The organism is Nocardioides agariphilus, assembly GCF_015352445.1.
GTDB lineage: Bacteria > Actinomycetota > Actinomycetes > Propionibacteriales > Nocardioidaceae > Nocardioides > Nocardioides agariphilus.
This window is the reverse complement of the sequence record NZ_JADKPO010000017.1, coordinates 57,672-103,730: the sequence shown is the minus strand read 5'-3', so window position 1 is coordinate 103,730 and position 46,059 is coordinate 57,672. Positions and strand designations below refer to the sequence as shown.

The window sequence follows — 46,059 nt, the reverse complement described above, 5'->3', positions numbered from 1 at the left end:
ACAGAAGTCGCTGAGCGCTCCAACATCCCGGCCCGCCACCACCACCGTAGACACCACCCAAATCACTGTCGAGGTGGCTTGAAGTTCCTTAGGAACTCATTGATCGGCTCAGAACCCCTTGTTTTGCTGGGGTTTCTCACATGCTGGGCCCACCAATTTCCCGACTCCTGTCCTGGCAGTCACCGGGTAACGAGTGAGGGCGCTAGCGCGCCCTCCTCAACCAACGGAGACAGGTTTCGAGACGGGCGCTAGCGCGCCCTCCTCAACCAGCGGCGCAGCGGCTAGCGCGCCTTCACGCCGAGCAGCTCGCGCGCCTCGGTGGTGGTCATCGGGGTGCGCTGGGCCAGGCGGCCCACGGCCACCGCACGCTCGACGAGCTGGGCGTTGGACTCGACGGGGACTCCCTTGCTGATGGTCAGCACGTCCTCCATGCCGACCCTCAGGTGACCACCCTTGGAGAGGCTGGCGTACATCACCGCCAGCGTCGAACGCCCGATGCCGGTGGCCGACCACGAGGTGACCGACGGGGGCAGGTCGCGAACGGCGGCCACGAGTGCGTCGGTCGTGCCGTTCATGCCGCCGGGCACGCCCATCACCAGGTCGCAGTGGACCTTGCCACCGTAGGGCGGACCGTAGGTGTCCAGCAGCCGCGTCAGCGCGTGCACCTGGCCGAGGTCGAACAGCTCGAACTCCGGCACCACCTCGCGCTCCTGACTGAGCTGGTAGAGCTCGGTGACGAACGGCCACGGGTTGGAGAAGACGTCATCGCCGAAGTTGGTGGTGCCCATGGTCAGGCTGCACGAGTCGGGCTCGGCGTCGAGGACCTTGAGACGGAGGTCCAGCGGGTCGTGCACCGAGCCACCGGTGGAGAGCTGGACGACGAGCGAGGTCGATGCGCGCAGCGCGGCGACGGTGTCCTTGAGCCGCTGACCGTCGAGGGTCGGTCGGTGCTCGCCGTCGCGGATGTGGACGTGGATCATGGCGGCGCCGGCCGCCTCGCAGGCCACGGCCGTGGCGACGAGCTCCTCGAGCGTCGTCGGCAGCTGTGGGCAGTCGGCCTTGGCGGTCTCGGCTCCGGTGGGCGCAACGGTGATGAGGAGCGGTTGGTTCACGGCGGCATCGTGTCAGAAGCGACCCGCGTTGAGGTCAGGCTGGGTGCCGTCGAGATCGGTGAAGCCGTAGTCGCGGGCGAGCACGGCGACGTCCATGGTGCGACCGGTGAAGCGGATCGCATCCGGGTCGGCGGCCAGAGCGACCACGGCTCGCGCGGCGTAGTGCGGCGTCTCGGTGCGCCCGTCGAGCTCTCGCGGATCGTGGTGGACCTCCATCAGCTCGGTGCGCATCCAGCCGGGTGCCACCGCGACGCAGGCGATGCCCTTGTCGCGCAGGTGGTGGCCCAGGGCGTAGACCAGCCGGTTCTTCGCGGCCTTGCTCGACTCGTAGGGCACCCAGGCCGGCGGCTCGGGAGTGTGCCAGGTCGTGGTGATGATCGTGCCGCGGCCGGCCGGACCCATCGCGTGCTTGAGCACCGTCATGTCGGTCACGAAGTCGGAGTAGGCGCCGGCAAGCAGCATGTCGCGAAACTGCGTCATCGGCTCGTCCCACACCTCCTCACCGCTGGGATCCTCACTGGCGGGATCCTCACTGGCCTCGTCGTGGTGGTCGTGGCCTCCCCAGGCGTTGTTGACCAGCACGTCGATGCGGCCGTGCCGAGCCAGCACGTCATCGACCAGTCGGCGTACGGCGGCGGGGTCGGTGTGATCGCACGTCACCGCCTCGGCCGACCCGCCGGCCTCCTCGATCATCTCGACCGTCCGGTCGAGGGTCAGGTCGTCGACGGCGGTCTGGGTCGCCGAGCCGCGCCGGCTGCGGCCGGTCGCGATCACCTGGGCGCCTGCGGCCGCGAGCTCGCGGGCCACTGCCCGCCCGAGCCCGCGCGACGCGCCGGAGACCAGCGCCACGGTGTCGGTCAGGGTCTTGTTCTCACTCATGGGACCACAGCATCACCGACGCCACCGACAGCGCTGGATCGCGTTTGCCGACCCCGAGGCTGGCAGACTACGGCGCGATGAGCGCGACCTACGACGTCCTTGTCGTGTGCGAGGGCAACCTGTGCCGCTCCCCCTTGGCGGAGCGGCTGTTGCGCTTGCGGCTGGCCGACGCACCAGACGTGCACGTGAGCAGTGCGGGCACCAACGCGAGCGTCGGGAACCCGATGGACCCGATGGCCGCCGCTGAGCTCACCCGGCTCGGAGGCGACCCCGGCGACTTCGCAGCCAGGCAGCTCACCGCTGAGCTGGCTCGAGCAGCTGACCTCGTGCTGACCGCGACCCGGGCCCAGCGCTCCTTGGTCGTGGGCATGGCACCTGCTGCGCTGAAGCGGACCTTCACCCTCCTGGAGATGGCCGTGCTCCTCGACGAGCGACCCTGGGCCGACCGAGCAGAGCAACCCGACGACGACCGTCGCGCTGTCGTCATCCGCGCGTCCGACTGGCGAAGCACCGTGAGCGGGCGGGGTGAGGCACTCGACATCCCCGACCCGATCGGGCGCTCGGTCGAGGTCCACCGCACCGCGGCGGAGGTGGCCGACCTCGCCACGTCGGTCGTGGCCGACTTCCTGCGCGGAGCGGCGGGGTGAGCGAGGCCGGCACCGTCAACGCCGTCTCGTCGCGCGCCTGGAGCGAGTTGCTGCACGCCGAGGTCGGCGCACGACTCGGCGCAGCCGGGATCCCGTGCCTGCACATCAAGGGCCCCACGGTCGCCACCTGGCTCTATGAGCCTGGGGAGCGGTCCTGGGGCGACGTCGACATCCTGGTGCCGCCGAGCCGGATGAACGCTGCGATCGAGATCCTCCTCGCTGCCGAGTTCTCCTACCGCGACCCCGGGATGCGCTGGTGGACCAGCGAGGACCACGCGCTCACCCTCAAGTTCGACCCCCATGGCGACGCCGCGCGCAAGGTGGCGGCCGAGGTCGACATCCACCATCGGTTCTTGGGCATCGAAGGCGACCCCGAGAGGGTGTTCGCGGAGCTCTGGCGCCGGCGCGAGCCCTACCGGCTGGCCGAGCTCGAGGTCTGGTTCCCCGACCTCGCCACGCGCCGGCTGATCGCCGTCCTCAATGCCGCGCGCGACCCGCAGGGCGACAAGGCACCCCGAGACCTGCGGCGGTTGCTCGCCGGCGCCACCGACGCCGACTGGGCGCGGACCATCGCGCTGGCCGGGCGGGTGGAGGCGCTCGAGGCCATGCGCGCCGGCCTGGAGCTCGAGGAGATCGGCCGTGAGGTGGTCGCACGTACCTCCCTGTCCGACGTACGCGTGTCGTCCGCGGTCCGGCTGCGGGCCGAGGGATCGAGCCGCACCGCGGTGCGCATCCAGGAGCTGCGCACGTTCGGCACCTGGAAGAAGGTCAAGATGCTGGCCGGCTGGGTGGTCCCGTCCCCCGCCGTCATCCGGATGCGCGAGCCCTCAGCGGCGGGCAGCCCGTGGCGGATGGCTCGCGCCTACCTCCACCGCTATCGACAAGGTGCCCGTGAGCTGCTGGCGATGAGGCACGGCCGCCCGACGGCCACGTCGACGCCGATGCCCACCGACCCGCGGCCCGCACCGCACGAGCCCCCACCTCCCCTTCCGTCGAGCCTGCCTGCCCAGGAGATGGGTCAACCCACGGGTACGTCGAACCTGGTGCTCAGCCTTGCCTCGCTGGCGCGCCCTGACGGCTCGGTCGCCCTGGTCTCCGGGGAGCTCGACGCAGCGTTGGTGCAGCGAGGCTGGGCTCCAGTGACGGACGTGGCGACCGAGATCGACCCGGAGAACCTGGAGGTGCTGGCCGACAGGCCCGGTCAGGCGCCTCGAGAGGTCCGGCTGCTCGTCGTCGCGGAGTACGACGAGCAGCGAGCCGGCCCCGACGTCAGCCTTGATGCGACCCGGCTCTCGGCAGCCGAGGTGGCCGACTTCGTGACCGTTCACTCCACCGACCTCGGCGACGTCGAGGGTGGTCCGGAGGCCGTGCTGGCTCGACTGGTCCGCCGAGTCCCGGCGTACCGGCTGGCCTACTCCGACGACGGGCGAGCGGCCGACGAGGTGACCCGACTGTGGCGCGTGGCCATGGACGACGCGACCGCAACGGTGCCGGCTGCCACAAGCCCGCCGGTGACGACGGGCTATCGCCGCGCGGATCACGTCGCCGCCTGTCACGACCGCGACCAGGTGGTGCTGCTCGACCTGCACAACGGGATTCGGCAGGTCCTCAGCCCGACAGCGGCCGCGATCTGGGATGCGTTGCTCGCGACCGGCTCACTGCCTGCTGCCATCGCGGAGCTGGAGGAGGAGTTCCCCGACGCCCCGGGTCTGGCCGAGGACACCGTGCGGTTCGTCGCCGAGCTCGAGGAGCAGGGCTTCGTCGAACGCGCCCGGACCTAGCCCTTGGATGCGACCCTGCGGCCCTTGGAGTCGGCCCGCACCTTGCCGCGCGTGCCCGGACGAGGCTTGACCGAGGCCAGTGGCGCACCCAGCTCGGCGGCTTCCGCAGCTGTGCCGGTGAAGCGGTAGTAGCCGTAGCGACGAGCATCGGACTCGTTGACGGGCACGAAGTTCAACGCGACCCCGGCGAGCTTGGCACCGACCGTGTCGAGCTGGCGGACCGCGCTGGCCAGGTCGCGCTTCTTGGTGCGGTGGGAGGCGACCACGAGCAGCGTGCCGCCCGCCAACCGGTCGAGCAGCACGGCGTCGACCACGGGGACGACCGGCGGGCTGTCGATGAGGATGAAGTCGAACTCGTTGGCGAGCTTGTCGAACAGCTCACGCATCGGCTCCGAGCCGAGCAGCTCGCTGGGGTTGGGCGGGATCGCACCGGCGGTCAGCACGTGGAGGCTGGTGTCGTGCCACCGCTGGATCACCTCGTCGACCCCGGCCTGGCCCAGCAGCACGGTCGTCAGGCCGGCACCGCCCTCGATGCCCATCGTGCGGGCGACCGAGGGGTTGCGCAGGTCGCCGTCGATCAGCAGCACCCGTCCACCGGTGGTCGCCATCGCCATGGCGAGGTTGACGGTCGTGGTCGTCTTGCCCTCTCCGGGCATGGCGCTGGTGACGATGAAGGAGTGACGTCCGGTCGTGACGTCGACGAACATCAGGTTGGTGCGGAGGCGTCGCACGGCCTCGGCGTAGCCGCCGTGGGGATCTCGCTCGAGCGTGACCACCTCGGTCTTGCTGCGGTCGATGGGAAGCTCGCCGAGCATCGGCTTGCTGGTGAAGGCGCGGATGTCGAGCTCGTTGCGCACCTTGGTGTCGAGCGTGTGCCGCACGAAGGCGAGACCGATGCCGAGCAGCAGGCCCGCGAGGGCGCCCAGGACGAGGTTGCGGGTGGGCTGCGGCGAGCTGGGCGTGCCCGGCACACCGGCCGGCGTGATCTGCTTGGCCACGAGCGTCAGGTCCTGGGCCGAGAGCAGCACCGTGAACTGCGGCGCCACCTCGGCCAGCACACCGCCCACCTTGTTGGCGATGGCAGCTGCGAGCTGTGGGTTTGGGTCGCTGGCCGTGATCTCCAGGATCCCGGCGGTGTCCTCGTTGACCGACGCGCTGACGTCGAGGGGCGTGCCCACCGGCACCCCGACCGCCTCGCGGAGCGGTTTCATCACGGTGGGTGAGTTCAGCACCGCGATGTAGGTGTTGAGGTCGGCGGTCGAGACCAGGTAGGTCGGGCTGGTGCCCTCCTCGGGCGTCGGGTCGGTCGCCTGCAGGAAGAAGCTGGAGTGCGTGGTGTAGATGGGCGTCTGGGTGTAGGTCAGCGCGGCCGCGATCCCCACGACCGCGGCCAGGCACGCGAGAACGATGCGCCAGCGCGTCCGCAAGACCACCAAGAAGTCACGCAGCTTCACGCGGCACACCCCAATCTGAGCTCCACGCCCAACGGTCGGGCGCGCGACGGATGACCGATTGTCGAGTCCGCCAGACCCTTTAACGATAGCCTGGGCGAGGCATCGTCGCGGGGAGTGAGGGAAATGCGCGTCCTGCGGATCTTCCACAGTGCGGTCGTGGACGGGTGGCGCGAACGCGAGCGCCAGCTGCGTCGGGGCGGCACCGACGTCGACCTGCTCACGGCCAGGCGCTGGAACGAAGGCGGCGCCGATGTGCGCCTCGTGCCTCGGCCGGGCGAGCCGGTGAGAGGCCTGCGGACCTGGGGTCGGCACCCCGCGCTGTTCGTCTACTCGCCGCTGCCGCTGTGGCGCGCCCTGGGCGGGACCTACGACGTGATCGACGTCCACGAGGAGCCGTTCGCGCTCTCGACCGCTGAGGTCCTCCTGCTCCGACGATTGCGCGGCCAGCGCGCGCCCTATGTCCTCTACTCCGCCCAGAACATCGCCAAGCGCTATCCGCCGCCGTTTCGCTGGCTCGAGCGTTGGGCCCTGCGTCACGCCGCGGGTCTGAGCGTGTGCAACAGCGAGGCCGGACGCATCTGCGAGCGCAAGGGCCTGCCCGGCCACGCGACGCTGATCCCTCTCGGCGTCGACATGCGGTCGTTCACACCCGCCCCGCGACCCGGGTCCGGCGGCCGCGTCGTCGGGTACGTCGGAAGGCTCGCGCCGCACAAGGGCGTCGAGGTCCTGCTGAAGGCAGTGGCCGGGATGCACGACACGACGCTGCGGGTCGCCGGCGCCGGACCCGACGAGTCGTCGCTGCGCGCCTGCGCCGAAGCACTCGGCATCTCGGCACGCGTGGACTTCGCCGGCTCGCTGGCCCAGGAGGCGCTGCCCGACTTCTACCGGTCGCTCGACGTACTCGCCGTCCCGTCGCTGCCCACCCCCGGATGGCTCGAGCAGTTCGGGCGCGTCGTCGTCGAGGCGATGGCGTGCGGTGTCCCCGTGGTGGCCAGCGACACCGGCGCGCTGCCCGACGTCGTCGCAGACGCAGGCCTGCTCGTACCTCCCGGAGACCCGGAGGCACTGCGATCGGCCCTGGCCGGACTGCTCGACGATGACGGACTGCGCCACGACCTGGCGCAGCGTGGGCTGGCCCGGGCCCAGCAGTCGTCATGGCCCGAGGTGGCGCGCGCCTACCGCGCCCTCTACGACACCGCCGTACTCCCGTCCGAGGCGGTCGACGGACCAGGCGTACGTCGTGGGGTCGAGGTGGTCGTGGTCGCCTACGGGCGCGCCGACCTGCTGGCCGCTGCGCTCGAGCCGGTGCGCTCGCTGCCGGTCACGGTCGTCGACAACTCCTCCTCGCCCGACGTGGCCGAGGTCTGTGCTCGCCTGGGCGTGCGCTACCTCGACCCCGGCCGCAACGCCGGATTCGGAGCTGGCGTCAACCACGCCCTCGCGAGGAGGCTCGACCCCGACGCCGACGTACTGCTGCTCAACCCCGATGCCGTCGTGGAGCTCCACGACGTCCAGCGACTGCACGAGGCCCTTCTCGAGGACCCGACGCTCGCCTCGGTCGGGCCGTCCCAGGTCGACGAGGAGGGTCGCGCGTCCCGGGTCACCTGGCCGTTCCCCTCGCCCGGGCGGGCCGCCCTGGCGGCCAGCGGGCTCACCGGCATCCTCGGCCGCGTACTCGGCAACGCCCACTCCGACGCCGACAGCTTCGTGATCGGGTCGGTGCTGATGCTGCGCCGGGAGGCGCTGGCCCAGGTCGGCGGCTTCGACGAGGACTTCTTCCTCTACGCCGAGGAGACCGACTGGGCCTACCGGGCCCACCTGCTGGGCTGGCGCCACCGCGAAGTGCTTCAGGCCCGGGCCGTCCACGCCGGGGCCGCCACCAGCTCCGACTCCGCTCGTCGCGACACCCACTTCCACGCCTCCCAGGAGCGCTACCTGCGCAAGCACTTCGGGCCCGCTCGCTGGCAGCTGGCCCGAACAGCCACCATCGTCGGCTCGGCCTTGCGCGGCACCCTGCTGCCCGGCGAGCGCGGCAGACAGGCCCGCGCGCGCGCCACGCTCTACGTCACCGGACCCCTCGAGGCCGAAGCCGCCCTGGCGCCCACCGCCCCACCGACTGCGCGCGCGAGCGCTCCGAGCGAGGTGTGACGATGACGGAGTCGTTCACCTTCCTGCGCATCATGAGGTTCCTCGGGCTTGCGGTGATGAGCTGCGCCGGCGTGGCACTCGTCGGGGTGATCGCCTACCTGGTCCCCACACAGCCACTGGTCTCGCTCGGGCTGGCGGCCGCCGTCTGCCTGTTCGGGTTGACCCTGGTCGACTCCGCGATCGTGCCGCTGCTGATGGTCGTGCCCGTGCTGGCGACCTACCGCATCGCCGCCAATGGCGTCGACCTCGCTCTCTCCGACGCGGCGCTGTTCGTGGCGTTCTTCCCGGCGCTGATCTTCGCCCAGCGTCCCTACACGCCTACCATGCGCGCCCTGGTGTGGATCGGCGTTTCCTACCAGGCCGCCACGCTGTTCACGGTGGTCGCCAACCCCTACCGCGCCAACTACATCGAGTGGGTACACGCCGGCATGCTGATCGTCGGCGCCCTGGTCGTCGGCTGGAGCATCGGGCGCGAGGGCCACGCCCGGCTGGCCCTGACCATCCTGGTCGTCGCGATCAGCGTCCTCGGCATCGCGGCCATCGCCCAAGGACTCACCCAGTACGCATCAGGCAACTTCAGCGGCGTCTATCCGAGCTGGCCCTTCGCGATGCACAAGAACGCCGCGGGCTGCCTGCTCGGCTTCGCGGCCGCGATCGCCTACGTGCGGCCGTCATGGCTGCGCTGGAGCCCGTGGTTCGCCTATGCGTGCTTCTGGATCTGCTTGGCGGGCCTGGGCGTCACCCAGTCGCGCCAGGCGATGGCCGGCCTGGCCGCAGCCCTGATCGTGATCGTGATGCGCACCCACGACAAGGGTCGCGAGCGCCGCTCGAAGGTCATCTTGCTAGCCGTGCTCGGCGCCACCGGGTTCGTGCTGGTGATGGTGCGCAACCAGATCGCCTCCGGCGACGAGCACAACTCCTTCTTCCAGCGCATCGACTGGTTCAACGAGTCGATGCGCATCTGGGAGACCGACCCGTTGTTCGGCGTCGGGCTGCGCTGGTGGTACACCGACCGCTTCGAGGTCGCCTTCCAGCCGCCCAACGCCCTGCTCGAGACGCTGAGTGCTGCCGGGATCGTCGGCCTCGCGGGGTTCGTGGTCTTGATGTTCGGGAGCCTGGCGGTGCTGTGGCGGATGGACCCGAAGTACGGCCTGATCGCGTTCACCGTCGTGCTGAGCCGGTTCGTCCAGGGCCAGCTCGACCTGTTCTGGGTGGCCGTGCAGACCTCCGTGCCGTTCCTCATCGCCGGCATCTGCCTGGGCGCCCACGGCCGTGAGCTGGCCGAGCAGCCCACGGGCGAGGGTTGGCTCACAGAGCAGGCGAACGCCGCCGAGCTGGAGAAGACGGTCGCGTGAGCCCAGCGCCACCTCCAGGCCTCGACCTGGTGCACGTGTGCTGCACGAGCTCCTTCGCGGGCGTCGAGCGGCACGTCAGTGAGCTCGCGGCCGCCCAGGCGGCGGCCGGCCACCGCGTGACGATCGTCGGTGGCGACCTCGACCGGGTGCGGGCCGTCGCTGGGCACGCCGTGACGGTGCTCCCCGGCCATGGCGTCCCCGGCGCCCTCCGGTCTTTGCGCCGCGTCCGTCGTCCCGACCTGGTCAACGTGCACATGACGGCGGCCGAGGTGAGCCTCGGCCTGGCCTGGTGGCTTCGAGGAGTGCCCGTGGTGAGCACGCGCCACTTCGCCTCACCACGCGGCAGCAGGCTCATCGCCAGGCCGGCCGTCCGCCTCGGGGCCCGCCGGGTGGACGCCCAGCTCGCCGTCTCGCACTACGTCGCCGAGCACGTCGACGGAGCCAGCACGGTGGTGCTCAGCGGAGTGCGCAGCGACCCCGGCAGGGTCCCGGCGGCCGAGCGTGAGCCGGTGGTCCTGGTCGCGCAGCGGCTCTCACCGGACAAGCACACCGACATGGCGGTCCGCGCCTTCGCAGCATCCGGCCTGGCAGCCCAGGGCTGGCGGCTCTCGGTGGCCGGCCAAGGGGCCCTCCTCGCCGAGCTCGAGCAGCTCGCCGACGACCTCGGAGTGGGAGACACCGTCGACTTCCTGGGCTACCGGGCCGACGTACTCGACCTCATGCGCCGAGCCGGCATGTTCCTGGCTCCTCGCATCGACGAGGCGTTCGGCCTCTCGGTGGTCGAGGCGATGGCCCGCGGCCTGCCGGTCGTCGCCGCCGGATCGGGCGCCCACCTCGAGACGGTCGGCGGCACACCTGGCGCGTTCCTGTTCCGACCCGGCGACGCCGAGGACGGCGGTCGGCAGCTCGCCGAGCTCGCCGGCTCACCAGACCTCCGCGACGACTACGGCGCCCGACTCCAAGCCGTGCAACGCGAGCAGTTCACGGTCGACGAGCAGGCCCGCCGCACTCAGGCCGTCTACGAGGGTGTGCTGTGAGCGACCTCGTCGTGGTGTCCCTGGAGGCCTGGGACGGCGTCTGGCGGCGCAACCAGCACCTGGTCTCGAGACTGCTCGCGCTCGACCCCGGCCTGAGGGTGCTGTTCGTCGAGCCTCCTGTCGACGTGCTGCACGGTTTGCGGCGTGGCACCGGCCTGCGTCGCGGACGCGGCCTGCGGGCCGAGCACCTGCCTGGCGCCGAAGGTCGCCTGCACCTGTTCGAGCCGACCAAGTGGCTGCCACGCAGGGTGGACGGACGCGCAGACGGCCGCCTGGCCGACGCGGTCCTGCGGTCCGCGCGGCGCCTCGGCATGACCAGCCCCGTGCTCTGGCTCAACGACCCGCTGGCCGCTGACCTGTTGCGGCGCAGCGGGTGGCCCGCGCTCTACGACATCACCGACGACTGGCTCCAGGCACAACGCCCCGACGCGGTGAAGGCCCGGCTCGTGGCCGCCGAGAGCTACCTGCTCGATCACTGCGAGCACGTGGTGGTCTGCTCCCCCCGGCTCCTGGAGACCAAGCACGGCAAGCGCACGACGCTGGTCCCCAACGCCGTCGACGTCGACGCCTACCGCGGCGACCTCCCGCGCCCGGCCGACCTGCCGACGGGCAGGACCGTGGTGTACGTCGGAACGCTGCACCGCGACCGGCTCGACGTCCGCCTCAGCGAGGAGCTCGCCCGGTCGCTGACGGGCACGGCGGTCCTGACCTTCGTGGGTCCGGTCGCCCTCGACGAGCGCGACCGGCAACTCCTCATCGACGCCGGTGCGCACCTGCTCGGGCCGCGCGAGCACGCGCAGGTCCCCGCCTACCTCAAGCACGCCGATGTGCTGGTGGTGCCCCACGTCGTCAACGCCTTCACCGACAGCCTGGACCCGATCAAGGTCTATGAGTACCTCGCGGCCGGGCGACCCATCGTGAGCACCCCTGTGGCCGGCTTCCGCGAGCTCGACCGCGCACTGGTGAGCGTGGTGCCCGCCACCGAGCTTGCTGACCGCGTGCGAGAGGTGCTGTCACGGCCGCCGGCCATGCCCGGGTCTGACGAGCCCGCGGTGCCATCCTGGGACGACCGGGCCAGCGCGATGCGCAGGGTGATCGACGAGCTCCCGACGCCGCCGCGGCCCGATCAGTAGCCTGATCCCCATGGGCGACTCGGCGATCCACCACGTATTTCCGTATGACCCTGAGCACCTGGGCGTGTCCCTCGACCAATGGTGGCGCGGACAGCTCCAGCGCTGGCCGCTCGCAGCCGTCGCCCGCACCACCCAGGCGTCCCGGAGCATCGTGCACGTGATCGCTTCGCGATCCGACGTGCTGCACGACAGGCCCCAGACTCCGCTGCGGCTGGTCGTCCACCGCACCCTCTACTCCAACGCCCGACGCCATGCCTGGGGTGACGACTGGGCCCTCTCGCTCGGACGAGCGTTGCGGCGTACCGGCCCCGACGACGTGGTTGTCGTACACCAGGAGGGCTACGCCGCCGGCCGGCTGACCATGCGATACGCCCACCACGCGCGCTGCGTCTACGTCATGCACGGCCGCGGCGCGAGCAGCCTGCCCGTGCACGAGGCCGCCGACTACTCGGTCGTCCTCAACGACGACGCCCGCGACGAGATGCGCGCCATGGGCGTGCCCGACAGCAGGGTGCGACAGGTGGTACCGAGCATCGACCGGACGTTGTTCGGTCCCCCCGGCCGGTCAGCCGACCTGGGACTGGGCAGGGAGCAGGGCAGGGAGCAGGGCAGGGAGCAGGTCGTGGGATGCCTCGGCCGGATCGACCCGGGGAAGGGGATCTTCGAGCTCCCCGACATCCTGCGAGCGCTGGCCGACCTCGACGTGCGGCTCGAGCTCGTGGGCAGCCCCACTGACGAAGCTGTCGCGCGTCGGGTCGACGAGGCGTTCGCCGGGTTGCCTGTCGACGTCCTCGGAGAGCTCTCGCCCGAGCAGGTGTCCGCCCGCATGAAGGTCTGGACGGCCATGGTGATGCCGTCCTACGCGGAGGGCATGCCGATCTCGGCGCTCGAGGCGCTCAGCTCGGGCGTCCAGCTGGTGGGGGTCACGGGTGTGATCCCGCGGTCGATGGCGCAGCGCCGCGGCGCCCTCGTCGGTCCGCGGGAGTCCCTGGCCGAGCGAGTCCGGGAGGCCCTGACCCAGCCGCAGGAGACCGAGACCGACTGGATCCCCGATCACAGCGACGGCGCCCGCACGTGGGAGGAGATCTACGCCGCACTGCCGTCGTGGAGACCGAGATTCCGACCGAGCGCACGCCCGCTCGTGGGCCGTCTGACCCGCATGCGCAGACCGCGCTGGGCCGCGCCGTCCCGGTAGGTTGGCCGCCATGTCGTCGGTGCTCTGGTACAGCAACGAGACGCCCGACATCGGCGGCCAAGGTGGGCAGCGTCGCCAGTACTTCCAGATCCGCAGCCTGGTCGAGGCCGGCCACGACGTCACCGTCGTCACCCTCGACGGGGAGCAGGACGACAGCAGCATCAGTGCTATCGCGCCCACCCGACGGCTGCCCCGACCGGGGCGCTGGGCCCACTGGGCCGGACGCCTGCCCGGGCAATGGACAGGCCGTGCGGTGGGCGGGCGGTCGGCCCGGGCGGCCGCCGTGCTCGACGTACCGGCCGACTGCACGGTGATCGCCCACATCGAGTCGTGGCTGCACCTGACAGGCCGGGGGCTGCGACCAGTAGGTCCGCGGCTGCTCGACCTCCACAACGTGTTCAGCGCGTGGTACGCCGCCCAGGGCCAGGCAGCATCAGCCGAGCAATGGCGACAGCACGAGATCGCAGTCCTGCGCGAGCTTGACGCCCGGCGCGACGCCGTGTCCGTCTGCTCGGCCCGTGAGCATGACGCCCTGATGAGAAGCACCGGCAGCGACTCCGTCGTGGTGCCCCACGGGATCGAGCCGGGCGAGTGGCAGGCGGAGCCGCAACCCGCAGAGCGTCCCGTGATGAAGCTGTTCGGCAACTGGGACTGGGAGCCCAACCACAACGGACTCCGGTGGTTCCTCGATGAGGTCGTGCCCCTCGTCTCGTCGACGGACGTACGCGTCGAGGTCGCCGGCCGCGGGACCCAAGGGCTGGCGGAGACGGACGGAGTTCACTTCGTAGGCCGCGTTGGCGACCTCTCGATGTTCCTGTCCGACGCCTGGCTGGTGGCGATGCCGGTGAAGGTGGGCGTCGGAGCCCCCGTGAAGTTCGCCGAAGGCGTCGTCACGGGCGTACCCCTGCTGGCGACGGGCGATGCAGCTGACGGAAGTACGTCGCCAGGACTGCTGGTCAGCGACGACCCGACACAGTGGGCCGGCAGGATCGCGGAGGTGCTCCGGGAGCCGGACGGCTTCTTCGCGGCGTCTCGCCGGCGCCGGTCCGAGGCCCTGGTCGAGCGCGCGTGGGACGCCACGACCGAGCCGTTGCGCCGTTGGGTCGAGCGGAGTCAAGCCTCCGGTCGTTGAGTGGCCAGGCTCGGGTCACCGCTGGCGCACGTCGGCGACGCTGCGAGGCTTCAGGCGACCGGCATGGAGGTCGGCGAGCCAGGCTGCGAGCTGCGGCGCCGTGTGGGAGACGTCGTAAGGCGCGGCGGTCTCGCGACCGCGCTCGGCGAGCCTGCACCTCAGGCCGGCGTCGTCGCGCAGACGCTGCAGCGCCCGGGCCAGTGCGGCCTCGTCGCCGCAGGGTACGAGCAGACCGTCGACGCCATCGGTGATGACCTCGGCCGGCCCGCCGGGCTTGGCGGCCACCACCGCGCAACGAGCCCAGAGCCCTTGGACCACTACCTGACCGAACGGCTCGGGGATGCGCGAGCAGTGCACCAGCACGTCAGCCTCGACCAGCTGCTCCCACGGGTCGCGCACGTGACCGGTGAAGTGGACGCGATCGGCGATGCCGAGCTGCTCGGCCAGGTCGCGAAGCCCCGCAGCGTAGGCGTCCTCGCCGAAGAGCGCGTCGCCCACGACGTAGGCGTGGGCCGGTGAGCTCCCGACGGTCTGTCCGAAGGTGTCGGCGAACGCCCGGAGGAACAGGTCCTGGCCCTTCCAGGGCGACAGCCGTCCGATCATCACCACCCGGCGGACCTCGTCGTGGGGGCCGTCGAAGGGGCGCGGGTCGAGGCGGATGCCCGGCGTGGCCACCAGGACGGGAGTGCGTCCCGGACGGACGGTGGCCAGCGTGGAGCTGCTGTTGACCAGGAGCCCGTCGACCAGCCGCGGCGCGAGGTAGCGGAGTACGGGCACCATGAACCAGGCGAAGTACTCGTGGTGCACCCGGTCGTGGAGACTCCAGACGATCGTGGCGCGCGCGCGCCGAGCAGCCAGCCACCCGAACACCAGCGACTTGAAGCCGATCGCCACCACCACGTCGGCCGAGCGCTCCCGCAGCACCCGGCGGGCCTTGGACGAGTGACGCACCAAGCCCGTCGCCGCGCCGAGGATCCTGCCGATCCGACGCTCCTCGCGGCGGGTCCCGCTCGCCGCGGAGTCGAGTGCCTCGACGACGTGGTCGACTCCCAGCGAGCGGGCGCGCTCCTCGAGTGCCCCGTGCTCGCCGAGCACCATCAACGGCCGGGAAGAGGCCTCCGGCCAGCGGCTCAGGTAGCCGACGATGCTCTGCTCGGCGCCGGAGTCAGCCCCGGAGTGGGTGAGGAAGACGACGCGCGTCATCGCATCGGGTCCCCGGCCTGCCGCACTGCGGCCAGGGGCAGCAGGCCTGGATCCTCGAGTGACACCAGCTCGGCGAGGAACCACACGTTGATGGCGACGAGCGCGACGACCAACACCACGGCCACCAGCCTCCACCACCTCACCGTCGCGAGCGCACCGAACCCCGCGAACCAGGCGAACAGTGCCGTGAAGGCGATCCGGAACGATACGACCTGCATGGTCGTCGTGACGACGAGCCAGCCCAGGACCGCCACCGCAGCGACCACGGCCAGCAGGAATCGGGTGTCGGCCAGCCGCCGGGACACGATGGCCAGCCCGACCACCCCGACCGCGGTGAGGAGGACGACCAGCCCCTCGACGGCCAGAGGGGCCGCGACGACGTTGCGGACGTACTCGACGGGCAGCCACAGCGTGGTGACGGTCTCGCGCGCCAGCTCGGTCGGCCGGAAGCCCAGGGGCGGGAAGTCGTAGCCCGCCGCGTCGACACCGGCCTTTCCGGTGAGGTCACCGTAGAGCTGGAGGTTGCGCACGAACCACCAGCCGCTGACGGCCAGGACTGCAGCCAGGTAGAGGGCGGTGGCCGCACCGCTGCGTTTCCATAGCAGCCACACGACGAGAACCGCAGCGACCGGCCAGGCCGAGACCTTCGTCAGCAGGGCCAGGCCGGTGAGGACACCCAGGAGGACGGACTGCGCGTGGCTCCAGGGACGCCGCGTGACGGCGAGGTCGAGGGCGACACCGGCCAGGAGGATGGTCAAGACGTCGTTCTGCACGGAGGTCGCCATGGCCAGCAACATCGGGTTCAACCCCGCGACGGCCGCGGCGAGCAGCGCCGCCCGGGGATGCTCGGGCATCGCCTTGCGTGTCAGCCGCCACACGACCGCCACCAGCGCCACGAGCTGCAGGAGGCCCAGAACGCGCGCGGCGTAGAAGCCCGTCTCGGCCGAGCCGAACGGGGCGGCGACCAGGGCAGCGAGCACGTAGGCGACCGGACCCATCTGAGCCTCGTAGGTCACCCCGGCCTCGCCGACCACGGGCATCCGGTGGTGGTCGAGATAGAACTGCACGTTGAACCAGTGCGACGGCTCGTCGTAGGGCAGGCCCGCCGGCATGGCGGCGATGTAGGCGGCACCGAGCGCCACCACGAGGATGCCCAGCGCGCCGAGCCAACGGCGCTGCCACCTCACGCTCGCCACCAGGCCCTCAGGCGTGCGCCCCGGCAACTCCCCCACCGCCACCAGGCCAGTGTGGAGCACCGCGCCGACGGCGACAGGGCTTTGGGCAAGGTGCTCAGCGTCCCACGCGGTAGCGGACGAAGGCCGGCACGGCCAGTGCGACGGCTACCACCAGCACCACGACCAGCACGCCACCGCCGGCAGCCGCAGCCGCCGTACCGACGAGCGCGGCCGCCGCACCGTGCGCGGTGTCGGCAACGCGTGGACCTCCGGCGACCACCACCATGAAGATGCCCTGCAGCCTCCCGCGCACGTGGTCACTGGCCGACTCCTGGAGCATGGACACGCGGAACGCCGCCGAGGCCATGTCGGCCGCACCACCGACCACCAGCATCAGCACGGCCGCCCAGAGGAAGACCCCGAGATGCCCGTCGGCAAGCCCGATCGCGAGGCCGAAGCCGACCATGGCCAGACCCCACACGATGATCGCCGCGACGACTGCCAGCCCCTGCCGCTGCACTCGCGAGACCCATCCGGAGAAGACGCCACCGAGGACGGCGCCCGCAGGGATGGCCGCGAAGAGGAGCGCGAACGCCAGACCCCCGCTCTCGGGACCGCCGAAGTCGATGTGTGCGGCCTCGGGGAACAAGGCTCTGGGCATGCCGAAGACCATCGCGACGATGTCGACCAGGAACGAGGTGAGCAGCACGGGGTGGCCGCGCAGGTAGCGGAACCCGTCGACCACCGATCGCCAGCCGGCCGGACCCGACGGGGACTCGACGGGCAGGCTCGGCAGCTTCAGGACGGCGTAGACCGTGGCGAGCAGGCTCACGGTGTCGATGAGGTAGAGCCAGGAGTAGCCCAGTACCGGGATCAGGGCGCCGCCGAGCAGGGGCCCTGCGATGCCGCCGGCCTGGTAGACGGTCATGTTCAGGGAGTTGGCCGCCGGCAGCTGGTCGGTGGGCACCAGCTTGGGCATGATCGCGTTGCGGGTGGGGCCGTTGACGGCGAAGAACGCCTGCTGCACCGAGAACAGCCCGAGCAGCAGCCACACATTGCCCAGCCCGAGGGCGGCCTGCAGCGCGAACGCCGCGCTGGTGCCGATCAGCCCGATGGTCGTGACGAGCAGCAGCGTGCGTCGGTCCATCACGTCGGCGAGCGCCCCGCCGTAGAGCCCGAACACCACGAGCGGCACGAGTCCGAACAGCCCGGTCAGGCCGACGTACGCCGAGGAGCCGGTGATCTCGTAGATCTGGGCCGGCACCACCACCACCGTCAGCTGCGCCCCGATGACCGTGACGATGTTGGCCTGCCACAGGCGGCGAAAGTGCGGGCTCCGGAGCGGCCGGGTGTCAGCGATCCACCCCCGCAGCTGCACGGCTCATGGTCGCAGGTGGGAAGGTGACGCCGTGCGAGCGGTCATCCAACGGGTCCTGTCGGCGTCGGTGACGGTGGACGGCCAGGTCGTCGGCGCCATCGACGAGCCCGGCTTGCTCGTCTACCTCGGCGTCACCCACGGCGACGGTCCTGCCGAGATCGCCTGGACGGCCCGGAAGATCTGGGACCTCCGGCTGCTGCGCGAGGAGCAGTCGCTCTCAGATGTCGGGGCGCCGGTGCTGGTGGTCAGCCAGTTCACGTTGTACGGCGAGGCGCGCAAGGGCCGTCGCCCTACCTGGCAGGCCGCCGCCCCCGGGCCGGTGAGCGAGCCGGCGTACGACGCCGTGTGCAGCGAGCTGCAACGTCTCGGCGCCCGGGTGTCCAGGGGCGTCTTCGGCGCCGACATGCAGGTCGCCTCGGTCAACGACGGCCCGATCACACTGATCCTGGACAGCCCAACCGCTGGTTGAGGAAGCCGCGCTTGCCCCGCCCCCGCTGTTGAGGAAGGCGCGCCAGCCCCGCCCCCGCTGGTTGAGGAAGGCGCGCCAGCCCCGCCCCCGCTGGTTGAGGAAGGCGCGCCAGCCCCACCGCTGGTTGAGGAAGGCGCGCTAGCGCCTCTCTCGAAACCCAGTGAGTGAATCGCCCTGGTTTCGAGACGGTTGCTGCGCAACCTCCTCAACCAACAACACCCCCCGCTGGTTGAGGAAGGCGCGCTAGCGCCTCTCTCGAAACCCAGTGAGTGAATCGCCCTGGTTTCGAGACGGTTGCTGCGCAACCTCCTCAACCAACAACACCCCCCGCTGGTTGAGGAAGGCGCGCTAGCGCCTGTCGCGAAACCCCGCGAGCGACTCAACCACCTGGTTTCGAGACGGTTGCTGCGCAACCTCCTCAACCAACAACACCCCCCGCTGGTTGAGGAAGGCGCGCCGGCGCCTGTCTCGAAACCCAGTGAGTGAATCGCCCTGGTTTCGAGACGGTTGCTGCGCAACCTCCTCAACCAACAACACCCCCCGCTGGTTGAGGAAGGCGCGCCGGCGCCTATCTCGAAACCCAGTGAGCGACTCAACCACCTGGTTTCGAGACGGTTGCTGCGCAACCTCCTCAACCAACAACACCCCCCGCCGGTTGAGGAAGGCGCGCCAGCGCCTGTCTCGAAACCCCGCGAGCGACTCAACCACCTGGTTTCGAGACGGTTGCTGCGCAACCTCCTCAACCAACAACACCCCCCGCCGGTTGAGGAAGGCGCGCCAGCGCCTGTCTCGAAACCCCGCGAGCGACTCAACCACCTGGTTTCGAGACGGTTGCTGCGCAACCTCCTCAACCAGCCGAGGCAGTCTCAGACGGCGATGGCCACCTCGGCCACTGTGCCGACCTGGGCGGTGACCAGCTTGTCGACGGCCTCGGCGCGCGGTGCGAGGGTCCGCAGCGTCCACTCGCCGTTGCCGGCGAAGAACCGGAAGTGGCCGTTCTCGTTGGTGGGCACCTCGGCCGTGAACTCGCCGGTGCGGTCGAGCAGGCGCACGTAGGCGTTCTCGACCGGCCAATGGGTGCCGGAGTCGTCAGCTCGGTAGACCTGCCCCTGGATGATGGCCTCCTTGGCCACGTTGACTCCGTCGAGGGAGAGTCCTCCCTGGATCGCTCCGCACATGTCAGGCCTCTCCTCTTTCGTCGCCCAGGACCACGGGCACGCCGACGAGCGAGCCGTACTCGGTCCAGGAGCCGTCGTAGTTCTTCACGTTGGGCTCGTCGAGCAGCTCGTGGAACACGAACCACGTGTGGGACGAGCGCTCACCGATGCGGCAGTAGGCGATGGTGTCCTTGCTCCAGTCGACGCCCGCCTCGGTGTAGATCTGCTTCAGCTCGTCGTCCGAGCGGAAGGTGCCGTCGTCGTTGGCGGCCTTGCTCCACGGCACGTTGGCCGCGGTGGGGATGTGACCGGCGCGCTGCGCCTGCTCCTGCGGCAGGTGAGCAGGGGCGAGCAGCCGACCGGCGTACTCGTCGGGGCTGCGGACGTCGACGAGGTTCTTCACCCCGATCGCGGCGACAGTCTCGTCGCGGAAGGCGCGGATGGAGGTGTCCTGGTCCTGGGCGGTGTACGACGTCTGGGCGCGCTCCGGCACGTCGGCGACCAGCTCGCGGGAGTCCAGCTCCCACTTCTTGCGGCCGCCGTCGAGCAGCTTGAGGTTCTGGTGGCCGTAGAGCTTGAAGTACCAGTAGGCGTAGGCCGCGAACCAGTTGTTGTTGCCGCCGTAGAGAACCACGGTGTCGTCGTTGGAGATTCCCTTGGCGCTCAGCAGCGCCTCGAACTGCTCCTTGTTGACGAAGTCGCGACGCACCTGGTCTTGCAGGTCGGTCGTCCAGTCGAGCTTGATGGCCCCCTTGATGTGGCCCTTGTCGTAGGCCGTGGTGTCCTCGTCGACCTCGACGAGCACGATGTCGTCGTTGTCGAGGTTGTCCTCGACCCACTCGGCGGTGACCAGTGCGTTGTCGCGGCTCATGTGGTGCTCCTTGCTTCTTGTGTTGCGCGGGCTTGTTGTCTGGCTGGGATCTGGTTCTTGTCGGGTGTGGTGGACCTGAGGCGGTGCAGCAGGAGGTAGACCTCGCAGCCCAGGCACAGGCCGATGGAGGCGTTGAGCAGGGCCGCCACGAGCGCGAGGGCCACAGCGACGAAGCCGACGAGGTCGGCCCCGCCGAGGAACGCGGCGAGCGCGGTGACGGTGAAGACCAGGCCGACGCCCTGCGCGAACCGGGGCGGGGCGGCGTCCTCGAGGTGGGTCGGGGGGCCGATGCGCGGCCGGACGACGCTGCGGAAGACCGTTGCCACCGGTGTGCGCTGGACGCCCAGGCCGACGGACGTGGCGAACAGCGCCGCCTGGACGGCGATCAGCGCGATGCCCAACGGCCCGGGAACGGTGAGTAGGGCGATCACCAGCACCAGGCTGGTGACCGCAGCGGCGAACTGCTGACCGCGCGGGTCGATCTGCTGGCTCATGCCTCTCCTGGGGAAGTCGACGACGTCTGGAGTCCACGAAGGGTGGACAGGTCGCGACGAGAAAGGAGGGCTCAGAGCCTCAGGAGGTCAGCCGCGACCGCTCAAGACATTCGACACAGGGCCGAGTGCACGCGGCAGTGGTCCACTGCGCGGCGCTTGGTCAGCATGGTCGACGACATGCGCGTCACTGTAGGTGCGTGGTTGCGACCAAGGACACTGTCCGTCTCAGAATATGGGCGAGACGTCCACGATCCGGACATCAGGAGAGCCGCTCCAGTGCAGCGAGGACCTGGTCGCGTTTCGGCAGGCCCGCCGCCCGCGACACCTCCTGGCCGTGGGGGTCGAGGATCAAGGTCGTCGGGGTGCGCAGTACCCGCAGATCACGGACGACTTGGAGGTGGTGCTCGGCATCGACCTCGACGTGGGTCACTCCCGGGACCAGCTCGGCGACCTCACCCAGGACCCGCCGCGTCGCCCGGCACGGGGCGCAGAACGCCGAGGAGAACTGCAGCAGGGTCGCGCGCTCACCGAGAGGTACGTCGACGCCGGAGCCGGCCAGCACGCTCGCGGCGGTCTCGGCCGGCGGCACGCCGGGGGTTCCGGCCGACGTACCTTCCGAGGATCCCCGCACCCGCCGGGTGCCGCGGAAGTGCCCGTCGGTGGCGACGCGGTAGACGGCGAAGCCGACCACGAACAGCACCACTGCCAGCAGCACCCACTGTCCGGTCGTCACGCCTCGCCCAACCTCACGTGGTCCCCCAGCATTCCGCCAGTCATTTCGCCAGTCATTCCATCAGTGACGATCTTGTTGCCTGCAGGCACTCGAGACCACAAGTTCGTCACGGACGCGGCCTTCATCCGCCGGCGAACGGCGGGAGGAACTCGACGGTGTCGCCGGCCCGGACCTCCACGGCGGCAGGGTCGAGCGAGGCGACCGGTTGGTCGCCCACCAGCACCGAGCAGACGGCGAGGACGGTGCCGAGGCGCGAGCCCGGGTGCAGGGCCGCTGCGCGGTCGCGCAGCTCGGCGAGACTGACCACACCCGCGACCTCGATGGTGTCGTCCGCACGACCGGCCGCGGCCTTGGCTGCCGCCCAGTAGCGGACCGTGACGGTGCCCGACGCGGTCGTTGACGTCTCAACTCCTGCCGGCAGATCAGACCGCACGCCCATGGATCGGTATCCTTCCTCATCGGCCAAGGAAGTCCGATCTTCCCCGAACGTGTGTGCCTGACCACCGCTGTCTCTCGCGGAGGAGTGCCGGATGAGCACCTTGCTCCTGCTGACCAACGCCTTGCAGCCCTCGGCCGAGGTCCTGCCCGGACTCGCCCTGCTGGGCCACCAGGTCAAGATCCTGCCGTCCGAGGGCAGCGCCCTGCTGGATGCCCCCGATACAGACCTGCTGCTCGTCGACGGCCGGCTCGAGCTGGCTCACGCACGCGACCTGTGCCGGCTGATCCGCACCACCGGCACCGACATCCCGGTACTGCTCGTGGTGACCGAGGGCGGCCTGGCCGTCGTCGCCCATGACTGGGCGATGGACGACGTCGTCCTCCACACCTCGGGGCCTGCCGAGCTCGAGGCCCGCATCCGCCTGGCGATCGGGCGGCTCACAGCGCGGCGTGAGGCCGACGACCCGGAGTCCCACGTCATCCGCTCGGGCGAGGTCGTGGTCGACGACGCGTCCTACACCGCCAAGCTCGGTGGCCGTTCGCTCGACCTGACGTTCAAGGAGTTCGAGCTCCTGAAGTACCTCGCCCAGCACCCGGGCCGCGTCTTCAGCCGCCAGCAGCTGCTGCAGGAGGTGTGGGGCTACGACTACTTCGGCGGCACCCGCACCGTCGACGTGCACGTGCGGCGGCTGCGCGCCAAGCTCGGGCCCGAGCACGAGACGCTGATCGGCACGGTCCGCAACGTGGGCTACCGGTTCGTCATCCCCACGGTCGAGAAGTCCTCCGCGGCGGCCCGCGACACCCAGGACGCCTGAGCCACGGGTCATCGGACCCCTCAGCCGCGAACGACCTCATTGGGGGACATCGTCATGCGGCGCCGGGCCAGGGCCGGGCTCACGGCCGCCAGCGCCGCCTCGGCTCGGTGCCGCTTGCGGTAGGCGCCGTCGGCAGCGATCGCCAGCAGGCGACGGCGCCGACGCCGGCCGTCCCATACGTCCATCAGCGCCTCGATCCGTCGCAGCGAGCGCTCGCTGGCAGCAAGGTTCTGCTCGGCTGTTAGTCGCTCCTGCGGGGAGGCATCGGGCTGGTCCAGGCACGCCTGCATGGCGGCCTGCCGCGTCCTCGTCAGCAGCGTGGCGGAGTCCGAGAGGCTGCCGGACGTCAGTGCGTAGTGGGCCAGCGGCTCATCGACGAGGCCCGCGAGCTGTCCCGTGTAGATCAGGCGCACCCACAGCGGCCAGTCGGCACCGCAGTCGCGACGCGACTCGTCCATCCCTCCGGCCGCCAGCCAGACCTCGCGGCGAACCGCCGGGTGGGGGAAGACGAAGTTGCGTTGGAGGATCTCGGCGCGCTGGTCGCCGTCAGCCCACCGAGCCCCGGTGGGGCCGCGGTAGTAGCGGCGCAGGCGCTCGCCATCGCGCTCGATCCAGGCATCCGTCGTGACGATCCCGAGCTCCGACTGTTCCGCGAGGAGTGCGGCCATGGCGGCGAGCCGTCCGGGTGACCAGTAGTCGTCGGCGTCGAGGAGCACCACCCAGTCACCGGTGGCCGCGTGGACGCCGGAGTTCTTGGCCGCTGCCTCCCCGCCGTTGACCCCACGCCGAACCAGCCGGATGCGGTCGCCGTAGCGAGCCAGGACGTCGAGCTGGTCGTCGGGCGAGGCGTCGTCGACGACGATGACCTCGTGCGGTGGCAAGGTCTGCGAGAGGGCCGACTCGGCGGCGCGGACGACGGTGTCACGTGCGCGGTAGGCGGCGATCACCACCGAGAACCGAGGACCGAGCATGAGAGCACCCTAGAGTCGTGCAGGTGCTGGAACCGACCCTGCCGGTCATCGAGACGATCAGCAAGGCAAGCGCCGCGGCCGACGGCGCCGAGCCGCTCGACGAGGGCGCCTGGCGGCGACTGCGCCACCACGGCGGCGAGTTGTCCGTGTCAATCGACGGTGACGCCGGCTTCAGCGTCGTCGACGGCGACCTGCTCCACCTGGTCGTCGCGCCCGACCATCGCGGTACCGGGCTCGGCTCCCGGCTGCTGGCCCAGGCGCTGGGCGAGCATCCCGGCGTACGGCTGGCCTGGTCGCACGGTGACCATCCCGCCGCAGCCGCGCTGGCGCGACATACGCACTTCGAGCGGGTGCGCGAGCTGTGGGTGATGAGACGCCCTCTCGAGGGCTCGGGCGAGCCCGCCCGGCCGGCGCCCGGGATCGAGATCCGAGCGTTCCGCCCCGGCGACGAGACCGAGCTGCTGCGGGTCAACGCCGCGGCGTTCGCGCATCACCCCGAGCAGGGCTCGATGGACGCCGCCGAGCTGGCCGAGCGGATGGCAGAGCCGTGGTTCTCCGCCGCCGACCTGTTGGTGGCCGTCGAGGGCGAGCGCATGCACGGCTTCCACTGGACCAAGCAGCACTCGTCCACGCTCGGCGAGGTGTACGTCGTCGCGATCGACCCCGACGCGCAGGGCAAGGGGCTCGGCCAGGTCCTCGTCGACGCCGGGCTGCGGCATCTAGGTTCCCTGGGGCTCGACGACGTCCTGCTCTACGTCGAGTCCGACAACACGCCCGCCGTGCGGCTCTACGAGAAGCTCGGCTTCACCCACGCCGCCGCCGACACGCACGTGATGTACGAGCGAGGCGACAGCGAGCTCAGCGGGCCCGCGAGCTGAACGACGCCGCGCTGTGCGGGCGGGACTGCCCGGACTTGGGCGCGGCGCCACCTTGGCCACGACGACGCCCGCGGTTGCCACCACCCGCAGGACGGCCCTGTCGCTGCGGACGGCCACTCTCAGCGAGCACGGGAGCGCGGCGCGGCTTACGGCGCGGCGCGGACTGGGTGGGAGTCTCCTGCTCGAGCCCGCCGGGCAGGGACCTGGTCCCGGGAGCGAGGCGGCGCAGGACGGCGTCAGCGGGGCCGTCGACCTTGGTCGTGGTGACCTGCACGCCGGCCGCACGGGTCAGCGCGCGGACCTCACGCACCTGCTCGTCGGTCATCAAGGTGACCACAGTGCCCTCGGCGCCGGCGCGGGCCGTGCGTCCGGAGCGGTGCAGGTAGGCCTTGTGCTCCGACGGCGGGTCGGCGTGCACCACCAGGGCGACGTCGTCCACGTGGATGCCCCGGGCGGCGACGTCGGTGGCGACCAGCGTGGTGGCGCGCCCCGAGTGGAAGGCCTCCATGTTGCGGGTGCGGGCGCCCTGGCTCAGGTTGCCGTGGAGGTCGACGGTGGGCACGCCGCTGCGGTTGAGCTGGCGGGCCAGCGCCTTGGCGCCGTGCTTGGTCCGGGTGAAGACGACCTTGCGGCCCGGCGCACTGGTCAGGTCGACCAGAACCGGGATGCGCAGCTCGCGGCGCACGTGCAGCACGTGGTGGCTCATCGTGGCGATGGTGGCCTGTGCCGAGTCGGCCTGGTGCGTCTTGGGCTGGTTGAGAAACTGGCGCACCAGCACGTCGATGGCCTTGTCGAGGGTGGCGGAGAACAGCATCCGCTGGCCGCCCGTGGGAGTCCGCGCCAGGATCCGGCGTACGACGGGGAGGAAGCCGAGGTCGGCCATGTGGTCGGCCTCGTCGAGGACGGTGATCTCGATGTCGCCCAGGTGGCAGTGCCCCTGACCGATGAGGTCCTCGAGGCGGCCGGGACAGGCGATGACGATGTCGGCGCCGCTCTTCAGGCCGCGCACCTGCGGGTTCTGGCCGACGCCGCCGAAGATGGTCTGGGTGCGCAGGCCGGCCGCTGTCGCCAAGGGCTTGAGCGCGCCCTCGATCTGCGTGGCCAGCTCACGCGTGGGGGCCAGGACCAGCGCGCGGGGCGAGCCGGGCTTGGTGCGCCGCCTGGTGGCCTGCAGGCGTGCGACGAGGGGCAGCGAGAAGGCATAGGTCTTGCCCGAGCCGGTGCGGCCGCGGCCGAGCACGTCCCTGCCTGCGAGGGAGTCAGGCAGCGTGGCCGCCTGGATCGGGGTGGGTTCGGTGATGGACATCTCGGCCAGGACAGCCGCGAGGTTCGCGGGCACGCCCAGGCTGGTGAAGCGTTCGTCGATGACGACAGAGGAGGACAAGAGAGTTCGCTCTCGGTGGGTGTGTCTCACCCGGCAGCACCGCCGGCGGCGGTGCGAAAGCTGTGACCTCAGAAGAGGGCGCCCGATGATCCGGCGCGGGCAGCCCGAGGCGAGACGGAGCGAGCTGCTGCCACCACCCTAGCGGGGTGTCCACCGACTAGGTGAATCCGCAACCTTCCGTTCACCCCGCGGTGCCACACTGAGCGCCATGACCGCTGCGAGGCTCGACGACGAGCCCGTGCCCGGCGACCAAGCCACGCACGAGACCTTCGACGTCGACCCTCCCTACGTGCCGGACGCCGAGGCCCTGGAGCACCTCGCAGGTTTCGAGAACCGCTTCTTGGACCGAGAGCTCTCATGGCTGCGCTTCAACGTGCGGTTGCTCGAGATGGCCGAGAACGACACCCTCCCGCTGCTCGAGCGGGTGCGCTCGATGGCCTTCTTCGCCAGCAACCTCGACGAGTTCTTCATGGTCCGCGTGGCCGGCCTCAAGCGGCGCATCGATGCCGGCATGGCCGTGCGCGCAGCCTCCGGCCTGATGCCGCGCGAGGTGCTGGAGGCGATCTGGACCCGCACGGCCGAGCAGATGAAGCGGCACGCCGAGTTCTGGCGCGACGACCTGGTCCCCGCCCTGTCGGCCAACGGCATCGACCTGGTGCGCTGGGACGACCTCGACCGCGAGGAGCAGAAGTTCTGCAAGCGCTTCTTCAAGGACCGGGTCTTCCCCGTGCTCACGCCGCTGGCCGTCGACCCGGCCCACCCGTTCCCCTACATCTCCGGCCTGTCCCTCAACATGGCCGTCCTCGTGCGTAACCCCAAGACCGGCAAGGAGCACTTCGCGCGGGTCAAGGTGCCGCCCACGTTCAGCAGGTTCGTCTCGCTCGGCAACCAGCGTTTCGTCCCGCTCGAGGACGTCATCGGCGAGCACCTCAAGCGACTGTTCCCCGGCATGGAGGTGCTCCAGTCGCACACCTTCCGCGTCACCCGCAACGAGGACCTCGAGGTCGAGGAGGACGACGCCGAGAACCTGCTCCAGGCGCTGGAGAAGGAGCTGCTGCGGCGCAAGTTCGGTCCGCCTGTGCGTCTGGAGATCCAGGAGTCCATGACGGCACAGGTGCTCGAGCTGCTGACCTCCGAGCTGGGCATCTCGCCCCAGGAGGTCATCCGGGTGCCGGGCCCGCTCGACCTCCGTGGGCTGCACGCGATCGCCGACCTGCCCCGCGAGGACCTCAAGTACCCCGCCTTCGTGCCGATCACCCACGGCAACCTGACCGAGGTCGAGACGGCCTCGCCGGTCGACGTGTTCGAGGCGGCCAGGCGCCACGACGTACTCCTGCACCACCCCTACGACTCGTTCGCCACGTCGGTGCAGCGCTTCTTGGAGCAGGCAGCCGCCGACCCGCACGTGCTGGCGATCAAGCAGACGCTCTACCGCACGTCCGGGGACTCGCCGATCATCGACGCTCTCGTCGACGCTGCCGAGGCCGGCAAGCAGGTCCTGGCCCTGATCGAGATCAAGGCGAGGTTCGACGAGACCGCCAACATCCGCTGGGCGCGCAAGCTGGAGCACGCGGGCTGCCACGTGGTCTACGGGCAGGTCGGCCTCAAGACCCACTGCAAGCTGGCCATGGTCGTGCGCGATGAGCCCGAGGGCATCCGGCGCTACACCCACATCGGCACCGGCAACTACAACCCGAAGACCGCCCGGTCCTATGAGGACCTCGGCCTGATCACCACCAACGAGGCCATCGGCGAGGACGTCGCCAACCTGTTCAACAACCTCAGCGGCTACAGCCGCAAGCCGTCCTACGACACGTTGCTGGTGGCTCCCGACTCGGTGCGCGAGGGCTTGGTCGAGCGCATCCACCAGGAGGTCACCCACCTTCGCGCCGGACGCCCGTCCGGGATCCGCATCAAGGCGAACTCGATCGTCGACGAGGCCACCATCGACGCGCTCTACCTCGCGGCCCGCGAGGGCGTGACCGTCCAGCTGCTGGTGCGCGGCATCTGCGCCCTGCGCCCCGGCGTACCCGGCCTGTCCGAGACCATCGAGGTGCGCTCGGTGCTGGGCAGGTTCCTCGAGCACAGCCGCGTGTTCTGGTTCCAAAACGGCGGCGACCCGGAGGCCTGGATCGGCTCGGCCGACCTGATGCACCGCAACCTCGACCGGCGCGTCGAGGTGCTGGTGCGACTGCCTGAGGCCGACAGCCGCGACCAGGTGGGGCGACTGCTCGACCTCGCCTTCGACCCCGACACCCACGCCTGGCTGCTGCGCCGTGACGGCTCGTGGGAGCGCAACGAGGGGAAGGTGCACCTCCAGGAGACCTTGATCGAGGGTCATCGACGGCGTACGTAGTCCCACTCCGGGGTACCCCGAAGTTGCGTGCGGAAGGCGCGCCCTCCACGATGGTCCACGGTCCGCTCCCCGACCTCCCAGGAGACACCGTGGCGTTCAGCATCCGTCCTGTGGACGGAGTGTTCTACCAGTTGTTCTCCGAGTCGGCCCAACACCTCGTGAGGGGTTCGGGCCTGCTCGCCGAGATGTTCGCCGAAGGCACCGACCGAGCCGCGAAGGCCAAGGAGATGCGCGAGGCCGAGAGCGACGCGGACGGCACGACCCGAGCCATCATCCAGCGCGTCAACAAGACCTTCGTGACCCCGTTCGACCGCGAGGACATCCACGCCTTGGCCTACGGCCTCGACGACGCCATGGACGAGATGGAGGAGGCCTGCGACCTGATCAACCTCTACGACGTCGCGTCCTACCCCTCGGAGTTCGCCAAGCAGGTCGAGCTGATCCAGCGCTGCGCCGAGCTGACCGCTGCCGCCATGCCCCGGCTGCAGTCGCTCGACCTCGAGGAGTACTGGCTCGAGATCGGTCGCCTCGAGAAGGCCGGCGACAAGAGCTTCCGGCGCATCATCTCCAAGCTGTTCAGCGGCAACTACGACGCGCTGGAGGTGCTCAAGCTCAAGGACGTGGTCGAGAAGCTCGAGGGCGCCATCAACGCCTTCGAGACGGTCGCCAAGCGGGTGGAGCAGATCGCCGTCAAGGAGAGCTGAGCGCATGGAGCTCGCGATCCTGATCGCGGTCATCGTCGTCGCGCTCGCCTTCGACTACACCAACGGCTTCCACGACGCCGCCAACGCGATCGCCACGTCGGTCTCGACCCGGGCGCTGACCCCGCGCGTCGCGCTCGTGCTGGCGGCGGTGATGAACTTCGTCGGCGCCCTGCTCGGCCAGAAGGTCGCGCACACGGTCAGCGACACCATCGACGTCGACGGCTTCTCGGTCAACCACGGCCTGACCATCGTGATGTGCGGCCTGCTCGGCGCCATCATCTGGAACCTCACCACCTGGTGGTTCGGCCTTCCGTCGTCCTCCTCGCACGCCCTGATCGGCGGCCTCGGCGGCGCTGCCCTCGCCTCGGGTGCGACCGTGCACTGGCAGACGATCATCGACAAGGTGCTCCTGCCCATGGTGCTGTCACCGGTGGCCGGCTTCTGTCTGGCCTTCTTGGTGATGCTGACGTTCATGTGGGTCCTGCGGCGGTCCAACCCCAAGAAGGTCTCCCGTACCTTCCGGATGCTGCAGCCCATCTCGGCGGCAGCGCTGGCCCTGGGTCACGGCCTCCAGGACGCCCAGAAGACGATGGGCGTGATCTTCCTGGCCCTGATCACGACCGGACACGCCAGCGAGGGCGACCGGCTCCCGCTGTGGGTCGTGCTGTTGGCCGCGGGCGCCATCTCGGCCGGCACCTACTCCGGCGGCTGGCGGATCATGCGCACCATGGGCCGCAAGATCATCGACCTCGACCCAGCTCGCGGCTTCGCGGCGGAGTCCGTCGGAGCCTCGGTGCTCTACACCACGGCGTACATCTTCGAGGCGCCCATCTCGACCACCCACACGATCACCTCGGCGATCATGGGCGTCGGCGCCACTCGTCGCCTCTCGGGCGTGCGCTGGGGCATGGCTCGCAGCATCGTGACCGCGTGGGTGCTCACCTTCCCCATGGCTGCCGCAGCCTCCGCGCTCTGCTACGGCGTCGCCCACTTCTTCTTGCCCTGACCTCCGCCGTCCGCGACGAAAAGCACCATCCGAGGGGCCGAACACCAACCGTTGCGTCACTGACGATGAGCCAACCACCGGCGTCTCTGGTCGGGTGACAGGGCCCGGCGCTGGGCAACGGTCTCGGTCGGCACCCACCAGGCAGGGGGTACGACGGTCCAGCGACGCTGGTCGGGGGGCAGCCACAACGCCCGGGCACGGGCCGCCTCCATCCGCGATACCAGCGCTCTCCGGTTGCCGGCGTCGCGGCCGACACTGGTGAAGTACTCGAGCCCGACGCTACGAAAGGCCTCCTCCCGGGTGATGTCGTGATGGCGAGCCTGTGGGGTGAGGTGAGCATCGACGCCCTCGTACTCGCCGACCAGTCCCGCTTCGACGCCGAGGAGGTCGGGCGTACCGAGGTGTCGGCCGTGCAGGTCGAAGACAGGCGTGTTGAGACGTGGCCGGGGAAAGCCGGCCTCGCACACCCACACCATGCGCAGCCAGGTCTCCCGCGGCGACCAGGCGTTCTCGTCAGCCAGCTCCACGGCCGCGCGGGCCTGCCGGATTCCGGGCCAGCCGACATGGGTTCGGATGTAGGCAGCCAGCTCGGCGATCGACACCAGATCGGAGTACGCCGCCATGTCGATCGCCTGGACGGCCAGCCAGAGCGTCCGGGCGAACCTCACCTCGAAGAGCAGCGATCGCACGCTCGTCGTGACATGGAGGCCCTCATGCCACAACAGCTCGTATCCGTCCAGGTGCTCCCCCGACACGAGGAACCCGGCCTGCGGCCGGATGTCGTTGCGAGTGGTGACCAGCGTCACCGGCCGGGGGGTGCGGCCGTCGGGTTCGAGCCCCCCGAACCACCGCCCGCCCATCCAGTGCAGCTGCGCCCACCCGGTGACGCCGCCGTACTCCGGCAGCGTCGCCGCGGCCTCCACGATGCGTTGGTCGACGAGCGAGCCGTCCACCGTTGACGGCACGTAGAGACCCTTGCTGGTACGACGCCAGCGGCCGCCACGTGCCTGGGCCCGAGTGGGCCCCTCACGCCCGGTCGGATCCAGAGGAACCGGCGCGACGAGGCCGGGTCGGGCGGGGTGAAAGACCGGGAGGTCCGGGTAGGGCGTCGCGCGCACTCCCGAAACCCTGCCGGATCTCTCGCGATCACAGCGGCCGTCATCCACAGCCCCGTCCGTGACGCAACGGTTGGTGTGTAGCCCCTCTCATGGTGCTTTCCGTCACGGACGGCGAGCCACCCCCGCCGACCTACCCGAAGCGGCCGGAGATGTAGGCCTCGGTTGCGGGCTCGTCGGGGTTGGTGAACATCTTCTTGGTGGCGTTGAACTCCACCAGGTGGCCGGGCTGGCCGGCGGCCTTGAGGTTGAAGAAGCCGGTCTCGTCCGAGACGCGGGCGGCCTGCTGCATGTTGTGGGTGACGATCACGATCGTGTAGTCCGACTTCAGCTCGTGGATCAGGTCCTCGATGGCAGAGGTCGAGATCGGGTCGAGCGCCGAGCAGGGCTCGTCCATCAGCAGCACCTCGGGCTCGACCGCGATCGCGCGCGCGATGCAGAGCCGCTGCTGCTGACCGCCGGAGAGACCCTGGCCGGGCTTGCCGAGGCGGTCCTTCACCTCGTTCCACAGGTTCGCGTGCGTCAGCGAGCGCTCCACGATGTCGTCGGCGTCGGCCTTCGACAGCTTGCGCGAGTTGAGCCGCGAGCCGGCCAGCACGTTGTCGTAGATCGACATCGTCGGGAACGGGTTCGGGCGCTGGAAGACCATGCCGATCGAACGGCGTACGGCGACCGGGTCGACGTCAGGCCCGTAGAGGCTCTGCCCGTCGACCATCACCTTGCCCTCGACGCGAGCGCCCGGGATCACCTCGTGCATGCGGTTCAGCGAACGCAGCATGGTCGACTTGCCGCAGCCGGACGGTCCGATGAACGCGGTCACCGACCGCGCCTTGATGGTCATCGAGACGCCTTCGACGGCGAGGAAGTCGCCGTAGTAGATGTTCAGGTCTGAGACGTCGATGCTCTTGGCCATCGTTGGTTCCTCAAGCTTTCTTCGGGGCGAGGAGCTTGCCCAGCAGTCGTGCGATCAGGTTGAGCAGCATCACGATCGCGATCAGGACCAGCGCGCCTCCCCAGGCACGCTGGTACCCGGCCGGGGTGGACTGTGCGTACTGCGAGTAGATGAAGACCGGCAGTGTCGTCATCCTGCCGTCGAAGAGGTTGAAGTTCACGCCGTCGGTGGCGCCGGCGACGACGAGCAACGGCGCCGTCTCGCCGATCACGCGCGAGATCGCCAGCACGATGCCGGTGATCACGCCGCCGATGGCGGTGGGCACGACGACCTTCAAGATCGTGCGCCACTTCGGGACGCCGAGAGCGTACGACGCCTCGCGCAGGTCCATGGGCACCAGCCGGAACATCTCCTCGGCCGACCTCACGACAGTCGGGATCATCAGCAGCGACAAGGCGATCGACCCGCCGAAGCCCATCCGGAACGCGGGCCCGAAGATCAGCACCACCAGCGCCAGCGCGAACAGGCCGGCGACGATCGAGGGGATGCCGGTCATCACGTCGACCAAGAAGGTGATCCAGCGCGCTAGCTTGGACCTGCCGCCGTACTCGACCAGGTAGACCGCGGTCAGGATCCCGATCGGCACGGAGACGACGGTCGCGGCGAGCGTGATGAACACGGTGCCGATCAGGGCGTGGTAGACGCCGCCCTGCTCGTCGCCGATGACGCCACGCATCGAGTAGGTCAAGAACTCGCCGTTGATGGCCTGGGCGCCCTGGTCGACCACCACGTAGATCAGCCAGACCAGCGGCAGCACGGCGACGCCGAAGGCCGACCACACCAGACCGGTCATCAGCCGGTCGACAGCGGATCGACGGCCCTCGACGACGAGCGACCAGCCGGGCAGGGCGGCCAGGAACAACAGGACAGAGGCGACCAGCCAGGCGAACAGACCCCAGCCCAGCAGCATCGCCGGAAGCCCGGCCGCCGCGAGCGAGACGACGCCGACGAGGGCCGGCGCCCACCGGGGCAGCTTCGCGTGGCTCAGCGCGACGGTGCTGCTCATGCCTTGGCCTGCTTGCGCTCGTTGCGGCCCACGATCCAGCGCGCGAAGAAGTTGATGGCGAAGGTCACCGCGAACAGCACCAGGCCGGTGGCGATCAGCAACGACTGGCGGCTCGGCGTGGCTTCCTTGTAGTTGAGCGCGATGTTGGAGGCGATGGTCGCCGGCGAGGCAGTGCCGATGACGTTGAGCGTGGCCACCGGAGTCACGGCCAGCACCATCGCCACCGCCATCGTCTCGCCCAGGGCTCGACCGAGTCCGAGCATCACTCCGGAGACCATGCCCGAGCGGGCGTAGGGGAACACGGCGTACCGGATCATCTCCCAGCGCGTGGCGCCCAGGGCCAGCGCGGCCTCCTCGTGCAGGCGCGGCGTCTGGGCGAACACCTCCCGCGAGATCGCGGTGATGATCGGCAGGATCATGATCGCCAGCACGATGCCGGCGGTGAACAGCGAGCGCCCGTTGGGCGATGCGGGGTCCGGTCCGAAGAACGGCAGGAACCCGAGCCTGTCGTGCAGCCAGACGTGGACGGGCTGCAGGAGGTCGGCCAGGTAGCGCCCACCCCAGAGGCCGAAGACCACGGAGGGTACGGCGGCGAGCAGGTCGATCACGTAGGCGACAGGAGTCGCGAGCCGGCGCGGGGCGTAGTGGCTGATGAACAGCGCGATGCCGATGGCGAAGGGCACCGCGACGATCAACGCGATGATCGCCGCGAGGATGGTGCTGAGGATGAGCGGCCCGATGTAGCCCAGGAAGTCCGTGGCCGGGCGGTAGGTCGCCTCCTCGGCGTTGAGCCCGTTCCATCCCTCGACGAACAAGAAGATGAAGACCGCAGCCAGGGCCAGCAGGATCGTCAGGCCGGCACCACGGGCGAGTCCCGCGAAGATGCGGTCGCCGCGGCGGGAGGCGGGCTTCTCACTCCGCTCCGCCTCGGGCGGGTTCAAGGTGGCGGTCATCGCTGGTGGGTGCTCCTCAGTACTTCTCACCGGGGCAGCGGTGCGGCGACCCGGGCTCCGAGAGCCTGGGCCGCCGCACCCCCGACATGTGCTGGTTCAGTGTCAGCCCGCAGAGATCTTGTCGACGATCCCGGCGGCCTCGGACTGAAGGGCGGAGTCGAGCGGGGCAGAACCCGCCTCGTCGGCCGCGGCCTGCTGTCCGTCGGCAGAGACCATGTAGGCGAGGTAGTCCTTGACCGCGGTCGCGGTCGCCTCGTCGTCGTAGGTCTGGCAGGCGATCACGTAGGAGGTCAGCAGCAGCGGGTAGGCGCCTTCGTCGGTGATCGTGCGGTCGATGTCGATCGCCATGTCGACGTCCGGCCGGCCGTCGGCCCGAGGTGAGGCGGCGACCACCAGGGCCGCGCCCTCCGCCGTGGGCGGGTTGAACGCGGACCCCACGCCGATCGACACGACACCCAGGTCGCCGACGGCGCTCTCGTCGGCGTAGCCGATCGCGCCCTCGGTGTCACTGATGCCGCCGATCACGCCGGAGGTGCCTTCGAGGCCCTGGCCGGGCAGACCCTCGGGCCACAGGCCGTCGGCGTCGTCGGCCCAGGCGCCGTTGCTGGCGGCCGAGAGGTACTCGGTGAAGTTCTTCGTCGTCCCCGAGTCGTCGGAGCGGTGGATGATCGAGATCGCGGTGTCCGGCAGCTCGACGTCGGGGTTGTCGGTGGCGATCGCGTCGTCGTTCCACTTGGTGATGGTGCCGTTGAAGATGTTGGCGATCGTCTCGGCCGACAAGTTGAGCGAGAGGATGTCCTCGCCCAGGTTGAAGGCCACCGCGATCGGGCTGACGTAGGCCGGGACCTCGATCGGGTCGGAGCCGCCGCAGCGCTCCTTGGCGGCGCTCAGCTCGCCCTCGTCGTCGTTGAGGTAGGAGTCACTGCCGGCGAACACGTAGGCGCCGCTGTTGAAGTTCTCGCGGCCGGTGCCCGAGCCGACCTCTTCGTAGTTGACGGTGTTGCCCGAGTCGTCTTGGTAGGCGGCGCGCCAGGCTGCCTGGGCCTTGGCCTGCGCAGTCGAACCGCCGCCGTCGAGGGTGACGGGGTCACCGCCGCTGCCGCCGCCGGCGGAGCTGTCGCCACCAGCGTCGGACTCGTTGCCTGCACCGCAGGCCGTGACCGCGAGGGCCAGGGCGAACGCTGCCACGGTGGGGATCACGCGGCGGCGGATGGAGGTGCTTCTCACTTGGTTACTCCTGATGTTGGGGTCGAGTGCGGCGGGCGCCGAACACGGCTCTGACATCAGCGAACGTAGGGAGAGTAGGTGTCCGGTTCCGGGGTCGACGGTGAACGGAGGGTGAACGAGGACCGGCGGTTGGACGAAGGTGTCCAGAGGCGTGTGAGGCGCCTCTCAGTACCGCTCGAACGCGGTCACCTTTCCCTTGCGGTGATGCACCACGACCAGCTCTCCCGGCGCCAGCTTCTCGGTGTCGACCCCGAGCGCGTCGAGGACCGCTGGCAGCACCGGCCGGTGCGTGCACAGCACCGCCGACTCCTTGCCGTCGAGCAGTTCGTCGACGACCTCGACCACGGACTCCACCGTGGCGTCCTCCTCGCTCAGCGCGTCGGTCCGCTGGAGCGGCCAGCCGCACGACTCGGCGTACGGCGTCAGGGTCTGCACACAGCGCACGCTGCTCGAGCTGACCAACCGGGTGGGTGCGTAAGCATGCAGGAGCGGCACCAACCTGGCCGCCTGGCGGTGACCTTCGGCGAGCAGGGGCCGTAGTCGGTCGTCCTTGCGCCAGGACTTGCGAGTGCGGGCGTGGCTGTGGCGTACGACGATCAGGGACCGCGTGCGCCACTCGGTGCTCAGCGCCTCCTCGAGAGTGTCGTGGTCGAAGGTGTGGCTGAGCCGCTTGCGCGCCTTGCTCAGCGGCACCCACGCCACCTCGTCGATCTCCTCGTTGACCACGTAGTCCTCGACGCCGGGGTCGCCCACGACCCGGCCGTGCCAGTAGAAGACGGTCTTCATCCGCGAGCCGTTCGGGTAGCGCTGAGAGCTCAACGGCGCGCCGAGCCGCACTCGCACGCCGGTCTCCTCGCCCACCTCCCGGACGGCCGCCACGGGAGCCAGCTCACCGCGGTCCAGCTTGCCCTTGGGGAACGACCAGTCGTCGTAGCGCGGGCGGTGCACCAGCAGCACGGCGTCGCGATGGATGACGACTGCCCCGGCGGCCAGGACATCTGGCAGATGATCTGGGACGTCCCGGCTCACCCGGGCAGTCGGAGACATGGCCGTAGTCTCACATCACCCACGAACGGTGTTGGAGGGTGTGTGCCCCATCGGATTGGCCGGCCGGTCATCGGCCTCGTCGTGGGCGCGGTGGTCCTGGCCGTCGTCGGGCTGGGCGTGTGGCTCGGACGGTCGGACGACAGCGCGCTGTCACGAGCCGTGCGCTCCGCGCCCGCGGGCGCGGAGCGCTTGTCGTGGACCGACTGGGCCGGCGTCCGGCGCGAGCTGGCCAGCCAGGTCGACGCCGGCTCGAGCGTCGACGACCTCGGTGCCTTCCTCGACGAGGCCTTCGAAGCCGACCTCAGCAGCAGGTCGGCCCTGCTGGAGTCGGCCCCCGCACTGCACCAGCACTTCGGCTGGTCGCCGGCGACCGTCGAGTGGGAGCTGTACAGCCAGTCGTCCCAGGGTGCGGTCGTGACCCTCGGGCTCCCCGACGACGCCGACTTCGCCGACCTCGGTGACCGGCTCGAGGCCCTGGGCTACGCCCGCCCCAGCGATGACGGCGGCGTCTGGGCCGGTGGGACCGACCTGCTGGCGAGCATCGACCCCGCGCTCACGCCCGAGCTGGCCTACCTCGCGCTCGACGCCGACGACCACCTGCTGCTGGCCTCGGACCAGCAGGCCTTCCTCGAGGAGGCCCTCGCCCCGGCGACCGGCGACGCCGACGGGGTGAAGGGACTCTCGGACGTCGCCGAGGCCCTCGACCAGCCGTTGTCCGCCGCGATCTACACCGGCGACTACGCGTGCGGCGCCTTGGCGATGGCCAACGCCGACACCGCGGACCAGGCAGAGGCCGCCGAGCTGATCGCCGCAGCCGGCACCGTCGACCCCTACCGGGCGTTCGCGATGGGCGCTCGTGCCGGAGGCGCCGTACGCGTGGCGATGGAGTTCGCCGACGTCGACCAGGCCCGGGCCAACGCCGACAGCCGTGCGGTGCTCGCCAGTGGCCCGGCCGTCGGTCAGGGCGGCGACTTCGCGGATCGCTTCACCCTCGACAAGGCGCGCGCCGACGGGCGCGTCATGACGCTCGACCTCGACCCGCTGGAGGGTCAGTACGTCCTCAGCGACCTGAGCACCGGGCCGGTGCTGTTCGCGACCTGCTGATCAGGAGAACCGGCGCAGGCGCAGGCTGTTGGTCACCACCGCGACGCTCGAGAGGGCCATCGCCCCTCCCGCGATCATCGGGTCGAGCAGGCCGGCTGCCGCCAGGGGTAGGGCAGCCACGTTGTAGCCGAACGCCCAGGCCAGGTTGGCCTTGATGGTGCGCAGCGTCGATCGCGACAGGCGTACGGCGACGGCCGCCGATCGCGGGTCGCCCCCGACCACGGTGAGGTCTGCGGCCTCGACGGCGACGTCCGCACCGGTGCCGATGGCGATCCCGAGGTCGGCCGTCGCCAGTGCGGGAGCGTCGTTGACGCCGTCACCGACCATCGCCACGACCCGCCCGGAGTGCTGCAGCCGCTGGATGGCTGCCGCCTTGCCCTCCGGACGGACTCCGGCGATGACCTCCTCGATGCCGACCTCGGCGGCCACGGCCCGGGCGGTGCGCTCGTTATCGCCGGTGAGCAGCACCGGCCACAGTCCGAGCTCGAGCAGGTCGCGCACCGCCTCTGCCGAGGTCGGCTTCACCGTGTCCCCGACGACGAGCACGCCGACCAGCTCGCCGTCGACGGTGACCTGGGCGGTCGTGTGGGCTGCCGCCTCGGCCACCTGGACCGCTCGCTGCAGGTCAGGAGGCAGCCCTGTGCTCGCGCGAGCCACCTCGACCCGGTGGCCCTCGACCAGACCGCGCACACCGGCACCGGCCTCGGCTGCGAACTCGCTCACCTCGGGCAACCGGCCCTCGTAGGGCGCGGCCACGGCCCGTCCCACCGGGTGCTCCGAGGCCGCCTCGACGGCAGCAGCCAGGCGGTGCACCTCCGCAGCCGACCAACCCTCGGCTGCGATCACGTCGACCAGGGTCATCCGGCCCGTCGTGAGGGTGCCGGTCTTGTCGAGGACGACGGTGTCGACCCGACGGGTGTCCTCGAGGACCTCGGGACCCCGCACCAGGATGCCGAGCTGGGCTCCGCGCCCGGTGCCGACCATCAGGGCGGTCGGCGTCGCCAGGCCGAGTGCGCAGGGGCAGGCCACGATCAGCACCGCGACCGCGGCCGTGATGGCCTTGTCAGGGCCGCCGCCGGCGCCGAGCCAGAACCCCAGCGTGCCCGCAGCGAGGATCACGACCGTGGGCACGAACACCGACGACACCCGGTCGGCAAGCCTTTGCACGTCGGCCTTGCCGTTCTGGGCGGCGTCGACGAGCCGGGCCATCTGGGCCAGCTGGGTGTCGGCACCGACGCGCGTGGCCCGGACCACGATCCGCCCACCGGCGTTGAGGGTGGCGCCGACGACCTCGTCCCCGGGCCCGACCTCGACCGGCACGGCCTCGCCGGTCAGCATCGAGGCGTCGACGGCGGAGGTGCCGCTGACCACCACACCGTCGGTGGCGATGCGCTCGCCCGGACGTACGACGAACTCCTCGCCCACGACCACCTGCCCGACCGGGACCGACACCTCTCGACCCTCGCGGACCACGACCGCCTCCCGCGCGCCGAGCTCGAGCAGCATCCGCAGAGCCTCACCCGCCCGGCGCTTGGCGCGCCTCTCGAGATAGCGCCCCGCGAGCAGGAAGGTCGTCACGGCGGCGGCCACCTCGAAGTACACGTGACGAGTGCCGTCGCCCACCAGGAGGACGACCACGGACCACCCGAAGGCCGCGAGCACACCGATCGAGACGAGGGTGTCCATGGTGGTGGCCGCGTGCCGCAGGTTGGCCCACGCGGCCCGGTGGAAGGGCCATCCACCCCACAGCGCTACCGGGGCGGCCAGGACCAACGAGGCCCACTGCCAGCCGTCGAACTGAAGGGCGGGCACCATCGCCAGCGCGAGGACGGGTACCAGCAGCACCGCCGAGACCACCGCGCGCCGGCGCAGCGCATCCAGCTCACCGAGGTGACGGTCGGCGACGGGCTCGAGGGTCGCGGAGTACCCCGCTGCGGCCACCGTCGCGAGCAGCTCGTCGGTGCCGACCGACTCGGGGTAGGTGACCCTGGCCTGCTCGGTCGCATAGCTCACGGTGGCGGTGACGCCCTCGAGCTTGTTGAGCTTGCGCTCGATGCGGGTGGCGCACGACGCGCAGGTCATCCCCTCGATGTCGAGGGTGAGGTCGTGGGTGATGCCCGGCTTGATGCCCGGCTTGATGCCCGGTGGGACGCCCGGTGTGATGCCCGGTGGGACGCCCGGTGTGATGCCCGGTGTGATGCCCGGTGTGGTCTCAGTGGCCACCATCGTGCTCCTGCGTCGGCGAGGAGGGGGTGACATCGGGGTCCACCGGGCCGACGATCCGCCCCGCCGCGAAGGACAGCGCGAACACCGCGGTCACCGCGCACACGAAAGCGAGCGCCTTGTCCACGGCCCGCACGTCGCGCTCCCCGTACATGTCCTGGGACTCACCCTACGGCGTACCCGGCCTCGGCCACGGCCGACGCGAGGTCGGCAGGGTCGAGCGGGGCCTCGCTGGTGATGGTCACCTGGCCGGTCTCGAGGACCACCTCGACCTCCCGGACCCCGGTGATCTCGCTGATCTCCTCGGTGACCGAGGCGACGCAGTGGCCGCAGGTCATGCCGGTGACGGTGAGGGTGGTCGTGACGGTCGTCATGAGCGCACCAGCCTGGCGATCGCCTCGGTGGCCTCGGCGACCTTCTCGCGGGCCTCGTCGTCTCCTGCGCGGGCGGCATCGACGACGCAGTGGTTCAGGTGGTCCTCCAGCAGGCCGATCGAGACGGCATGCAGAGCCTTGGTCATCGCAGCCACCTGGGTGAGGATGTCGATGCAGTACTTCTCCTCGTCGACCATCCGCTGCAGGCCGCGCGCCTGTCCCTCGATGCGCCGCAGGCGCGTCAGGTAGTCGTCCTTGCGGCTGATGTAGCCGTGCTCGTGGGCCATGCTCCCATGGTACCCCCCAAGGGTATATGCGCCGATGTGTCGACGAGCCGGAGGCGTCAGCCGGCAGACGGTCGGGCGACACCCAAGATGGCGTCGATCTCCTCGGCCGTCAGGTGTTCGTCGGTCTCGCTCGCGGCGATGATCAGGTTGGTCGTCAACTCCACCTCGCGGAGCAGGTCCTGATCCTCCAGCGTGACGTCGAACTGGTCGTGCACGCCTCAACTCCCCTCAGCTTCCCTGGCAGCAGTCGCTGCCAGCCCTACCCCCGAAGCATGGTTCCCCCAGGGTAGGAACCTAAACCACAGGTGGTCGGTTGACCGACGGATCAAACGTTAGTCGACCAGCCGGTATAGACGAGGCGAACCCGGTACACCCCTCGAGGTCCGTCAGACGGCACGAGGCCCCGCCCAGTGGGCGGGGCCTCGTGGAAGTCGCTGGTGATCCGTCCGTCAGAGCGGGCGGACGTTCTCGGCCTGGGGACCCTTGGGTCCCTGGGTGACGTCGAACTCGACCTTCTGGTTCTCGTCCAGGGACTTGTAGCCCTGGGACTGGATCGCCGAGTAGTGCACGAAGACGTCGTCGCCGCCGTCCTCCTGCGCGATGAAGCCGAAACCCTTCTCGGCGTTGAACCACTTCACGGTGCCCTGAGCCATTGCGCTCGTTACTCCTTTGTCGGGGCGTGAGCCGTCACCTCGACGGCCCGCACCAGGTGCGGTGAAACGCCGCCTCGACTGGCGTGAGTGGATCTCGCGATGGTCGAAACGCCGTCGGATCACAAACTCCGCGGGCGTTTGACCTGCTGGAACTTGCACCTGATGCGGGGCACACATTACCAACGCGAGGCCCCCTGACAACCACCGGCACATCCCCGGAGTGAGACACTCGGGCGCGCACCCGACGCGGGCCCCTAGCTCAATTGGCAGAGCTGAGGACTTTTAATCCTTAGGTTGTGGGTTCGAGTCCCACGGGGCCTACCACTGGGCCTACCACTGGGCCTACCACTGGGCCTACCACTGGGCCTACCACTGGGCCTACCACTGGGCCTACCACTGGGCCTACCACTGGGCCTACCGACCGTTCCGCACGACAACTCCACCGCCAAGCGGTACGGACCAGCTTGGCCGTTCGCCTGTCACGGGCACCAGATGGGGATATTTTGCTTTCCGTGAGGAACGAGGAGTCCGGGGTGAACCCCGTGACGGGTCGTCGGATGGTCGACGAGTCCGTGTACTCCGTGGAGTTCAAGCCGCGCGCCACCGGCCGGCGCGTCATCGGCATGCTCACCCTGGCCGGCATCGTGGCCACCGTGTACTTCTCCTGGCGCGCCTTTGAGGAACGCACCACGGTCGACTACGGAACCGCCGCGACGATCGGTGCGCTCACCATCATCTTGTGGGCCGCATGGGCTGCGTCGCCGGTGACGCACATCCACGTGCACGGCGGCATCCTGGAGGTCCAGCGGGCCGGCCGCACCGAGCGGTTCGACCTGACCAGCCACTACACCAAGATCCGCACCGAGGGACGCCCGCGCAGCAACAAGTGGCGGGTGATGATCGAGCGCCCCGCCAACTCACCGTTCGTCATCGATCGGACCATGGTCGACCCGCGCGCCTTCACCCGGCTGCTCGAGGCCTACCACCACGTCGCCTGAGACCGACCCGAGCGGGGCGCCTCACACCTTCTGCTCGAGGCTCTGGCCGCGCTCACCGGAGTCGGTGAGCCGCGCCTCCTCGAGGGCACGCGCCTCCAGCTCGGCACGGCGGGTGACCTCGAGGATCTCCTGGGCCCGGTCGTAGGCACCCGGTGTCGACACCAGGTCGGCGGCGCCTCCACGGAGCCGCTGGAGCGCCGCTCGGGCGTAGATCTGCTGCTCGGTGGTGGTGCGCTCGGACCTGCCGCGGCCCACGAACGAGACCGACCAGTGCATCAGCGCGGTGACCTGGCTCTTGAAGCCGGTGATGTAGATCAGGTGCAGACCGAGCCACGCGAGCCAGGCCACGAACCCGGTCAGCCGGACCCTGCCGATCAACGCGACCGCCTTGAACCTGCTGATGGTCGCCATCGAGCCCTTGTCGAAGTACTTGAACGGGGGCTGCGGAGGCTTGCCCTCCACCCGGCGCCGGATCGACTTGGCGGCGTACTTGGCTCCCTGGATCGCCACCTGGGCCACGCCCGGAAGGTTGTCGAGGGCGATCATGTCGCCGACCACGAACACCTCGGGATGGCCCGGCAGCGTGAGGTCGGGGTTGACGCTGATCCGGCCGGCGCGGTCGAGGGGGGCTCCGGACTGGGCGGCCAGCTGCTGGCCCAGCGAGCTGGCCTGCACGCCGGCAGCCCAGATCTTGGTGGCCGCGGGGATGCGCTCGGATCGCCCGTCCTTGTACGCCACGTCGATGCCACGCTCGTCGAGGTCGGTGACCATGCCGCCCAAGATCACCTCGACGCCGAGCTTCTCGAGGTCCCGTCGGGTGCGCTCCCCGAGCTTCTTGCCGAACGGCGGCAGCACCTGGGGCGCGGCGTCGAGCAGGATGACCCGGGCCTGGCGGCTGTTGATCGCGCGGAAGTCGCGCTTGAGGGTGCGATGGGACAGCTCGGCGATCTGGCCGGCCATCTCCACTCCCGTGGGACCGGCTCCGACCACGACGAACGTCAGGAGGTGGTCGACGTCCTCGCCCTGGCTCGCGGCGAGCTCGGCCATCTCGAAGGCACCGAAGATGCGGCCCCGCAGCTCGAGGGCGTCGTCGATGCTCTTCATGCCGGGGGCGTCCTCGGCGAAGTGGTCGTTGCCGAAGTACGACTGAGCGGCTCCGGCAGCCACGAGCAGCGAGTCGTACGGCGTGACCAGTCGGCGGCCGAGCACGTCCGAGGTGACCGTGCGGGCCTCGAGGTCGATCTCGGTGACCTCGCCCAACAGCACCTTCACGTTGTCCTGACCGGCGAGGATCTCGCGGGTCGAGGGGGCGATCTCGCCTTGGGACAAGATGCCGGTGGCCACCTGGTAGAGCAGCGGCTGGAACAGGTGGTGGCTGGTGCGGGCGATCAAGGTGATGTCGACGTCGGCGCGCTTGAGTGCCTTGGCGCCGAACAGGCCACCGAACCCTGACCCGATGACGACGACCCGGTGACGGCCCTGGTGGGAACTGGTCATGCCCTCTCCTCGATCGCGGAGCCCGGCGACCCTGACGCGATCGCGCTGCCTCCACCCCGATCTTCCTCCACCCCGGCCAGGGCACCCAACCGGCGTCCATGTCCGGGTTCTCACCTCTCACGGGGGAACAAACACAGGCGGCGATCGCGTAGCACGCGCATCCTCCGATCGAGGGCCGCCTCGGCGTGGCGGGTGGAAATCACCCGGAAATGACCGTTCGACCGATACAAAGGTCATCAGGGATCGCGTTTCATTGGGTCTTCCACGGGGTATGAGAGCCAGCGATTGGCGTTCCCCCTCCCTGCCCTGGAGACCGACATGCCGCTCAACCGCCCTGCTCAGGCACTGACGCCTGGGCCACGAGGCGTCTCTGACGCCCGGCGGTGGGCTACCCAGGTGCTGACCGAGATCAACCGTCCCGAGCTGATCGAGTCGGCCTGCATCAGCGTCTCCGAGGTGATCACCAACGCCCTGCTCCACGCCCAGCAGCCGGTCAGCGTCCAGCTCAGGGGCACTCGCGAGCACCCGCGCATCGAGGTGCGCGACGGGTCACGCCAGCCGCCCGACCTGCCCGACCTCGACGGGGAGCCCGACGACGACGTGCTGCTGACCTTCGGCCGCGGCCTGTCGATCGTCGCCCGGGTCTCCAGCGCCTGGGGCGCCGAGATCGAGGAGGACGGCAAGATCGTCTGGTTCGTGCCGCAGGTGGAACTGGCCGACGGCCGCGGCGTCCAGGGCATCATCACCGAGCTCCAACCGATCCAGCGCGAGGACCCGCCCCAGGTCGAGGATCCCGTCGACGTCACGCTCGTCGGCCTGCCGCTGCCGGAGATGAAGGCCAACCGGCAGCACCTGCGCGAGCTGCGGCGCGAGCTGCGGCTGCTGGCGTTGGGTCACGAGGCCAGCTATCCCCTGGCAGCCTCCCTGTCCAGCTTCTTCGGCGAGCTCGACGCGACGTTCTGGCGTGGGCTTCGCGACGAGCGACTCGCCTCGGCCCTGCTCGACGGCGACGACGACCTCGACCTGACCATCACCGTGCCGCGTGCCGCGGGCGATGACTTCCAGCGGTTCATCGAGCTGCTCGAGCTGGCCGATGCCTTCTGCCGGCAAGAGCGCCTGCTGACGCTGGCACGCAGCTCCGACCAGGTCGCCTTCCAGACCTGGATGTTCGGGGAGTTCGTGCGTCAGACCCACGGGGCGGACCCGTTGCCGTGGAGAAGGCGGCCGGCTGTGACTCGGCACCAGAGCGTCTCGTAGCCCTTGCCCACTCGCCCAGGCCGTGACGTACTGCTGGCCGTCGTCCTCGGCGGTGCCGTCGGTGGGACCTTGCGCTGGTGGATCGGCGACCTGGTGCCCGACGGGGCCGACTTCCCCTGGACCACGTTCGCGATCAACCTCACCGGGTCGCTGGTCCTGGCGCTGCTGCCCGCCCTGTCCGCCGTACGCCGCCGCCCCGCCCTCGTGGCCGGCCTCGGGCCCGGGCTGCTGGGCGGCTTTACGACCTTGTCGACCTACACCGAGCAGGGCCGCACGCTGCTCGCCGACGGGCGGACAGGACTGGCGGCGGCCTACCTGCTCGGCACCTTCGCTGCCTGCCTGGCCGCGGTGACGCTGGCCGGCCACCTCTCGACACTGGCCGCGCGAGCTGAGTTCGAGGCCGAGGAGGGCAACGAGTGACTCCCCTGCTCGTCGCCCTGGGCGCTGCGGTCGGCGCGACGTCGCGGTTCCTGGCGGCGCACTACCTCGACCGCCGTACTCCGTGGGGAACCCTGCTGGTCAACGTGGCCGGCTCGTTCGTGCTCGGAGTCCTGTTCGGTGCCGGCGTCTCCGCCCATGCTCTGGCCCTGCTGGGCACGGGCCTGTGTGGAGGCCTGACGACCTACTCGGCGTTCGCCGTGCAGACCCGCGACCAGGCGCGTCGCGGCCTCGCGATCGGGGCGGCCTACGGCGGCGCCACGATCGTGGCCTCCTTGGCCGCGTGCGCGTGTGGGTTCGCCCTGGGTCAGGCGTAGCCGAGGGCGTGCAACCGGTCGTCGTCGATGCCGAAGTGGTGCGCCACCTCGTGGACCACTGTGATGCGGACCTCCTCGGCGAGGTCGTCGAGGTCCTCGCACATCTCGAGCAGCGGCTTGCGGAAGATGAAGATCCGGTCCGGTAGCCCTGTGTGGTTGGCGATCCGGTCGGGCAGGGCCACGCCGTCGTAGAGCCCCAGCAGAGTCGGGTCATCGGGCGGCGCATCGTCCTCGACCAGCACCACGACGTTGTGGATCAGGGTCGCGATCTCCGCGGGGATCTCGTCGAGCGCCTCCCCGACCAGCTCGTCGAACTCCTCACGCCCCAGCTCTACCGGCATACGAGACATCCTGCCGAGGGACGCCGTTCGTATTCAAACAGGCAGAAGTCACGGGGCCCACGACTCTCAGGCGGAGCACTCATGGGAGCAGCAGGGTTCTGCCCGTTTGGCTACGAGACCGACGATGCGCATCAGCACACCGCGCACGTAGTCGGGGGCGAACATCACGTCCTCCCAGGCAAATCGGAGCACGAGCCAACCGTTGACGACCATCGCGTTGTAACGCTGGGCGTCGCGACGCAGGGCTACCCGGTCTCCGTGCCACCCGAAGGAGTCGGCCTCGAGCACGAGTGCCAGATCCACGTCGACCAGGTCAGGCCTCATGCTCGTGCCTGCGAGTCGGACCTGGGGCCGGACGCAGAGCC

47 protein-coding genes and 1 tRNA gene (1 of these 48 cut by a window edge) are annotated in these 46,059 nt (G+C 70.2%); 20 read left to right on the top strand and 28 right to left on the bottom strand.

The features are described from left to right. Positions 1–281: 281 nt before the first annotated feature. Both ISU10_RS13900 and ISU10_RS13895 read right to left on the bottom strand, forming a co-directional pair. Positions 282–1,112, bottom strand: a complete 831-nt coding sequence (locus tag ISU10_RS13900) for a beta-keto acid cleavage family enzyme (RefSeq protein ID WP_194697003.1) — start codon at positions 1,110–1,112, stop codon at positions 282–284. A gap of 12 nt (positions 1,113–1,124) precedes the next feature. Next, positions 1,125–1,991, bottom strand: coding sequence for an SDR family NAD(P)-dependent oxidoreductase (locus ISU10_RS13895; RefSeq protein WP_194697002.1), 867 nt, complete (start codon positions 1,989–1,991; stop codon positions 1,125–1,127). Positions 1,992–2,068: 77 nt separating this feature from the next. Between ISU10_RS13895 and ISU10_RS13890 the strand changes: the two genes are divergently transcribed. Beyond that, positions 2,069–2,638 carry an arsenate reductase/protein-tyrosine-phosphatase family protein gene (locus ISU10_RS13890; protein WP_194697001.1) on the top strand — a complete coding sequence of 190 codons (570 nt, stop codon included), beginning with the start codon at positions 2,069–2,071 and terminating at the stop codon, positions 2,636–2,638. After that, on the top strand, positions 2,635–4,419 hold the full coding sequence (locus ISU10_RS13885; protein WP_194697000.1) for a PqqD family peptide modification chaperone: 1,785 nt from the start codon (positions 2,635–2,637) through the stop codon (positions 4,417–4,419). Before ISU10_RS13890 ends, ISU10_RS13885 begins: the two co-directional genes overlap by 4 nt. Here the strand turns inward: ISU10_RS13885 and ISU10_RS13880 are convergent. After that, entirely contained in the window at positions 4,416–5,873 is a 1,458-nt protein-coding gene (locus ISU10_RS13880) for a tyrosine-protein kinase domain-containing protein (protein ID WP_194696999.1), read from the bottom strand. The two genes, ISU10_RS13885 and ISU10_RS13880, sit on opposite strands and share 4 nt — an antisense overlap. Before the next feature lie 123 nt (positions 5,874–5,996). Here ISU10_RS13880 and ISU10_RS13875 point away from each other — a divergent pair, with 123 nt between their 5' ends. From ISU10_RS13875 to ISU10_RS13850, 6 genes are read left to right on the top strand one after another with little or no spacing between them, the layout of a single operon-like run. Further along, entirely contained in the window at positions 5,997–8,021 is a 2,025-nt protein-coding gene (locus ISU10_RS13875) for a glycosyltransferase (protein ID WP_228500846.1), read from the top strand. Between the two features lie 2 nt (positions 8,022–8,023). Continuing rightward, positions 8,024–9,376 (top strand): O-antigen ligase family protein, encoded by a 1,353-nt coding sequence (locus ISU10_RS13870; protein ID WP_194696998.1) that lies wholly within the window; start codon positions 8,024–8,026, stop codon positions 9,374–9,376. Then, entirely contained in the window at positions 9,373–10,413 is a 1,041-nt protein-coding gene (locus tag ISU10_RS13865) for a glycosyltransferase family 4 protein (protein ID WP_194696997.1), read from the top strand. The genes ISU10_RS13870 and ISU10_RS13865 overlap by 4 nt, the downstream gene beginning before the upstream one ends. After that, entirely contained in the window at positions 10,410–11,546 is a 1,137-nt protein-coding gene (locus ISU10_RS13860) for a glycosyltransferase (protein ID WP_194696996.1), read from the top strand. The genes ISU10_RS13865 and ISU10_RS13860 overlap by 4 nt, the downstream gene beginning before the upstream one ends. Before the next feature lie 10 nt (positions 11,547–11,556). Then, complete coding sequence (locus tag ISU10_RS13855; protein ID WP_194696995.1) at positions 11,557–12,741, top strand: glycosyltransferase family 4 protein; 1,185 nt, start codon at positions 11,557–11,559, stop codon at positions 12,739–12,741. Between the two features lie 10 nt (positions 12,742–12,751). Then, positions 12,752–13,873: a glycosyltransferase gene (locus ISU10_RS13850; RefSeq protein WP_194696994.1), complete on the top strand. Its 1,122-nt coding sequence runs from the start codon at positions 12,752–12,754 to the stop codon at positions 13,871–13,873. A gap of 15 nt (positions 13,874–13,888) precedes the next feature. Here ISU10_RS13850 and ISU10_RS13845 read toward each other — a convergent pair whose 3' ends face one another. The 3 genes from ISU10_RS13845 to ISU10_RS13835 are packed head-to-tail and all read right to left on the bottom strand — an operon-like array spanning position 13,889 to position 17,629. After that, complete coding sequence (locus tag ISU10_RS13845; RefSeq protein WP_194696993.1) at positions 13,889–15,076, bottom strand: glycosyltransferase; 1,188 nt, start codon at positions 15,074–15,076, stop codon at positions 13,889–13,891. Further along, positions 15,073–16,314 carry a glycosyltransferase 87 family protein gene (locus tag ISU10_RS13840; protein ID WP_194696992.1) on the bottom strand — a complete coding sequence of 414 codons (1,242 nt, stop codon included), beginning with the start codon at positions 16,312–16,314 and terminating at the stop codon, positions 15,073–15,075. The genes ISU10_RS13845 and ISU10_RS13840 overlap by 4 nt, the downstream gene beginning before the upstream one ends. A 52-nt stretch (positions 16,315–16,366) precedes the next feature. Next, on the bottom strand, positions 16,367–17,629 hold the full coding sequence (locus ISU10_RS13835; protein ID WP_370865362.1) for an MFS transporter: 1,263 nt from the start codon (positions 17,627–17,629) through the stop codon (positions 16,367–16,369). Between the two features lie 31 nt (positions 17,630–17,660). Between ISU10_RS13835 and dtd the strand changes: the two genes are divergently transcribed. Next, on the top strand, positions 17,661–18,098 hold the full coding sequence (dtd, locus tag ISU10_RS13830; protein WP_194696991.1) for a D-aminoacyl-tRNA deacylase: 438 nt from the start codon (positions 17,661–17,663) through the stop codon (positions 18,096–18,098). A gap of 866 nt (positions 18,099–18,964) precedes the next feature. On the opposite strand, the gene ISU10_RS13825 is transcribed toward dtd, so the two are convergent. The 5 genes from ISU10_RS13825 to ISU10_RS13805 form a co-directional block, all read right to left on the bottom strand. Next, positions 18,965–19,276 carry a DUF1416 domain-containing protein gene (locus tag ISU10_RS13825; RefSeq protein ID WP_194696990.1) on the bottom strand — a complete coding sequence of 104 codons (312 nt, stop codon included), beginning with the start codon at positions 19,274–19,276 and terminating at the stop codon, positions 18,965–18,967. A 1-nt stretch (position 19,277) separates the two neighbouring features. Then, positions 19,278–20,126: a sulfurtransferase gene (locus tag ISU10_RS13820; protein WP_194696989.1), complete on the bottom strand. Its 849-nt coding sequence runs from the start codon at positions 20,124–20,126 to the stop codon at positions 19,278–19,280. Beyond that, positions 20,123–20,620, bottom strand: coding sequence for a DUF4395 domain-containing protein (locus ISU10_RS13815; protein ID WP_194696988.1), 498 nt, complete (start codon positions 20,618–20,620; stop codon positions 20,123–20,125). The genes ISU10_RS13820 and ISU10_RS13815 overlap by 4 nt, the downstream gene beginning before the upstream one ends. Before the next feature lie 259 nt (positions 20,621–20,879). Beyond that, positions 20,880–21,353: a TlpA family protein disulfide reductase gene (locus ISU10_RS13810; RefSeq protein ID WP_194696987.1), complete on the bottom strand. Its 474-nt coding sequence runs from the start codon at positions 21,351–21,353 to the stop codon at positions 20,880–20,882. 121 nt (positions 21,354–21,474) lie between these two features. After that, positions 21,475–21,792 (bottom strand): MoaD/ThiS family protein, encoded by a 318-nt coding sequence (locus ISU10_RS13805; RefSeq protein WP_194696986.1) that lies wholly within the window; start codon positions 21,790–21,792, stop codon positions 21,475–21,477. 91 nt (positions 21,793–21,883) lie between these two features. Between ISU10_RS13805 and ISU10_RS13800 the strand changes: the two genes are divergently transcribed. Next, positions 21,884–22,606 (top strand): response regulator transcription factor, encoded by a 723-nt coding sequence (locus tag ISU10_RS13800; RefSeq protein ID WP_194696985.1) that lies wholly within the window; start codon positions 21,884–21,886, stop codon positions 22,604–22,606. Between the two features lie 20 nt (positions 22,607–22,626). On the opposite strand, the gene ISU10_RS13795 is transcribed toward ISU10_RS13800, so the two are convergent. After that, complete coding sequence (locus ISU10_RS13795) at positions 22,627–23,577, bottom strand: glycosyltransferase (RefSeq protein WP_194696984.1); 951 nt, start codon at positions 23,575–23,577, stop codon at positions 22,627–22,629. A gap of 17 nt (positions 23,578–23,594) precedes the next feature. On the opposite strand from ISU10_RS13795, the gene mshD reads away from it, so the two are divergent. Next, positions 23,595–24,455 carry a mycothiol synthase gene (gene mshD, locus ISU10_RS13790; protein WP_370865360.1) on the top strand — a complete coding sequence of 287 codons (861 nt, stop codon included), beginning with the start codon at positions 23,595–23,597 and terminating at the stop codon, positions 24,453–24,455. Here mshD and ISU10_RS13785 read toward each other — a convergent pair. After that, a complete protein-coding gene (locus ISU10_RS13785) occupies positions 24,436–25,839 on the bottom strand; it encodes a DEAD/DEAH box helicase (protein WP_228500842.1) in 1,404 nt (467 codons plus the stop codon). The two genes, mshD and ISU10_RS13785, sit on opposite strands and share 20 nt — an antisense overlap. Before the next feature lie 208 nt (positions 25,840–26,047). Here ISU10_RS13785 and ISU10_RS13780 point away from each other — a divergent pair, with 208 nt between their 5' ends. From ISU10_RS13780 to ISU10_RS13770, 3 genes are all read left to right on the top strand, one after another. Continuing rightward, entirely contained in the window at positions 26,048–28,195 is a 2,148-nt protein-coding gene (locus ISU10_RS13780) for an RNA degradosome polyphosphate kinase (protein ID WP_194696983.1), read from the top strand. Positions 28,196–28,284: 89 nt separating this feature from the next. Beyond that, complete coding sequence (locus tag ISU10_RS13775) at positions 28,285–28,899, top strand: DUF47 domain-containing protein (RefSeq protein WP_370865358.1); 615 nt, start codon at positions 28,285–28,287, stop codon at positions 28,897–28,899. A 4-nt stretch (positions 28,900–28,903) separates the two neighbouring features. Next, a complete protein-coding gene (locus tag ISU10_RS13770; RefSeq protein ID WP_194696981.1) occupies positions 28,904–29,905 on the top strand; it encodes an inorganic phosphate transporter in 1,002 nt (333 codons plus the stop codon). Between the two features lie 56 nt (positions 29,906–29,961). Here the strand turns inward: ISU10_RS13770 and ISU10_RS13765 are convergent, their stop codons facing one another. The 6 genes from ISU10_RS13765 to ISU10_RS13740 form a co-directional block, all read right to left on the bottom strand. Then, positions 29,962–30,870, bottom strand: coding sequence for a hypothetical protein (locus ISU10_RS13765; protein WP_370865357.1), 909 nt, complete (start codon positions 30,868–30,870; stop codon positions 29,962–29,964). A gap of 283 nt (positions 30,871–31,153) precedes the next feature. Continuing rightward, positions 31,154–31,933 carry a phosphate ABC transporter ATP-binding protein PstB gene (pstB, locus tag ISU10_RS13760; RefSeq protein ID WP_194696979.1) on the bottom strand — a complete coding sequence of 260 codons (780 nt, stop codon included), beginning with the start codon at positions 31,931–31,933 and terminating at the stop codon, positions 31,154–31,156. A gap of 10 nt (positions 31,934–31,943) precedes the next feature. Beyond that, positions 31,944–32,978 carry a phosphate ABC transporter permease PstA gene (pstA, locus tag ISU10_RS13755; RefSeq protein ID WP_194696978.1) on the bottom strand — a complete coding sequence of 345 codons (1,035 nt, stop codon included), beginning with the start codon at positions 32,976–32,978 and terminating at the stop codon, positions 31,944–31,946. Next, positions 32,975–33,931, bottom strand: a complete 957-nt coding sequence (gene pstC, locus ISU10_RS13750; RefSeq protein ID WP_194696977.1) for a phosphate ABC transporter permease subunit PstC — start codon at positions 33,929–33,931, stop codon at positions 32,975–32,977. Before pstC ends, pstA begins: the two co-directional genes overlap by 4 nt. A 102-nt stretch (positions 33,932–34,033) precedes the next feature. Then, positions 34,034–35,158, bottom strand: a complete 1,125-nt coding sequence (locus ISU10_RS13745; RefSeq protein ID WP_370865356.1) for a phosphate ABC transporter substrate-binding protein PstS — start codon at positions 35,156–35,158, stop codon at positions 34,034–34,036. 165 nt (positions 35,159–35,323) lie between these two features. Beyond that, positions 35,324–36,205 (bottom strand): NUDIX hydrolase, encoded by an 882-nt coding sequence (locus tag ISU10_RS13740; RefSeq protein WP_194696975.1) that lies wholly within the window; start codon positions 36,203–36,205, stop codon positions 35,324–35,326. A gap of 42 nt (positions 36,206–36,247) precedes the next feature. Here ISU10_RS13740 and ISU10_RS13735 point away from each other — a divergent pair, with 42 nt between their 5' ends. Then, positions 36,248–37,309 (top strand): hypothetical protein, encoded by a 1,062-nt coding sequence (locus tag ISU10_RS13735; protein ID WP_194696974.1) that lies wholly within the window; start codon positions 36,248–36,250, stop codon positions 37,307–37,309. Here ISU10_RS13735 and ISU10_RS13730 read toward each other — a convergent pair whose 3' ends face one another. The 6 genes from ISU10_RS13730 to ISU10_RS13705 form a co-directional block, all read right to left on the bottom strand. Next, positions 37,310–39,391 (bottom strand): heavy metal translocating P-type ATPase, encoded by a 2,082-nt coding sequence (locus ISU10_RS13730; protein ID WP_370865368.1) that lies wholly within the window; start codon positions 39,389–39,391, stop codon positions 37,310–37,312. It lies immediately after the preceding gene. A 130-nt stretch (positions 39,392–39,521) separates the two neighbouring features. Then, positions 39,522–39,686, bottom strand: a complete 165-nt coding sequence (locus ISU10_RS13725; protein ID WP_194696972.1) for a hypothetical protein — start codon at positions 39,684–39,686, stop codon at positions 39,522–39,524. A 10-nt stretch (positions 39,687–39,696) separates the two neighbouring features. Continuing rightward, positions 39,697–39,906: a heavy-metal-associated domain-containing protein gene (locus ISU10_RS13720; RefSeq protein ID WP_194696971.1), complete on the bottom strand. Its 210-nt coding sequence runs from the start codon at positions 39,904–39,906 to the stop codon at positions 39,697–39,699. Further along, positions 39,903–40,193 (bottom strand): metal-sensitive transcriptional regulator, encoded by a 291-nt coding sequence (locus tag ISU10_RS13715; protein ID WP_194696970.1) that lies wholly within the window; start codon positions 40,191–40,193, stop codon positions 39,903–39,905. The genes ISU10_RS13720 and ISU10_RS13715 overlap by 4 nt, the downstream gene beginning before the upstream one ends. Positions 40,194–40,249: 56 nt before the next feature. Beyond that, positions 40,250–40,408 (bottom strand): hypothetical protein, encoded by a 159-nt coding sequence (locus tag ISU10_RS13710; RefSeq protein WP_194696969.1) that lies wholly within the window; start codon positions 40,406–40,408, stop codon positions 40,250–40,252. 234 nt (positions 40,409–40,642) lie between these two features. Further along, complete coding sequence (locus ISU10_RS13705; RefSeq protein WP_028650227.1) at positions 40,643–40,846, bottom strand: cold-shock protein; 204 nt, start codon at positions 40,844–40,846, stop codon at positions 40,643–40,645. A 248-nt stretch (positions 40,847–41,094) separates the two neighbouring features. Between ISU10_RS13705 and ISU10_RS13700 the strand changes: the two genes are divergently transcribed. Both ISU10_RS13700 and ISU10_RS13690 read left to right on the top strand, forming a co-directional pair. Continuing rightward, positions 41,095–41,170 (top strand) — tRNA-Lys (locus ISU10_RS13700). Positions 41,171–41,358: 188 nt separating this feature from the next. Continuing rightward, positions 41,359–41,844: a hypothetical protein gene (locus ISU10_RS13690; RefSeq protein WP_194696968.1), complete on the top strand. Its 486-nt coding sequence runs from the start codon at positions 41,359–41,361 to the stop codon at positions 41,842–41,844. A gap of 21 nt (positions 41,845–41,865) precedes the next feature. Here ISU10_RS13690 and ISU10_RS13685 read toward each other — a convergent pair whose 3' ends face one another. Further along, entirely contained in the window at positions 41,866–43,341 is a 1,476-nt protein-coding gene (locus tag ISU10_RS13685; protein ID WP_194696967.1) for an NAD(P)/FAD-dependent oxidoreductase, read from the bottom strand. Positions 43,342–43,659: 318 nt separating this feature from the next. Here ISU10_RS13685 and ISU10_RS13680 point away from each other — a divergent pair, with 318 nt between their 5' ends. The 3 genes from ISU10_RS13680 to ISU10_RS13670 are packed head-to-tail and all read left to right on the top strand — an operon-like array spanning position 43,660 to position 45,353. Further along, positions 43,660–44,598, top strand: coding sequence for an ATP-binding protein (locus tag ISU10_RS13680; protein ID WP_194696966.1), 939 nt, complete (start codon positions 43,660–43,662; stop codon positions 44,596–44,598). Positions 44,599–44,601: 3 nt separating this feature from the next. After that, positions 44,602–45,018 carry a fluoride efflux transporter FluC gene (locus ISU10_RS13675; RefSeq protein WP_194696965.1) on the top strand — a complete coding sequence of 139 codons (417 nt, stop codon included), beginning with the start codon at positions 44,602–44,604 and terminating at the stop codon, positions 45,016–45,018. Then, positions 45,015–45,353: a fluoride efflux transporter FluC gene (locus tag ISU10_RS13670; protein WP_194696964.1), complete on the top strand. Its 339-nt coding sequence runs from the start codon at positions 45,015–45,017 to the stop codon at positions 45,351–45,353. The genes ISU10_RS13675 and ISU10_RS13670 overlap by 4 nt, the downstream gene beginning before the upstream one ends. On the opposite strand, the gene ISU10_RS13665 is transcribed toward ISU10_RS13670, so the two are convergent. Beyond that, a complete protein-coding gene (locus ISU10_RS13665; protein ID WP_194696963.1) occupies positions 45,344–45,694 on the bottom strand; it encodes a metallopeptidase family protein in 351 nt (116 codons plus the stop codon). The two genes, ISU10_RS13670 and ISU10_RS13665, sit on opposite strands and share 10 nt — an antisense overlap. Positions 45,695–45,760: 66 nt before the next feature. Next, a protein-coding gene (locus tag ISU10_RS13660) for a hypothetical protein (RefSeq protein ID WP_194696962.1) crosses the window boundary here: on the bottom strand, positions 45,761–46,059 show its final stretch. The gene runs 592 nt beyond the window's last position; 299 of the gene's 891 nt are visible here — the last part of the coding sequence; its start codon lies beyond the right edge, outside the window; the stop codon is at positions 45,761–45,763.

Bases quoted from the DNA above. Each gene is read 5' to 3' on its own strand.
- ISU10_RS13825 (WP_194696990.1), bottom strand. From the start codon at position 19,276: ATGTGCGGAGCGATCCAGGGAGGACTCTCCCTCGACGGAGTCAACGTG.
- ISU10_RS13740 (WP_194696975.1), bottom strand. From the start codon at position 36,205: ATGTCTCCGACTGCCCGGGTGAGCCGGGACGTCCCAGATCATCTGCCA.
- pstA (WP_194696978.1), bottom strand. From the start codon at position 32,978: ATGAGCAGCACCGTCGCGCTGAGCCACGCGAAGCTGCCCCGGTGGGCG.
- ISU10_RS13820 (WP_194696989.1), bottom strand. From the start codon at position 20,126: ATGAGCCGCGACAACGCACTGGTCACCGCCGAGTGGGTCGAGGACAAC.
- ISU10_RS13890 (WP_194697001.1), top strand. From the start codon at position 2,069: ATGAGCGCGACCTACGACGTCCTTGTCGTGTGCGAGGGCAACCTGTGC.
- ISU10_RS13680 (WP_194696966.1), top strand. From the start codon at position 43,660: ATGCCGCTCAACCGCCCTGCTCAGGCACTGACGCCTGGGCCACGAGGC.
- ISU10_RS13850 (WP_194696994.1), top strand. From the start codon at position 12,752: ATGTCGTCGGTGCTCTGGTACAGCAACGAGACGCCCGACATCGGCGGC.
- ISU10_RS13715 (WP_194696970.1), bottom strand. From the start codon at position 40,193: ATGGCCCACGAGCACGGCTACATCAGCCGCAAGGACGACTACCTGACG.
- pstB (WP_194696979.1), bottom strand. From the start codon at position 31,933: ATGGCCAAGAGCATCGACGTCTCAGACCTGAACATCTACTACGGCGAC.
- ISU10_RS13845 (WP_194696993.1), bottom strand. From the start codon at position 15,076: ATGACGCGCGTCGTCTTCCTCACCCACTCCGGGGCTGACTCCGGCGCC.
- ISU10_RS13685 (WP_194696967.1), bottom strand. From the start codon at position 43,341: ATGACCAGTTCCCACCAGGGCCGTCACCGGGTCGTCGTCATCGGGTCA.
- ISU10_RS13720 (WP_194696971.1), bottom strand. From the start codon at position 39,906: ATGACGACCGTCACGACCACCCTCACCGTCACCGGCATGACCTGCGGC.
- ISU10_RS13665 (WP_194696963.1), bottom strand. From the start codon at position 45,694: ATGCCGGTAGAGCTGGGGCGTGAGGAGTTCGACGAGCTGGTCGGGGAG.
- ISU10_RS13800 (WP_194696985.1), top strand. From the start codon at position 21,884: ATGAGCACCTTGCTCCTGCTGACCAACGCCTTGCAGCCCTCGGCCGAG.
- ISU10_RS13780 (WP_194696983.1), top strand. From the start codon at position 26,048: ATGACCGCTGCGAGGCTCGACGACGAGCCCGTGCCCGGCGACCAAGCC.
- ISU10_RS13855 (WP_194696995.1), top strand. From the start codon at position 11,557: ATGGGCGACTCGGCGATCCACCACGTATTTCCGTATGACCCTGAGCAC.
- pstC (WP_194696977.1), bottom strand. From the start codon at position 33,931: ATGACCGCCACCTTGAACCCGCCCGAGGCGGAGCGGAGTGAGAAGCCC.
- ISU10_RS13895 (WP_194697002.1), bottom strand. From the start codon at position 1,991: ATGAGTGAGAACAAGACCCTGACCGACACCGTGGCGCTGGTCTCCGGC.
- ISU10_RS13870 (WP_194696998.1), top strand. From the start codon at position 8,024: ATGACGGAGTCGTTCACCTTCCTGCGCATCATGAGGTTCCTCGGGCTT.
- ISU10_RS13770 (WP_194696981.1), top strand. From the start codon at position 28,904: ATGGAGCTCGCGATCCTGATCGCGGTCATCGTCGTCGCGCTCGCCTTC.
- ISU10_RS13725 (WP_194696972.1), bottom strand. From the start codon at position 39,686: ATGTACGGGGAGCGCGACGTGCGGGCCGTGGACAAGGCGCTCGCTTTC.
- ISU10_RS13730 (WP_370865368.1), bottom strand. From the start codon at position 39,391: ATGACCTGCGCGTCGTGCGCCACCCGCATCGAGCGCAAGCTCAACAAG.
- ISU10_RS13795 (WP_194696984.1), bottom strand. From the start codon at position 23,577: ATGCTCGGTCCTCGGTTCTCGGTGGTGATCGCCGCCTACCGCGCACGT.
- ISU10_RS13805 (WP_194696986.1), bottom strand. From the start codon at position 21,792: ATGGGCGTGCGGTCTGATCTGCCGGCAGGAGTTGAGACGTCAACGACC.
- ISU10_RS13815 (WP_194696988.1), bottom strand. From the start codon at position 20,620: ATGAGCCAGCAGATCGACCCGCGCGGTCAGCAGTTCGCCGCTGCGGTC.
- ISU10_RS13705 (WP_028650227.1), bottom strand. From the start codon at position 40,846: ATGGCTCAGGGCACCGTGAAGTGGTTCAACGCCGAGAAGGGTTTCGGC.
- ISU10_RS13875 (WP_228500846.1), top strand. From the start codon at position 5,997: ATGCGCGTCCTGCGGATCTTCCACAGTGCGGTCGTGGACGGGTGGCGC.